The 47,391-nt window shown below is 35.2% G+C and carries 39 protein-coding genes (1 of these 39 cut by a window edge); 20 read left to right on the top strand and 19 right to left on the bottom strand.

All coding sequences use genetic code 11. From position 1 onward, the window contains the following. Positions 1–262: 262 nt before the first annotated feature. From AC1DY0_RS05270 to AC1DY0_RS05260, 3 genes are all read left to right on the top strand, one after another. Positions 263–760, top strand: coding sequence for an SMI1/KNR4 family protein (locus AC1DY0_RS05270; RefSeq protein WP_477187605.1), 498 nt, complete (start codon positions 263–265; stop codon positions 758–760). Positions 761–915: 155 nt separating this feature from the next. Then, positions 916–2,061, top strand: a complete 1,146-nt coding sequence (locus AC1DY0_RS05265; protein WP_477187604.1) for a DUF6438 domain-containing protein — start codon at positions 916–918, stop codon at positions 2,059–2,061. A 189-nt stretch (positions 2,062–2,250) separates the two neighbouring features. Then, positions 2,251–2,721, top strand: coding sequence for a DUF1572 domain-containing protein (locus AC1DY0_RS05260; protein WP_477187603.1), 471 nt, complete (start codon positions 2,251–2,253; stop codon positions 2,719–2,721). 330 nt (positions 2,722–3,051) lie between these two features. Here AC1DY0_RS05260 and AC1DY0_RS05255 read toward each other — a convergent pair whose 3' ends face one another. From AC1DY0_RS05255 to AC1DY0_RS05235, 5 genes are all read right to left on the bottom strand, one after another. Next, positions 3,052–4,113, bottom strand: coding sequence for a glycosyltransferase family protein (locus AC1DY0_RS05255; RefSeq protein WP_477187602.1), 1,062 nt, complete (start codon positions 4,111–4,113; stop codon positions 3,052–3,054). 191 nt (positions 4,114–4,304) lie between these two features. Continuing rightward, positions 4,305–4,919, bottom strand: coding sequence for a hypothetical protein (locus tag AC1DY0_RS05250; protein WP_477187601.1), 615 nt, complete (start codon positions 4,917–4,919; stop codon positions 4,305–4,307). Positions 4,920–4,985: 66 nt separating this feature from the next. Further along, complete coding sequence (locus AC1DY0_RS05245; RefSeq protein WP_477187600.1) at positions 4,986–8,417, bottom strand: hypothetical protein; 3,432 nt, start codon at positions 8,415–8,417, stop codon at positions 4,986–4,988. A 198-nt stretch (positions 8,418–8,615) separates the two neighbouring features. Then, complete coding sequence (locus AC1DY0_RS05240) at positions 8,616–9,872, bottom strand: aspartate kinase (protein ID WP_477187599.1); 1,257 nt, start codon at positions 9,870–9,872, stop codon at positions 8,616–8,618. 65 nt (positions 9,873–9,937) lie between these two features. Continuing rightward, complete coding sequence (locus tag AC1DY0_RS05235) at positions 9,938–10,420, bottom strand: N-acetyltransferase family protein (RefSeq protein ID WP_477187598.1); 483 nt, start codon at positions 10,418–10,420, stop codon at positions 9,938–9,940. Positions 10,421–10,590: 170 nt separating this feature from the next. Here AC1DY0_RS05235 and fbp point away from each other — a divergent pair, with 170 nt between their 5' ends. Next, positions 10,591–11,610, top strand: coding sequence for a class 1 fructose-bisphosphatase (gene fbp / locus AC1DY0_RS05230; RefSeq protein ID WP_477187597.1), 1,020 nt, complete (start codon positions 10,591–10,593; stop codon positions 11,608–11,610). Between the two features lie 57 nt (positions 11,611–11,667). Here the strand turns inward: fbp and AC1DY0_RS05225 are convergent, their stop codons facing one another. Continuing rightward, positions 11,668–12,099 carry a TerB family tellurite resistance protein gene (locus AC1DY0_RS05225; RefSeq protein WP_477187596.1) on the bottom strand — a complete coding sequence of 144 codons (432 nt, stop codon included), beginning with the start codon at positions 12,097–12,099 and terminating at the stop codon, positions 11,668–11,670. A gap of 188 nt (positions 12,100–12,287) precedes the next feature. Between AC1DY0_RS05225 and AC1DY0_RS05220 the strand changes: the two genes are divergently transcribed. From AC1DY0_RS05220 to AC1DY0_RS05210, 3 genes are all read left to right on the top strand, one after another. Continuing rightward, on the top strand, positions 12,288–12,881 hold the full coding sequence (locus AC1DY0_RS05220) for a HupE/UreJ family protein (RefSeq protein WP_477187610.1): 594 nt from the start codon (positions 12,288–12,290) through the stop codon (positions 12,879–12,881). Between the two features lie 103 nt (positions 12,882–12,984). Further along, the gene (locus tag AC1DY0_RS05215) at positions 12,985–13,416 is read left to right on the top strand and encodes a deoxycytidylate deaminase (protein ID WP_477187595.1); all 432 of its coding nucleotides are present in this window, start codon (positions 12,985–12,987) and stop codon (positions 13,414–13,416) included. Positions 13,417–13,620: 204 nt separating this feature from the next. Further along, on the top strand, positions 13,621–15,216 hold the full coding sequence (locus tag AC1DY0_RS05210; RefSeq protein WP_477187594.1) for a S41 family peptidase: 1,596 nt from the start codon (positions 13,621–13,623) through the stop codon (positions 15,214–15,216). Positions 15,217–15,239: 23 nt separating this feature from the next. Here AC1DY0_RS05210 and AC1DY0_RS05205 read toward each other — a convergent pair whose 3' ends face one another. From AC1DY0_RS05205 to AC1DY0_RS05195, 3 genes are all read right to left on the bottom strand, one after another. Next, positions 15,240–15,848 carry an FAD-dependent oxidoreductase gene (locus AC1DY0_RS05205; RefSeq protein WP_477187593.1) on the bottom strand — a complete coding sequence of 203 codons (609 nt, stop codon included), beginning with the start codon at positions 15,846–15,848 and terminating at the stop codon, positions 15,240–15,242. A 2-nt stretch (positions 15,849–15,850) separates the two neighbouring features. Then, positions 15,851–16,054, bottom strand: coding sequence for a hypothetical protein (locus AC1DY0_RS05200; RefSeq protein WP_077378243.1), 204 nt, complete (start codon positions 16,052–16,054; stop codon positions 15,851–15,853). 128 nt (positions 16,055–16,182) lie between these two features. After that, complete coding sequence (locus tag AC1DY0_RS05195; RefSeq protein ID WP_326402673.1) at positions 16,183–16,761, bottom strand: MarC family protein; 579 nt, start codon at positions 16,759–16,761, stop codon at positions 16,183–16,185. A gap of 388 nt (positions 16,762–17,149) precedes the next feature. On the opposite strand from AC1DY0_RS05195, the gene AC1DY0_RS05190 reads away from it, so the two are divergent. The 5 genes from AC1DY0_RS05190 (at position 17,150) to AC1DY0_RS05170 (ending at position 22,759) form a co-directional block, all read left to right on the top strand. Then, complete coding sequence (locus AC1DY0_RS05190; RefSeq protein WP_477187592.1) at positions 17,150–17,722, top strand: DUF3109 family protein; 573 nt, start codon at positions 17,150–17,152, stop codon at positions 17,720–17,722. Positions 17,723–17,983: 261 nt separating this feature from the next. Beyond that, complete coding sequence (locus AC1DY0_RS05185; RefSeq protein WP_326399604.1) at positions 17,984–18,961, top strand: ribonucleotide-diphosphate reductase subunit beta; 978 nt, start codon at positions 17,984–17,986, stop codon at positions 18,959–18,961. Positions 18,962–19,244: 283 nt separating this feature from the next. Continuing rightward, positions 19,245–21,668, top strand: coding sequence for a ribonucleoside-diphosphate reductase subunit alpha (locus AC1DY0_RS05180; RefSeq protein ID WP_477187591.1), 2,424 nt, complete (start codon positions 19,245–19,247; stop codon positions 21,666–21,668). A 212-nt stretch (positions 21,669–21,880) separates the two neighbouring features. After that, positions 21,881–22,006: a hypothetical protein gene (locus tag AC1DY0_RS05175; RefSeq protein ID WP_477187590.1), complete on the top strand. Its 126-nt coding sequence runs from the start codon at positions 21,881–21,883 to the stop codon at positions 22,004–22,006. 39 nt (positions 22,007–22,045) lie between these two features. After that, positions 22,046–22,759, top strand: coding sequence for an AAA family ATPase (locus AC1DY0_RS05170; protein ID WP_477187589.1), 714 nt, complete (start codon positions 22,046–22,048; stop codon positions 22,757–22,759). A 45-nt stretch (positions 22,760–22,804) separates the two neighbouring features. On the opposite strand, the gene metE is transcribed toward AC1DY0_RS05170, so the two are convergent. Next, on the bottom strand, positions 22,805–25,129 hold the full coding sequence (gene metE / locus AC1DY0_RS05165; RefSeq protein ID WP_477187588.1) for a 5-methyltetrahydropteroyltriglutamate--homocysteine S-methyltransferase: 2,325 nt from the start codon (positions 25,127–25,129) through the stop codon (positions 22,805–22,807). 156 nt (positions 25,130–25,285) lie between these two features. Between metE and AC1DY0_RS05160 the strand changes: the two genes are divergently transcribed. Further along, positions 25,286–25,747 carry an Lrp/AsnC family transcriptional regulator gene (locus AC1DY0_RS05160; protein ID WP_477187587.1) on the top strand — a complete coding sequence of 154 codons (462 nt, stop codon included), beginning with the start codon at positions 25,286–25,288 and terminating at the stop codon, positions 25,745–25,747. A gap of 255 nt (positions 25,748–26,002) precedes the next feature. Beyond that, entirely contained in the window at positions 26,003–27,346 is a 1,344-nt protein-coding gene (locus AC1DY0_RS05155) for a deoxyguanosinetriphosphate triphosphohydrolase (RefSeq protein WP_477187586.1), read from the top strand. A gap of 74 nt (positions 27,347–27,420) precedes the next feature. Here AC1DY0_RS05155 and AC1DY0_RS05150 read toward each other — a convergent pair whose 3' ends face one another. The 3 genes from AC1DY0_RS05150 to AC1DY0_RS05140 are packed head-to-tail and all read right to left on the bottom strand — an operon-like array spanning position 27,421 to position 30,875. Next, entirely contained in the window at positions 27,421–28,431 is a 1,011-nt protein-coding gene (locus AC1DY0_RS05150) for a DUF3078 domain-containing protein (protein ID WP_477187585.1), read from the bottom strand. Between the two features lie 39 nt (positions 28,432–28,470). Beyond that, positions 28,471–30,252 carry a 1-deoxy-D-xylulose-5-phosphate synthase gene (locus tag AC1DY0_RS05145; protein WP_477187584.1) on the bottom strand — a complete coding sequence of 594 codons (1,782 nt, stop codon included), beginning with the start codon at positions 30,250–30,252 and terminating at the stop codon, positions 28,471–28,473. Positions 30,253–30,290: 38 nt separating this feature from the next. Continuing rightward, entirely contained in the window at positions 30,291–30,875 is a 585-nt protein-coding gene (locus AC1DY0_RS05140) for a hypothetical protein (RefSeq protein ID WP_477187583.1), read from the bottom strand. A 58-nt stretch (positions 30,876–30,933) separates the two neighbouring features. Between AC1DY0_RS05140 and AC1DY0_RS05135 the strand changes: the two genes are divergently transcribed. The 4 genes from AC1DY0_RS05135 (at position 30,934) to pbpC (ending at position 40,641) form a co-directional block, all read left to right on the top strand. Continuing rightward, positions 30,934–31,377, top strand: a complete 444-nt coding sequence (locus tag AC1DY0_RS05135) for a nucleoside deaminase (protein WP_477187582.1) — start codon at positions 30,934–30,936, stop codon at positions 31,375–31,377. A 313-nt stretch (positions 31,378–31,690) separates the two neighbouring features. After that, a complete protein-coding gene (locus tag AC1DY0_RS05130; RefSeq protein ID WP_477187581.1) occupies positions 31,691–37,366 on the top strand; it encodes an alpha-2-macroglobulin family protein in 5,676 nt (1,891 codons plus the stop codon). 157 nt (positions 37,367–37,523) lie between these two features. Continuing rightward, positions 37,524–38,114, top strand: a complete 591-nt coding sequence (locus AC1DY0_RS05125) for a transposase (RefSeq protein ID WP_477187580.1) — start codon at positions 37,524–37,526, stop codon at positions 38,112–38,114. Positions 38,115–38,265: 151 nt separating this feature from the next. Then, the gene (gene pbpC / locus AC1DY0_RS05120) at positions 38,266–40,641 is read left to right on the top strand and encodes a penicillin-binding protein 1C (RefSeq protein ID WP_477187579.1); all 2,376 of its coding nucleotides are present in this window, start codon (positions 38,266–38,268) and stop codon (positions 40,639–40,641) included. A gap of 178 nt (positions 40,642–40,819) precedes the next feature. On the opposite strand, the gene AC1DY0_RS05115 is transcribed toward pbpC, so the two are convergent. After that, positions 40,820–41,659 (bottom strand): AraC family transcriptional regulator, encoded by an 840-nt coding sequence (locus AC1DY0_RS05115; RefSeq protein ID WP_477187578.1) that lies wholly within the window; start codon positions 41,657–41,659, stop codon positions 40,820–40,822. Positions 41,660–41,854: 195 nt separating this feature from the next. Here AC1DY0_RS05115 and AC1DY0_RS05110 point away from each other — a divergent pair, with 195 nt between their 5' ends. Further along, positions 41,855–43,027, top strand: a complete 1,173-nt coding sequence (locus AC1DY0_RS05110) for an MFS transporter (protein ID WP_477187577.1) — start codon at positions 41,855–41,857, stop codon at positions 43,025–43,027. 207 nt (positions 43,028–43,234) lie between these two features. Here AC1DY0_RS05110 and AC1DY0_RS05105 read toward each other — a convergent pair whose 3' ends face one another. Next, positions 43,235–44,098, bottom strand: coding sequence for a DMT family transporter (locus AC1DY0_RS05105; protein WP_477187576.1), 864 nt, complete (start codon positions 44,096–44,098; stop codon positions 43,235–43,237). Positions 44,099–44,208: 110 nt separating this feature from the next. On the opposite strand from AC1DY0_RS05105, the gene AC1DY0_RS05100 reads away from it, so the two are divergent. Further along, positions 44,209–44,589, top strand: a complete 381-nt coding sequence (locus AC1DY0_RS05100) for a heavy-metal-associated domain-containing protein (protein WP_477187575.1) — start codon at positions 44,209–44,211, stop codon at positions 44,587–44,589. 59 nt (positions 44,590–44,648) lie between these two features. On the opposite strand, the gene gldD is transcribed toward AC1DY0_RS05100, so the two are convergent. The 4 genes from gldD to mutY form a co-directional block, all read right to left on the bottom strand. Continuing rightward, the gene (gene gldD / locus AC1DY0_RS05095; RefSeq protein WP_477187574.1) at positions 44,649–45,212 is read right to left on the bottom strand and encodes a gliding motility lipoprotein GldD; all 564 of its coding nucleotides are present in this window, start codon (positions 45,210–45,212) and stop codon (positions 44,649–44,651) included. A gap of 7 nt (positions 45,213–45,219) precedes the next feature. Next, positions 45,220–46,515, bottom strand: coding sequence for a gliding motility-associated protein GldE (locus AC1DY0_RS05090; protein WP_477187573.1), 1,296 nt, complete (start codon positions 46,513–46,515; stop codon positions 45,220–45,222). A gap of 23 nt (positions 46,516–46,538) precedes the next feature. Then, on the bottom strand, positions 46,539–46,979 hold the full coding sequence (locus AC1DY0_RS05085) for a single-stranded DNA-binding protein (RefSeq protein WP_477187572.1): 441 nt from the start codon (positions 46,977–46,979) through the stop codon (positions 46,539–46,541). A 190-nt stretch (positions 46,980–47,169) separates the two neighbouring features. Beyond that, positions 47,170–47,391, bottom strand: the 3' end of a protein-coding gene (gene mutY, locus AC1DY0_RS05080) for an A/G-specific adenine glycosylase (RefSeq protein ID WP_477187571.1). 816 nt of this gene lie beyond the right edge of the window; only the last 222 of its 1,038 coding nucleotides appear in the window; the start codon falls outside the window, past its right edge — the gene reads right to left on this strand; it ends in the stop codon at positions 47,170–47,172.

Below are 47,391 nucleotides of genomic sequence, written 5' to 3'. Positions count from 1 at the left end.
CCTTTGATACTTTGTATTGCAAAACCCAGCTTGGTGAGGTCAATAAATTCCACAAAAGCATCTATAAAACGAACTTGATTATCGGGACTTATAGCGTCTTCTAAACTAGAAAAACGCATCTGATGACGGGAAATTCCTGTGATATGCTGCATTCTTAAAAATACGAAAATTCCTGTTTTGACACAACTTTTTTGTTATATTTGGTGATATACAAACGGAGGTTTTTTCACAGACTGACGTTGGCGGAAACCCAAACAAAAGAATGGAAGACAAAATTTCGATTACATATAAAAATTTAATAAAATTCTCAGATTCTATTTTGAGTTTAGGAAGCCCAATAATAGACAATCGAATTGAAGAGTTTGAAAATATAATTGGATATAAACTGCCGAAAGATTTTAAGTGGTTTATTGAAAAAAATAATGGCTTTTCTTTATTCGGAAATGAAGTTAATGGACTTGGAGAAGAGTTTTTAAACGCTTCACTTGACAAAGTTTATATTTTTGAACATTCAGAAGTTGAAAATCCAATGCCGAAATATTTTTTGCCATTTTCTCCTGATGGTTATGGAAATCATTATTGTCTTGATTTTTCTCGAATTGAAAATGAAATTTGTCCAATTGTTTTTTGGCAACACGATTTTAAATACGAAAACTTAACTGAAGTTGAAACTTGTAATGATAGTTTTGTTGATTGGGTCAATGAAGTGTTAATTGAGTGGACACTTGAAGAATATAATTATGATGGAACTGAAAAGTAAAATGGGCTACCCGCCAACACACGCTACAAGCAATTTGGGTATTAGGCTTAATTTGAAATTGGTTATTTATTTGGATGATTTGGCAAATCCGAAGAATGGGCTTAATTTAGTCCAAAACCTTCTAATTACCAGACAGTTGGTAGTGATTCTAGAAAATGAGAAAAACAATAATAATATTAGCATTAGTTTTAACTGTAATTTCTTGCAAACAGAAATCCAATAATTATGAAAAATTAATTATCGGCGATTGGAAAAGTTTTTACGAAATCCCAAAAAAAACATCAAATAAAGATATAATTATATTTCCACGGAGATTTAACCCATTTGGAGAATCTGGTTATTCATTTTACAAAAATGGAGAAGTTGAGAATAAAACCGGATATTTTGATTTAACCGAAAAAGATAATGATGGACGAACTAAGAGAAAGTTTTTGGGGAGCTATACAAAATACAGAATTCAAAATGACAGCCTAGAAACGTTTGATTTAAAAGATAAAAAGTGGGTAAATATTAAAATAATTAAACTTACTAAAGATTCTTTAATTTTAGAATACGATGACAAATCAAAAGGAAATTTTTTAAAACAAAACTTTAAAATTGACTCACTTAATTCTTTCGACAAAGTCATTGTGTCAACTTCTGGATGTTATGGGACTTGTCCCGTTGATGATATAATGATTTCCAAAAATGGAGAAATTGAATATTATGGAAAAATGTATGTTAATCAAAAAGGATTCTGCAAGTCTAAAATTAGCAAAAAAGACTTCATTAAAATTGAAAATAATTATAAAAAAGCAAACTTTATAAACTTAAAGGATGATTATATTGCAAGTCGCACCGATGCGATGACTATTACGACTACATTCATTAAAGATGGTATAATTTTAAAAACTATAACCGATTACGGAAACGAATCACCAACGGAAATGAAATGGGCAACTTTACCAGTTGTTTTTCTCAATCAAAATATTAAACTGGAAAGAAAAAACGAATCCAAAAAATTTATCGATTTTGAGTACGTACGTTTTGTAAATGGCAAGAAAGTTTGTGAATTAACTAAATCTGAATCTTTCTATTTAAAAAGTCTTTTGCAAAATTCCGAAGAAATCAAAAAAGACTTCAAAGTAAAATATACAATTAAATATTGGGCAGATGATAATGAAAAGAAGGTAGAAAGCGATGGACAATATTTTAAATTTGAAACGAAAAAGGGTGAATTTACTACACTAAATCTTGGCTACAATTTTTTAGAAAAAAATGGCTTATCAAAAAGAATAAGAGATAAAACCGAATATGATTAAAAGTACTACTGCCAACAGCTACAACGGATTTGGGCAATAGGCTTAATGGAAAGGTGGTTTTGTATTTGGGATGATTTGACAAATCCGAATAATGGGCTTAATTTAGTCCCAAACCGGCTGTAGTCGATAAGGGATATGCTATCTGACGAAATTTTATCACAAGAAATGAACATTTAATTGATAGATACAATGACAAGGAATTTAACTATTGCAAGCCGACTTCGGGAAGTTTTCCTAAATGGACATTGGATTGCTAACACAAATTATAAGGAGCAAATACTAAATGTGAATTGGCAGCAGGCAACTCAAAAAGTTGGCAATTTGAATACTATTGCGGCTCTGACTTATCACATAAACTATTATTTAGCAGGACTATTGAACGCTTTTGAAAAAGGGAAGCTTGAAATTAGTGATAAATATAGTTTTGACCTACCGCCAATTAAGTCTGAAGAGGATTGGAATAAATTAGTTACCGACTTTCTGAATAATTCCGAAAAGTTTGCAGACAAAGTTGAACAAATGAATGATAACATTTTTGATCAGCCATTTGTAGACGAAAAGTATGGAAGCTATTTGCGAAATATTGAAGGTGTTATTGAACACAGCTATTATCATTTGGGACAAATTTCTTTAATCAAGAAAATGATAATGCAAAATTAATCATAAGCACTTTTCACAGGTGTTCTTTTGATTCCGTTTTCTGGTGATACGCTGTAAACGCTTAATTGTGTTCTCTGAAATAAGTAGTACACGACGCAGACAATCACCCGAAGAAGGTTTCAATGTTTGTAACCTAAGCCCAATTATTGCTATTTTTTCTTCTTTTAATAATGGCCAAGAAGCAGAATATTTCCCCTTAGCCCCGATTGCAGTGAAAATCCTTTTGTGTCTCGTCTCAAACGAGACACAAAAGATTGCAACGGAAAGCGGGAGCCATATTGCCTAAAAAGCCAAATGTTTCTGCTTCAAAAAATCAATAATCGAATTCTGTTAAAATACTTTGAATAATTCTTCCCAGTTTACAGTACTGTCCAATTGTGGAAGTCCTTTGAATTGCTCTATTTGTGAAAGATTTTCAATTCTAAAAGCGTCTTGAGTAGCATACGGTACTAAGCCTTCGTTTTGCAGTTTTTCGGCCAGATAAATTTGTTCATATTGCCCTGGAGTTGGGATGAAAAAAGCTTTTTTGTGGAGTTTGACCAAGTCCATAATCGTAGTATAACCTGATCGACAAAGCACTTTTTCACTTTCGTTAAAGGTTTGTTCCAATTGGCGGGTTTTCATGAAATTATAGTAGGTCACATTTCCTATTTGTTCTTTTTTTTGCTCGTTTTCGATAATGCCTTTTACGAAAACTACTTTTCCTTCATAGCGTTTTACTTCTTCGGTAAGATGAGCTTCCAAGAATCCTCGTTGCGGTTCAGGCCCGGACAAAATAATCATTAAATCATATTGAATAGGCAATGCCATTTTGTGCATGCGGCTCAATGGACCAAGATAACGTAAGTTTAGAGAGTTGTTTTCCAGATGGCCTAGTTTTCCTGTTAGGTTCAATTGACTATTTACATCAGGTACCCAGCAGGCATTATATTTTTGGATAATGTATTGGTGTAATTTACTCGTAAACCAAGTGGTGTTTCCAGTCATTACATTCAATTGATGAGTGATAAATACGGATGGAATTTTATTGCTGATAACCCCCAATCGATTATCGGATATGATTCCGTCTATTTCATATTTCTGAATCCATTTTTTTACAATTCTCTTTTCTTCCCGGATTGCTTCTAGCATTCTTGGGAGGCTTTTTATCAGTTTCCATTTGAAATTTTTACCGTTTTTGGCATATTCAATTTGGTAGGAAGGCAGTTCAAGGGTTTTTAAATAAGGGAATTCTTTTTTAAGTAACTCAAGGGCAATTCCATCTGAAGCAATAATTGGGGTAAAATTATTTTCCTGCAAAGCTTTAATAATAGGAATGCAGCGGGTAGCATGACCCAGTCCCCAATTTAATGGGGCTATCAAAATAGTTTTATTTTCGGAATTTAAATTCATGTGTCTGTCTTACAGTTTATTTGTAAGGCGAAAGATAATGGATGCTTTGTTTTTTAATGTTTGCAATGTATTACTAAAAGATTAATTAAATAAGCTGAGATTTTCTATGCTAAAGTACTATTGAAAAACGATAGTAAGCAAAAAAGGCTAACCAATTTTGGATAGCCTTTACAGTATTTGAAAAAACAAGTTTATTGTTTGATATAAGTTTTGTTTCCGTTTGAATTGATGTAGTATTTACCCCCTTGTGGTCCAGTATATACTTTTTTGCCGTTATAGTATTCTCCTGATGCTTTATCAGCTGTTTTTACGGCTGTTTTGGTAACTTCTTTTTTGGTTGTGGTAGTTTTGTTTGTTGTCGTTGTTTTTGCTTTATCAGCAGTTGCTTTGGAATCTTTGGCTACTTTGTCTGTAGTTTTTTTAGCTTCTGTTTTTGTTTTATCAGCAGTTGCTTTGGAATCTTTGGCTACTTTGTCTGTAGTTTTTTTAGCTTCTGTTTTTGTTTTATCGGCTGTCGCTTTCGAATCTTTGGCTGCTTTGTCCGTTGTTTTTTTGGCGTCCGTTTTTGTTTTATCTGCCGTCGCTTTAGAATCTTTGGCTACTTTATCTGTTGTTTTTTTGGTATCTGTTTTTGTTTTATCGGCCGTAGCTTTCGAATCTTTGGCTGTTTTTTCCGTTGTTTTTTTAGCGTCAGTAGTTGTTTTCGTTGCTTTTTCTGTAGTGGTCTTTTCTTGAGTTTTGCTTGTTTGTCCGTAAAAAGTATTTGATACAATAAATAAGAAACTCAATAACATTAATTTTTTCATATCTGCCTAGTTTTTAGATTAAACCTAAATTTACTACTTTATTTTTAAATATTGGATGTAAGATAGTTAAAAATAAGCCCTTAGCTCCACACTCCCCGTGTGAATAGCATCACTTACTTCGCTTTTTCGGCCTTGATAAACAAAATTTAAATCTAAAAATTTTGTCAAATTCATTTGAAAAAGAGTTCTCCATGTTATATTTTGTCCTCTTTGCAATCCTTCCAGCATTTGGTATCCAGCCGAAGAAAACTCATTGCCTACAAAGTCATTTTCATACAAAGAGATTTCTCCGTTTACGTTAAACTTAGAATTGCCAATGTAACTAAAGGAAGTGCCAAAGCGATTTTGGGTTAAAGTATCCAAAGTGCCAATCTGATTCTCCTTGTTGATGTATTCATAAAAAAGGTCTAAGCTAACGTTTTTGGAGAAAAGGTAACTGATTTTTGGAATCCATAAATAGCCTTCAATAGTATAGTTTTTTTCGGCAAATGTTTGGGACTCTGTTGCGGTTTGGATGGTTTTTGCGAGTATATCAAACAGCCAGCTTTTTTGTAATAAGTGTTGGTACTGCAACTGATGGAAGCTGTTTTTGTTTTGGATGGTTCCGACAGACAATAAATTTTGAGTTTCGTTTTTGGTAAAAGTATAAGTAACCGAATTGTCTCTTTTCCCTCTATTGTACGACAAACTATTCGTAAAGGTTTTGATGAGTCCCAAAATGTCTTCCGAAGACGATTCAAATGGATTTAGTGCTAAATGTTCTCCATTATTTTTAATCTTTTGATCCATAATAAAGGAAGTCTGCATATAAAAATAGGATAGTGCTTTCTTGAACGGACTGCTATTTTGCCAAACAATAGGATTGATTATGAAGGACTGGGAAAATCTGTTTTGGTTGGTTTTAATATAAATCTGATTAGGCAAAAAGATTCTGGTATAGGTCGCCAAATCCGAAAAAGGTGCGATTTCAAATTCTTCCAAATCCTTTATTCCATTGCCATTGTAATCATTCCAAGTGTATTTTCCCTGTCCGGCGGGAACTTCAACATAAGTATAATCCTGAAAAGGCATTGTTCCAGAATTAGTTTCGTAAAGTGTATTACTTTGAATCAATTTATTGAAAAACTGGTCATTGTAAAGCATTTTTGCATTTAGTGAAGGTGTTGTTTTTAAAGCAGGATCGGTGTAGTTTAATTGTCTGTAGTTTACGAACAATGATAAATCACGAGTCTCGGTTTGAAATAATTTGGTTTGCAAGTTATAACTATTTGAGGTGTTTACTCTTTTCAACAAACCGTTTTGAACACTGTCGTTTACTCTTTTTACATAACCTAATTGGACATAAACTTTGGTGCTGTCGCCATGGCCGGCATAGATTCCGTATTCTGAAAAGCGCTGACTGAGCAAAGAGAATTGTTGTGTTACTTTATTTTTTTCTTGATTATCTTCAAAACGGAGCGTACTACCAATCCAGTTTTTTTTGGAATTGTAGCGAACATGCGAAAAGTTTCTCAGAAATTTTGAAGTGTTTTCCAGATCATCACTTTTTAAATAACTTCCGTCACTTTTAATACTCCAATCAGTAAATTCAAATCCTGCGTTGAGGTTGTTTTTTACACCCGAATACGTATTGGAAAGATCGAGTTTTTGAAAAGCGTATGTAATTGTTGCTACATTTTTGGAATTTTCATTTGGTATTAAATTAAAGTTCAACCTCGTTCCCAATAAACTTTGGTCTCCAATTGTTGTCGTGTTTACATTCCAGTCTCGGTAGAATTCGATACTATTGATGCGCTCTACAGGTTTGAAATCGGCTTCTATGCCTTGATAATTGAAGAAAGCATCAACATTCCATTTTTTGGAATACAATCGCTGCTTGGCGTTAATTTCGCCCGACAATCCTTGATTGTTATTGTCGTCTTTTGTGGAGAATAAGTTTTTATCACTATTACTGACCGCCAATTCAAAATCGACAGCTGTTTTTTCTGAAGGGTTGTATTTTCCAAAGAAAGTCGCTACTTGCGATTTTATAGGAGCTACTAATTGTATGATAGGTTCGTAGTTTCCTTGTGGAATTCCGTTTACTGGTGCGATATATTCAAATATTTTGTCAACGCTGGTAGGATTTGTCAATATGTAATTTCCTTTGGCTTGACCGATAAGAGTAAACTGAACATTGTATAATTCGTCATTAGGGTTAGTGGAATATTCATAAATCGTAGCCGTGCTAAGGATGGTCTTTTTATACTGTATCTTCTTTTCGTCATAGGTGTCAGGAGCTGCCGATGGAGCAATCATCATATTGGGATTGTCTCCGGCATTCGCCAAAATTTGAGCTTGTTCACTGGAAAGATTTTGCTGAACGGGTTGGTTTTTCAAATCATTTTCAGAATAAACTGCAGCTCCAAAATTCCATTTTTTATCGGTGTAACTTCCACCGTCATAGGTTATGAATCGGGTGTAATTGTTTTCAGAATATTGGTATTCTACCACAATTCGCATTTCGGAAGTAATGGGAAACTGGGGATTGAATACTATTTCTCCCGAATTATAATCGATAATGTAGTCGAAGTTTTCGCCTCTTTTTAATAAAACGCCATTAACATATACCCGCTCCGATCCAATGATGACCAAAACATATAATTCACCATTTTGTCCAACCAATTTATAAGGACCTTGATTCCCTTCCTGTCCTTTGAAATTACTGCTGGCATAATTTCCGGTAACCAGTCCACCCGATGCAAAAACATTGATTTTACTGTCTTCATCTCCAAAATTGACCGTGGCGGATAATCCTTGAATTTTTTTGTTAAAAGTAAGGAATCGGGTTGTATTGTTACCTATGAAGACATCGCCAGCACGAACATTCCAACTGTCCGTAAAAAGTTCCATGAAAATGTTGTCATACTGATTCAGCCGTTGCGAATAACTTCCTTCCTGGACTGGAATGTTTGTGTCTTGAATCGAAGCTCGAATACTGACTTTTTCGGATATTTTACCCGTGATTTGAAAATCTAGATTTGAATTGACCACCGCATTTTGATTGTTACCAATGGTAACGCCTCTGGAAAGACTTCCTGTTGCCAAAAGACCATCAAAAGGAATATTTTTTGGAGCCGAAATGCTCTCCATTTTATACAAATTCTGAGTGGTGGCATCGTTGTCAATGATTTTACTACTGTCGTAAATAGTATATTCTTTGGTTAAAATATCCGGTAGTTTTAAGTAATGAACCGTTAGGGAATCAGTGGGCGAGCCGTTTTGGTTTTTGAATAAAAGATAACCTTTCGGAAAGTCGATTTGATATAAAGTACTGTCAATGATCTGATTTTTGGCATCTAATACTTTGAAATAACTGGAATTGATGCTTACGGATTCCAAGTGAATAGTATCGGTCGTAAAAGCTATTTTTTTGGTAGTGTAAGTCGAATCTATTTCTTGAGCCTGAAGCCCAGAAAAATAAAAAATGACAACCCAAAATAATACCTTTTTTAGCATAAACAGTATAACTCCAAAGTGTCAAAAATAGTGTTTATTATTTTTATAATGTGTTAATTAGTCGATGTCCAAATTCGAGATATTAAAAATGATTTTAAGGATTGAATTTTAGATAATAAGACACGTTAAAAAATAAAAAAAATGGAAGCCGAATTCTCAACTTCCATCTTTAATGGTAATTAGTTTTTTGGTAATGTATTAATTTTCTTTGGTTACAATTTGCATTGTTTCTCTACTCACTTGTTTCAAAAGAACAGTTTTGTTTTCTTCTACAGTTTGAGCAGCGTTTTCATTAAAATGTCTAATGGTGTATAAAGTAACATTTTCGGTAAAATCTACTTTGAATTTTTTGGAAAGAATAGCATTCAATTCATTGAAGTTTCCAAATTTATCTTCCACACAAACAGAAAAACTAATCGCAGAATTTTGGATTAAGTTTACTTTTAATTTGAATTGGTGAAATAAACCAAATATCTCGCTGATATTTTCTTCCATGATGAAAGAGAAATCTATCGAAGACAATGAAATCAATAATTGGCTTCTTTTTACAATGAAACATGGTAAATAAGGTTCCAAATCCACTCCTTTGGAAACGGCAGTTCCTTTTAACAATGGATTGATAAATGATTTTACATATAATGGAATTTCCTTTTTCTGTAAAGGTTGTAATGTTTTTGGGTGAATAACTGATGCACCATAAAATGCTAATTCGATGGCTTCACGATAGGATATTTGATTCAACAAACTTGCATTTTCAAAATATCTTGGATCGGCATTCATAACTCCAGGAACGTCTTTCCAGATTGTTACGCTTTCGGCATTAAGGCAATAAGCAAAAATTGCGGCAGTATAATCCGAACCTTCACGGCCTAAAGTGGTAGTGAAATTATTTTCATCAGAACCCAAGAATCCTTGAGTGATGTTCAGAATTTTGCGTTTAATGTTGTTGGCAATATTTTTCTGCGTCAATTCCCAATCTACTTCCGCATCTCTATAAGTTGAATCTGTTTTTACAAAGTTTCTAACATCAAGCCATTGTGTTTGGATACCTTTGAAAGCCATAAAGTGACTCAAAATAGTAGTCGAAATCAATTCTCCGAAGCTTACGATTTGGTCGTAAACAAAATTGTAATTTGGAGATTTATTATGAGCTAGAAAATATTCTAAATCAGCAAACTGAGCATTCACAGCGGCAAAAACTTCATTTGTTTCATCTTCAAACAAATCCAACAAGATTTGATTGTGGTATTTTTTTACTTCTTGCACCGATGAATTCAATTCTGGAGATTTGTCAAAATAGTTTTTGATAACCTCTTCCAAAGCATTAGTTGTTTTTCCCATTGCCGAAACAATCACTAATACATCTTCATAACCTACTTGTTGCAAAACGTCGTAAACGTTTTTGATACCAGCTGCATCTTTTACGGAAGCACCACCAAATTTAAATACCCTCATTTTAATTTAGATTTTAGATTTCAGATTTTGGAATTTCTCCAAAACGAAATCATATTTTAATTTTTTTAATTTTTTAATTTGTTGTCCAAAAAATAGTTTATTGCATTTTCATCCATTTGTGCAACTCTCCATTCATCTAACACTTTGGCTCCTGATTTTTCATAAAAATCAATAGCTGGTGTATTCCAGTCCAAGACATTCCAATCAATTCTTCGAACTTGATCTTTCTTAGCCTGTTTGATGATTTCAGAATACAAAGCATAACCCAGTCCGGTTCCGCGCATGCTATCTTTAACTACTAAATCTTCCAAATGGATCGTTTTTCCTTTCCAAGTAGAGTATCGGTAATAATATAAAGCAATACCAACAATTTCCTTTTCAATCTCGGCAACAAAAACTTGAAACAATGGATTTGTTCCAAAACCGTCACGAACCAGATCTTCTTCGGTAATTAAAACGGCATCTGGCTCTTTTTCGAATACTGCCAGCTCCTTAATTAAGGCTAAAACGCCATGCATGTCCTCTTTTTCTCCTTTGCGTATTTTCATGATTTCGTATTATTATTCTTGAATTCTATTAAAAAACAGCCAAATAGCAACTAGTTTTTGTGGAATATGTAGCAAATATACAATACTGATAAACTATCTAAGTATTATTCTTTTCAATTTCACAAAAAAAACGATATTTGTGACTTCAAACTAACTACATCGATTTCGTAATGGAAGAAAGAAACAAGACACTAGGGGAATTTATTATTGAAAACCAAAAAGCATTTCAGTATTCATCAGGTGAATTATCCAGGATTATCAACTCAATTCGGTTGGCTGCCAAAGTGGTCAATTACAAAGTAAACAAAGCTGGATTGGTTGATATCGTGGGAGCAGCAGGTGAACAAAACATTCAGGGTGAAGATCAGCAAAAATTGGATGTGTATGCCAATGAGATTTTTATCCAAACTTTAATCAACCGCGAAATTGTTTGTGGTATAGCTTCGGAAGAAAATGACGATTTTATCACAGTTGAAGGAAGCGATAGCAGTCATAACAATAAATACGTGCTTTTGATGGATCCGTTAGATGGTTCGTCTAATATTGATGTGAACGTTTCGGTAGGAACTATTTTTTCGGTTTATAGAAGAGTAACACCTATAGGAACTCCAGTTACATTAGAAGATTTTTTACAGYCGGGAACTCAACAAGTTGCTGCCGGTTATGTAATTTATGGAACATCGACTATGCTTGTGTACACAACTGGTCATGGCGTAAATGGATTTACATTGAATCCTGCTATTGGAACATTTTATCTTTCACACCCTAATATGAAATTCTCTGAAGACGGAAATATATATTCCATTAATGAAGGGAATTATGTTCATTTTCCACAAGGCGTGAAGGACTATATTAAATATTGCCAGTTGGAAGAAGAAGATCGTCCTTACACGTCTCGTTACATAGGAAGTTTAGTTGCCGATATTCATAGAAATATGATCAAAGGCGGGATTTATATTTATCCGACAAGCTCAAAAGCTCCAAAAGGGAAGTTACGTTTATTATACGAATGTAATCCTATGGCATTTATTGTAGAGCAGGCTGGAGGAAAAGCTTCGGATGGTTTTGATAGAATAATGGAAATCCAACCTACAGAATTGCATGAAAGAGTACCTTTCTTTTGCGGTAGTATAAAAATGGTTGAAAAAGCGGAAGAGTTTATGTATAAAGCAAAACTGAGTAAATATTAAACCGAGTAAAAACCAAATAGTAAACCAAAAAAATAGCTCCCATTTTGGGAGCTATTTTTATTTATACATATTTTTCATTTCGTATAAAAAAGTTTCGAGATCTACATTTTTGTCGACTAGTTTCAGTGCTTTGTCTACAATGTAATTAACATTTCCTGGAGTGAACCCTAAAGCTAAACCAAATTTCACCATTAGATGTTCTTGTAAGTCTCCTAGTTGGTGGTCACGGTGAACGATTCTTGCCAAGTTGTATAGACTTTCTAGTCTTTCAATATACAAGTAAGGTGCATTGATCGGATATTTTGAAGGGTCTTTTAAAATTTCTTTATATTCTGAATCCGAAATTTGTAGACTCACAGCTAATTTATCCAAGAATTTCTGCTCTTGTTCGGTAATATTGCCACCAGCATGAGCGACATGTACAATTGCTGCAAAATGACCTCTGGCTTTTTGGATGGTTTCGCTATTAAATAAATCTGAAAACGGCATAATCTTAATGTTTAAGGTTTGATATAAAGATAATTAATTTTTTAATAATGATTTTTGTTTTTAATGACTTTTTTGTACGATTGACCTCTAATTTTTTATTTTTTTTGAGAATGATTTATTTAATCAAATATTCCATTTTCAAAATTAATCGTAAGTTTACAACCCCATATCAACTTAATTAATTTATGATGTCAGAATTTTTGATTTACTTTCAAATAGGATTGAAACACGTACTGGATATACATTCCTATGATCATGTTTTATTTTTAATTGCGTTGTCAATTCCTTTCTCTTTCAATGACTGGAAAAGGATTTTGCTTTTGGTAACTGTGTTTACTTTAGGGCATACAACAGCATTGTTTCTTTCTGTTTTTGGAATTATTTCAGTTAAAGTAAATGTGGTAGAATTACTCATTCCTATTACAATATTAATAACGGCTCTCTATAATTTGTTTACAGCTGGTAAATCAGGTAAAAATGATAGTGTCAATTTAGTTTTTATAATAACGCTTTTCTTTGGAATTATCCATGGATTGGGATTTTCTAATTATTTTAAAACAATATTGGGAGGTAGCGCCAGTTCGAAATTATTACCAATGGCCGAATTTGCACTGGGAATTGAAGCCGCTCAAATTGTAGTGGTAATTGTTGTGCTTATTTTGTCGTATATTGTACAAACGGTATTTCGTTTTTCAAAACGCGATTGGACACTAGTAATGTCGGCGTTTATAATTGGGGTAGTGTTGCCTATGATTCTGGAAAGTGAAATCTGGAAAAGATAATTCAAAATATGAAATCGCCATTAATAACAAGTTTGTTGCAAACAAACACCAATAAACAAAAGGCGATAACATATATGACCTCTAATAAATATGGTTTACATATATGAATAAAATAAAATTAAACAAATACGACAAAGCCTATCTTAGAATAGCTACAGAATGGGGTTTGTTGTCCTATTGCCAAAGAAAAAAAGTAGGAGCCATTATTGTAAAAGACCGTATGATTATTTCAGATGGGTATAATGGAACTCCTTCGGGATTTGAAAACTGTTGTGAAGACGAAGATGGTTTGACTCGTTGGGATGTTCTCCACGCTGAAGCAAATGCGATATTGAAAGTGGCCAGATCAACTCAATCCTGTGAAGGGGCGACTTTGTATATTACGCTTTCGCCTTGTAAGGAATGCAGTAAATTGATTCATCAATCGGGTATAAAAAGAGTGGTGTATCACAATGGATACCGTGATGATTCAGGGATACAATTTTTAATGAAGGCCGGTATAGAAGTAGAACATATTCCCGTTTTGGAAGATTAGGAAATAGGCGTTCGATTGTTGATTTTGGAGCAGAAACATTAGGCATTTTGGGAAATATCGTCCCGTTTTTTGTTTCAATCTTTTGTGCTGAACCCCAGCACAAAAGGATTTTCACTTCAACCGGGGCTAAGGGTTAGAATTTGTTTTTTTTGCCATCATCAAAAAAAGAAAAACAGTAATAATTTCACTCTGATTAGAAAAAAAATGAAATTCGATAATAAATATTTACCCATACTTATTGGGGGCATTTTTGCCCTTGGAATTTTTATTGGTAGTTTGTCAGGTACTCCTTCGTCCAAATCTTTTATAGCCAAAAAGAATACCAAAGAAAAACTCAACAAACTGATTGACTTCATTGATAGCGAATATGTAGATGATGTCAACACCGATTCTATTGTAAGTCTTACGGTAAATAATATTCTCGCAAAATTAGATCCTCATTCAGTGTACATTCCACCAAAAGAGCAAGCCGAGATAGCCGAGACAATGAAAGGTGATTTTGTTGGGATCGGGATTAATTTTTATATGCACAATGATTCTTTAGCGGTTATAAATCCTGTAAAAAATGGGCCTTCTGCAAAAGCGGGAATAAAGGCAGGTGATCGGATTTTATACGCCGATAAAACCAAACTGTTTGGTAGAAAATTACCTAATGATAGTTTGTTTTCTACTCTAAAAGGTAAGGCGGGTTCGCAAATCGAATTGACGGTTTATAGAAAATCCGAACATAAGAAAATGAATATAACCATAAAGCGCGATGTTATTCCTTTAAAAAGTGTTGACATAGCAATGCTTTTGGATAAAACTACAGGTTATATCAAGATTAACCGTTTTGCCGAAACTACTTATGATGAGTTCAAAAAAGGGTTGGCTTCTTTGAAAAAACAAGGCATAAAAACACTCGTTGTTGATGTTCGGGATAATGGAGGTGGTTATATGGAAGAGGCCATCGGAATTGCCGATGAGTTTTTGAAAGACAAGGAATTAATTGTTTTTACCAAAAGCAAAAAAGAACCAACAGAAAAAACATATGCCACAGAACAAGGTAGTTTTGAAACCGGTAATGTATTTGTTTTGATTAATGAAAACAGTGCTTCGGCGAGTGAAATTTTGGCTGGAGCTATACAGGATAATGATCGCGGAACGATTGTAGGTAGACGTTCATTTGGAAAAGGATTGGTACAACGTGAAATGGATTTCAATGACGGTTCTGCTGTTCGATTAACCATTGCAAGATATTATACGCCAACAGGAAGATCTATTCAAAAGCCTTATTCCAAGGGGAATGAGGAATATTTTAAAGAATCGGATTCTCGTTTCTTGCATGGTGAGCTTTATAAAAAAGACAGTATAAAAGTAGTTGATTCTCTAAAGTTTAAAACCAAGAAAGGCAAAATTGTTTATGGCGGTGGCGGAATTGTGCCTGATGTTTTCGTGCCTTTGGAAGCGGAACACGGAGCGGAAAATGTTTCTTATTTATTGCAGTCAGGAATCGTAGGACATTTTGTTTTTGAAGAGCTAGACAATGACAGAAGTGCATTTGCTAAATTGACTTTCGAACAATTTAAGATAAAAATCAACGCTACCGATTTGTATTTTAATGCTTTCCAGAAATACCTTTCCCAAAACGGGTTGGAGGTTGATTTGCACAACTATAAAATATTGGTAAAAAGATATGTCAATGCAGAGTTTGCAAGACAATTATATGGTGACATTTATTACTATGAAATGGTTTTGAAAGAAGATGCCATGATAAAAGCGGTCTTGAAGCAAAATTCAAAACTTCAAACGGTAAAGTAAATTTAATAAGTATAAAAAGTAGTTTATTTTCTAATGCTATCGTGGGAATGAGTCTGAATTCCCTCGTTCCATAAAGTAAGTAAATCTGTAGCGACTGCGGCACCACTTCCAGCAGCAATAGCCAATTGGCTTCGCCAGCCTGCGAGAGTTCCTATTACATAAATTCCATCGGCTACTTTATGGTCAATATTCTTAAGCTGAATCCTTTGTTTTTCAGGAAGGGCTTTTTTATGCGGTTCCACAAACTGCATTAAACCCTCGATAGCAAAAGTATTGGCTGAACCAATGCCAATTACAATAGTAACAGTTTTGTAAGTGTTTTTGTTTGTAATAACTGTAAATTCGGGATACTGACCTTCTATTTTTAATACTTTTTCCTCAGGGATTTGAATAATATGGGGATAAGTACTGGATAAATTATCGATGCTCTCAATTAGTAATTCCGAACCTAATTTTCCTGGAGGAATTCCGTAAGCATTGTTGAAAAGGGCCTCTTGAAGAGATGAAGTCTTTTGATGCGTTAGAATTCCGATTTTCTTAGACGTAACAAATGATTTGTTTTTGGCAGAACCTAGTACCATGGCGCATGATATTCCGGAAACGCCGCCGCCTATAATTAATACGTCAAACACAGTTATGCGTTGTCGTTCATTTTTTCAACTATTTTTTTAGACATTCTAAAAATAAGAAGAATTAATACTGCACAAAATGAAGCGACTACACCAACGAACGCCACTACGCTATCTCCTTTAAATGGATTTTGAAAATCAATTAAAGTAATGTTGAAAATAAGAAGCGCAACTGCTAAAAGCACTAAAATGTTAGTGAAAATTTTCATAGGTTTAATTTTTTTATAAAAAATACCAAAGATTTTTTTGAATCAAAATTTGAAATAAAAATTGCTTAAAATGGGCTGTAATCTTTGACGAATAAAATATTTAGGGGGTAAATTTATAATTTTTTTTTTTAGACAAACAAACCTTTAACATTAGCAGCGAATAATTTAACAGCTATAGCTAAAAGTACTACACCAAAAGTCTTACGAATTACGCCAAGTCCATTTTGTCCTAGCATTTTTTCAATTTTCCCGGATGATTTCAGTACGATATAAACCAATATAATATTTAATATAATTGCGAGGACAATATTTATAGTGTGGAATTGTGAACGTAAAGAAAGTAAAGTGGTCATTGTTCCCGCTCCGGCAATTAACGGGAATGCCAATGGTACAATTGAAGCGGAACTCGCTTCTTCGTCTCGATAAATGCGAATGCCTAAAATCATTTCCAAAGCCAAAAAGAATAATACGAATGAACCGGCCACTGCAAATGAATGAACATCAATTCCTATTAGGCTTAAAAATTCCTCTCCGATAAATAAAAACAATATCATAATCAATCCGGCTACCAAGGCTGCTTTTTCTGATTCGATATGACCGTGTTTGGCTCTCAATCCCACTATGATTGGAATAGATCCCACTATATCAATTACAGCGAAAAGTACCATCCCTACAGTTATTATTTGCTTTAAATCAAAATCCATCATATGTATTTTTTTTATGAAAAGTTAGAGTAAAAACCTTTTTTGTCTTTCAAAAATACGGTTATTTTTTCATTTTGATAATTCTATATGTAAATGATTGAGATGTCTTCTTTTTTTGTTCTTTATTGAATTATTGAAATAGGATTAATCAAAAGTTAAAGTGTTTAATTGATTGATAATCAATTATTAAATTTGTTTATGGTTTTAATTGTAGTATGTGTATGAAGATGTTGTTTGTGATGAGGTTTTTGGTTTTGTTGTTTTTTATCAGAAAAATCAGATTGTATATTTATGTAAGTAAAATAGTTGCAATGTGTTAATTAGTCTATTTTGTGGGCATATGTTGAAGAGAGGGGTTTTTATTTCTTGAATCTTTGGTTACCTTTGCAAAATGTTTCAACTAGGAAAAACCATCGTCTCAGAGGATATACTCGAAAAAGAATTTGTTTGTAATTTGTCAGCTTGCAAAGGGGCTTGTTGCGTCGATGGCGATGCAGGAGCACCATTGAGTTTGGCAGAAACAAAAATATTGGAGGAAATATATCCAAAAGTTAAACCATTTTTAAGAAAACAAGGAATCGAAGCTATAGAAGCTCAAGGAACTTGGGTAAATGGTGCAGATGGGGATCTTGAAACACCTCTAATTGACAATAAAGATTGTGCCTACGTAATTTTTGACGGGAAAACAGCTCTTTGTGGAATTGAGCAAGCCTATAATCAAGGTATAATTGATTGGAAAAAACCTGTTTCCTGTCATTTATATCCAATAAGAGTTAAAGATTTCACGGAGTTTGCAGCTGTCAATTATGACAAATGGGAAATTTGTGATGCAGCCTGTTCTTTAGGGCAAGAACTCGAAGTTCCTGTATACAAATTTGTCAAGGAAGCCCTTATTCGTCGCTTTGGTGAAGATTGGTATTTGGAACTTGAAAAAGTAGCTGAAGACTTAAAAAAAGGTTTGTAAAAATTAATAACAATTTCTATTCAGTCTTTTTAAAAAATCCTATATTTTACTGGTGTTTAAAGCTTTAAAATGTATTTAATTAATTGATAATCAGTTGAGTATATTTTGTATGAAAAATATTCCCATTTTTATTTTTTGTTAAAAACTATGAGCTATTGTGAATAAGTTTGACTTTTAATAACCGCATTATTTCACAATCTTTGTAATTCGTTTTTCGCATCTATTTTCAGTATAAAAATCAAAATAAACAAACAAAATCAAATGTCTCAAATAGAACCAATTTTACAAGAAAACAAAAATCGTTTCGTGATTTTTCCAATTAAACATCATGATATTTGGGAAAGATATAAAATGATGGAAGCCAGTTTTTGGACTGCTGAAGAAATTGATTTGTCACAAGATTTAAACGACTGGAATAATAAGTTAAATGATGATGAGCGTTACTTTATAAAACACATTCTTGCTTTTTTCGCAGCTTCTGATGGAATTGTTAATGAAAATCTAGCTGAGAATTTTGTTAATGAAGTGCAATATGCTGAAGCTAAATTTTTCTATGGTTTCCAAATCATGATGGAAAATATTCATAGTGAAACCTATTCGCTTTTGATTGATACTTATGTAAAAGACGAAAACGAAAAATCTGAATTATTCAATGCTTTGGATGTTTTTCCAGCAATTAGAAAAAAAGCAGATTGGGCTTTGAAATGGATTGAATCTGATTCTTTTGCAGAAAGGCTAATCGCTTTTGCAGCGGTAGAAGGGATTTTCTTTTCAGGTGCATTTTGTTCTATTTATTGGTTAAAAAAACGTGGATTGATGCCCGGTTTGACTTTTTCTAATGAATTGATTTCTCGTGACGAAGGAGTTCATTGTGATTTTGCAGTGCATTTACACAATCACCATTTGGTAAATAAAGTGCCAAAAGAAAGAATAAGAAGTATTATTGTTGATGCTTTGAATATTGAAAGAGAATTTATTACTGAGTCGCTTCCTGTAAGTTTGATAGGAATGAATGCAGGTTTAATGACTCAATATTTAGAATTTGTTGCCGATAGATTATTGGTAGAATTGGGTTGTGACAGAGAATACAATGTTGCGAATCCATTTGATTTCATGGATATGATTTCACTTCAAGGGAAAACTAATTTCTTTGAGAAAAAAGTTGCTGAATATCAAAAATCAGGGGTTAAAGTTACCGAAGGTGATTCCCAAAAAATTAGCTTTGACGCCGATTTTTAGAATGAAGTTTTGAATTTTAAATATTTTCTAAAGTATTTGATAGCACAAAAAAAAATAAAAAAATAATTATAATTAAATAGTTTTTGTAAGATCCCCAGATCTAAAAACTAAGTTAATTCAGCCTGATTAATTTCGGGTCAAATGACGGCGTTTTGTTTCATTTCATTTTATGCGATGAAACAAAGTATCGAAATGGGTTATGGATTGACAGTGAGTAAAAAAATGGATTATGAATTCCTACTATTCGTAAATCACAATTCATTAATTAAAAATTGATAAAAGTATGTTTGTAGTAAAAAGAGACGGTCACAAGGAACCTGTAATGTTTGATAAAATTACAGAGAGAATCAAAAAGTTATGTTACGGCTTGAACGAATTGGTTGATCCAGTTAAAGTTGCTATGCGAGTTATTGAAGGTTTGTATGATGGAGTTTCTACATCTGAGCTTGATAATCTTGCTGCTGAAACAGCTGCGTCAATGACTATTGCTCACCCGGATTATGCACAATTGGCTGCTCGTATTGCCATTTCAAATCTACATTCAAATACAAAAAAATCGTTCTCAGAAACGATGAATGAAATGTTTCATTATATCAATCCAAGGACCAACCAAGAATCACCTTTATTAGCCGAAGAGGTTCATAAAGTGATTATGGAAAATGCAGAGTTTTTGGATTCGCATATCATTTATAACAGAGATTTTAACTACGATTATTTTGGTTTTAAAACACTGGAACGTTCGTATTTATTGAAAATAAACGGAAAAATCGTAGAGCGCCCTCAACATATGTTGATGCGTGTTTCTGTGGGGATTCACCTAGACGATTTGAAATCGGTAATGGAGACTTACGACTTAATGTCTAAAAAATTCTTTACCCATGCAACGCCTACTTTGTTTAACGCAGGTACTCCAAAACCTCAAATGTCTTCTTGTTTCCTTTTGGCAATGCAAGATGATAGTATTGATGGTATTTACGATACTTTAAAACAAACAGCAAAAATCTCGCAATCAGCGGGTGGAGTTGGGCTTTCTATCCATAATGTTCGTGCAACTGGTTCTTATATTCGTGGTACAAACGGTACTTCAAATGGAATTGTGCCAATGTTGAGAGTGTTTAATGATACTGCTCGTTATGTAGATCAAGGTGGTGGAAAAAGAAAAGGAAGTTTTGCTATCTATATCGAAACTTGGCATGCCGATATCTTTGATTTCTTGGATCTGAAAAAGAATACCGGAAAAGAAGAAATGCGCGCAAGAGATTTGTTCTTCGCGATGTGGACTTCGGATTTATTCATGAAGCGTGTACAGGAAGATTCTACTTGGACTTTGATGTGTCCTAACGAATGTCCAGGTTTGTATGATGTGTATGGAGAAGAATTCGAAGCTTTATATACTGATTATGAATTTAGAGGAAAAGGTAGAAAAACCATCAAAGCACGTGAATTGTGGGAGAAAATCCTAGAATCGCAAATTGAAACAGGAACTCCTTATATGTTGTATAAAGATGCTGCTAACAGAAAATCAAATCAAAAAAATCTAGGTACTATTCGTTCTTCGAATTTGTGTACTGAGATTATGGAATTTACATCAAGTGATGAGGTTGCTGTTTGTAATTTAGCTTCTATTTCTTTACCAATGTTTGTAGAGAATGGAGCTTTCAATCACCAGTTATTATACGATGTGACCAAACGTGTGACTCGTAACTTGAACAGAGTAATCGACAGAAATTACTATCCTGTAAAAGAAGCCGAAAATTCCAATATGCGTCACAGACCAATCGGTCTTGGGGTACAAGGACTTGCCGATGCTTTTATTATGTTGCGTTTGCCTTTTACAAGTGATGAGGCCAAAACATTAAATCAAGAAATATTCGAAACCCTTTACTTCGCTGCCTGTACCGCTTCTATGGAAATGGCAATCGAGGAAGGACCATATTCTACTTTCAAAGGATCTCCAATGTCAAACGGAGAATTCCAACACAATTTGTGGGGAATGAAAGACGAAGAATTATCAGGAAGATGGGACTGGGCTTCGCTTAGAAAAGAAGTGGTGAAAAACGGTGTTCGTAACTCATTATTAGTTGCGCCAATGCCAACAGCTTCGACTTCTCAAATTTTGGGTAACAATGAAGCATTCGAACCATATACTTCGAATATTTATACAAGACGTGTGTTGTCTGGTGAATTTATTGTGGTGAACAAACACTTATTGCACGATTTAGTGAAATTAGGATTGTGGAATGAAAATTTGAAGCAAGAAATCATGCGTCACAACGGATCGGTTCAAAACATCGATATAATTCCTCAAGACTTGAAAGAATTATACAAAACCGTTTGGGAAATGTCAATGAAAGACATTATCGATATGTCTCGTCAAAGAGGATATTTTGTGGATCAATCACAATCATTGAACTTGTTTATGCAGGACGCCAATTATTCTAAATTGACTTCAATGCACTTTTATGCTTGGCAATCTGGTTTGAAAACAGGAATGTATTATTTGAGAACCAAAGCAGCGGTTGATGCGATTAAGTTTACTTTGAACAACGATAAAAAAGAGGAAGTTATTCCAGATTCTAAACCACAAGCTAGAGTTCTTGAGGCGGTTGAAGTAGTAGAAACACAAATGACTGCTGAAGAATACAGAGCAATGATTGAATTAGCTAAAAATGCTGGTCCAGACGATTGCGAAATGTGTGGATCTTAATCAGAAAATAGATTAAAGAACAAAGAATAAAGAGAAACAGCTGTCGTAAATGATAGCTGTTTTTTTTTAAGAGCTAATCCCGCTTTCCGTTTCAATCTTTTTATTTTTAAAGAAAAAATAAAAGGATTTCCACTTCAATCGGGGCTAAAACGCATTCGTTTTCATAATTTAATTTGTCTAAATTTGTTGTGTTCAATACTAATAAAGAAGCTATGAAGATTTCTAGAGATGTAAAGAGAGAAATAGATATTCGAATAAGGAATTTAGAAGAAGGAAAAACCAAGTTGTATACTTTAGAAGAGGTAAAAAGTCATTTAAAGTCCATTCGCAAGCAATAAATCATTCCCGAAAGAAATATTATTTAAAATCCAATTTCCTTGAGTTTATTATATTTTACAGACCGAAGCATTGTTCATCTCGAAGATGTAGTGTTCAACGAAGCCGTTTCCGAGCAAATTAATCAGTTCTTGAAGGAATATCAGTTTCGTCAGGTTTTAGAGCAATACGAATTGCCTGTTGTCAATAAAATATTATTGCACGGCAAAACAGGCTGTGGCAAAACAATGACTGCCAAAGCGATTGCAAGAAAACTTGACAAAAAGCTAATCATTGTCAATCTCTCCCGAATTGTTTCTTCAAAATTGGGGGAAACGTCCAAGAATATCGAAGGACTGTTCAAGGAAGTGCAATACGAAAGTTCAGTTTTATTCTTCGATGAATTTGATTCCTTGGGTCAAATTCGTGATTATGACAACAAAGACAGCACCGAAATGAAACGGGTAGTGAATTCGATTATTCAGCTTATAGATAATTTTCCCAATCGTTCCGTATTAATTGCCGCTACCAATCAAATTCAGATGATAGACGAAGCCTTGGTGCGCCGTTTCGAAATGGAATTGGAATTTACAGCTCCTTCCAAAGAAGTTTTGGATAGCTATTATACAAAGTTGCTTGCCAAATATCCTGTGGAATTTCAGGAAGTAACCCGAGTCTATGATGTTACTTTTGCGGAAGCAAAAAATCATTTGCTGAAAGAAGTGAAAAATAATATCATTCAGGCGGAGATTGATAAACAAAAAACAAACCCCTAGTAAATTATTAAATCTACTAGAGGGGGGGAGTTGTAAATATTGATATTAAACCGTTGCAATATCTCCAACGGCAACTCGCATTTCTTTTGCGGCAGCGACCATTTCGATCAAGGCTTTTTTGGTTTCTTCCCAATGTCTTGTTTTTAAACCACAATCAGGATTAACCCAAAGTTGGTCAACAGGAATAACCGCCGAAGCTTTTTCTAATAATTTCACCATTTCGTTGCGTGATGGCACTCGAGGGGAATGAATGTCATAAACGCCTGGACCTATTTCGTTCGGGTATTTGAAGTCAGCAAAAACATCCAGCAATTCCATTTGCGAACGTGAACATTCTATGGTAATCACATCGGCATCCATATCGGCGATGTTTTGAATAATGTCATTGAATTCGCTGTAGCACATATGCGTGTGAATTTGAGTATCGTCTTTTACGCCACTGGCCGAAATTCTAAATGCTTTTATCGCCCAATCCAGATAAGTATCCCATTCTTCTTTACGCAATGGCAATCCTTCACGAATTGCAGGTTCGTCAATCTGAATGATTTTGATTCCTGCTTTTTCTAGATCGACTACTTCATCACGAATGGCTAAAGCAATTTGGGTACAGGTTTTAGAACGCGGTTGATCGTTACGTACAAATGACCATTGCAAAATAGTTACTGGTCCAGTCAACATTCCTTTTACCCATTTTGGCGTAAGTGATTGCGCAAATTCAGCCCATTTTACCGTCATAGGATTTGGACGCGAAACATCACCATAAATCACTGGTGGTTTCACGCAACGGCTACCATAACTTTGTACCCAGCCATTTTTGGTGAAGGTAAATCCATCCAATTGTTCTCCGAAATACTCCACCATATCGTTACGCTCAAATTCTCCGTGAACCAAAACATCGATGCCGGTTTCTTCTTGAAAACGAATGGTTTCTTCAGTTTCTTTTTGAAGCAAATCATTGTATTGTTCTTGGTTTAATTCTCCTTTTTTGAACTTGGCTCTCCAACTTCTTACTTCAGTCGTTTGCGGAAAAGAACCGATTGTTGTGGTTGGGAACAAAGGAAGATTCAATACGTCTATTTGCTTTTTTCTTCGAATGGCGAATGTGTTTTCTCTTTTTGAATCCTTTGTTGTGATTGAAGATACACGGTTTTTTACGGCAGGGTTGTGTATTAGTTTGGATGTTTTGCGGTTTTCATTGGCAACGGTGTTTTCAATGAATCGCAATGAAGTTTCAGCTTCTTGTTCATTCGAAGCAAAAGATTTTAAAAGTGTCACTTCCTCGATTTTTTGTTTGGCGAAAGCCAGCCATTGCTTGATTTCGGGAGTTAATGTTTCGTCATTGGTTTCCAAATCCAAATCGCACGGACTGTGAATAAGGGAACAAGAAGGAGCAATCATCACTCGATTTTGTCCAATGGCGTTTGTAGCTTTTTGAATCAAGGCTAATGACTTTTTGAAATCATTTTTCCAAATGTTTCTTCCGTCAACAACCCCAAGGGAAAGTGTAGTGTCTTTGGAGAAAAGGTTTGAGTTTAAAATATCATCCAATTGAGACGAACAACGCACCAAATCCAAATGTAAAGTGTGTACAGGCAAAGCCAAAACAGTGTCTAGATTTTCGCCAAAACAATCAAAATAATTAGCCAAGATTATTTTTAAGGAAGGAAACTTTTTGTTGATTTCATTGTAAACGTGAGTGATGGCTTTACGCTCCTTGTCGGTCAAGTTCAATGCCAGAAAAGGCTCGTCAAACTGAATCCATTCTGCTCCTTCGGTTTGTAATGCACTAAGGATGTCAAAATATGCAGGAAGCAATTTGTCGATAAGATCAATTCTGTGAAAACCATCTTCTTTTTCTTTCCCGAGCAATAAATAGGAAACAGGACCAATAAGTACAGGCTTTGTTGCAATTCCTAGTTTTTTGGCCTCAATGAATTCGGCGATTATTTTGGTCGAAAACAATTCGAATTTTTGTTTTTTTGTAAACTCAGGAACGATATAATGGTAATTGGTGTCAAACCATTTGGTCATTTCCATAGCTACGACATCTTGCCCTTCTTTTTGAGCCCCTCTCGCCATAGCAAAATACAAGTCCAAAGAATTGTTTGTCTTGGCAAATTCTTGATAACGCTCCGGAATCGCGCCCAACATCAGAGTTAAATCCAATACTTGGTCATAAAGGGAAAAATCATTGGAAGGAATTAAATCAATGCCTTTGTCTGCTTGCAATTGCCAATTTTGCTTTCGGATTGTCGCAGCAGTCGCCAATAAATCTTCAGCCGAAATTTTGTTGGCCCAATACAGTTCATTCGCTTTTTTTAATTCTCTGTTGCTGCCAATTCGTGGGTAACCTAAATTGTTTGTTTTCATTTTATCTCAGTATTTATTACTGAACAAAATTATATACTTTGATAATTAATATTAAATTAGCTACTTGTTTTAGTAAAATGATGTGTAATGTTTTAGTTTCACAGTAATTTGTGCGAAATAAAATTTTGTAATTGAATTCTAACAGTAATAAAAACTATGGAAAATATTGACAATGTCGATTTACAAATCTTAAAACAGCTGCAGGAAAACTCCAATATCAACATAAAAGAGCTGGCCAGTAAACTATTCCTGACGGTGACTCCCGTTTATGAGCGTATAAAACGACTCGAACGCGACGGTTACATAACGAAATATGTGGCTTTGTTGGACAAGAAAAAGATGAATCTTGGGATGACCGTTTTTTGTAATGTTCGGCTCAAAGAACACGCCAAAAACGTGGGTAGCAATTTTGTAAAAGACATCGTGGCACTTCCAGAAATCATCGAATGCTATAACATAGCCGGCGATTATGACTTTATGTTGAAGATTTTGGTCGAAGATATGTCCAGTTATCAGGATTTTGTGATGAATAAACTTTCCACCATAGAAAACATCGGGAATACACAAAGCGTTTTCGTTATGGGCGAAATCAAACACAGCACCGCATTGGCAATTTGATGAAATATAACAATTTGGGCGTGCCCGCGTTGAGCAAAGGGGCTTACTTATAGTCCCGCTTATACAGCCCCTTTGCTCAACGCGGGGGGGTCATCCGCGCTACTTCGGTAGCTAGCTTCTACCCCTCACGCGAGCAACTGTTGCGGTAAATTGATCTGTATCAGTTTAAAATTATTTACACTTATTACAAAACCACTTTTGTTTTTAAAATCTATCTATTTCTCTATCTTTGAAAACAAATCCGAAAAATACATTATGAACTGGGAACAACTATTATCACTAAAAAGACAAGGAGACACAGGTAAAAGACTAAGAATCGAGCAAGACGAAACCCGTTTGGGATTTGAAGTCGATTATGACCGAATCATATTCTCCTCCGCTTTTAGAAGTTTGCAGGACAAAACACAGGTGATTCCGCTTTCCAAAACCGATTTTGTGCATACTCGTTTAACGCACAGTTTGGAAGTATCGGTAGTGGGACGTTCCTTGGGACGATTGGTTGGAAAAAAAATACTAGAGAAATATCCATATTTGCAAGAAGTGCACGGTTACCAGATGAATGATTTTGGGGCTATTGTCGCAGCTGCATCTTTGGCACACGATATCGGGAATCCACCATTTGGACATTCGGGGGAAAAAGCCATTGGTGAATATTTTTCAATAGGAAATGGACTTAAATACAAAGAACAATTGTCTGCCAAAGAATGGCAAGACCTGATTGACTTTGAAGGGAATGCCAATGGGTTTTCGGTTTTGAACAGTTCGCGTCCAGGTGTTGAAGGTGGAATCAGACTTTCCTACGCCACGCTTGGTGCTTTCATGAAATACCCTAAAGAGAGTTTGCCTAAAAAGCCTACCCAAAATATAGCCGATAAAAAATATGGTTTTTTTCAAACCGACAAAGCTTTCTTTCAGGAAGTCGCTTCAGATATGGGGATGATTGCCAATAAAACAGGAAATGATATTGGTTTTGAAAGACATCCATTAGCCTATTTGGTTGAAGCAGCCGATGATATTTGCTATACCATAATTGATTTTGAGGACGGAATCAATTTAGGTTTGGTTTCCGAAGATTTTGCTTTGGAGTATTTAATTAAATTGGTAAAAGACAGCATTGATACTTCTAAATACAAGACATTAGAAACCAAAGAAGACAGAATCAGTTATTTGCGTGCATTGGCCATTGGAAGTTTAATCAACGATGCCGTAAAAGTTTTTATTGAAAATGAAGAGGCAATTATGCAGGGGAAATTTCCTTTTTCCTTAACCGATAAAAGCAAGTACAAAGCCCAAATGGACGATATCATCAAGATTAGTGTGAAGAACATCTATCAAAGTCGTGAAGTGGTGGAAAAGGAGATTGTTGGATACCAAATCATACAGACACTATTGGATAAATTCGTAACGGCTTTCAATAATAAATTCGAAGGAAAAATGTCTAATTATGACAATCTTATCCTGAAAATGTTGCCAGAAAAACATCATTTAGAAAAAGAAAATCTATACGAAAGATTGCTTCATATTTGCCATTTTGTTTCAATGCTGACAGATGGAAATGCTTTGTTGTTTTACAAAACTATTACTGCCGCAAAGAGTTAGATGAAAATAGAATATAATAAAAACGCCCTCAACAGTTAGCTGTTTGAGGGCGTTTTATTTTAAGTGATTTTGGTTTAGAAAACATATTCAATACCAATTCCCAACACTTGTTTTAACTGAACTTTTGCGCCTTCATTGACGATTATTCCATTTTCCTCTTTCATAACATCAATATCTTCGTCATAAACCAAATTGAAACCAACATTTGCTTTTACGTATTCATTTACTTTTAAATCTGCGTAAGATTGCCAATCAACATCAATATTGCCAAAATTGTGAAGATAATCTGTGTACAAAGTTAAGCGGTTTTTTATCGTAATATTGGTGAAGATTTCTTTTTCAATATAGGAACTTGCTAGGATACCAAGTTCTGTTTTTGATTGTTTTCCCTTAGAGATTAGATTTCCTTGTGCGTCATAAACTGCTTTTTTTACACCATATGCACCCGAATCGGCTAAAGCTTGGTCAAGGACAAGAGTGTTCTTTAATGTTAAGGGAGATATGTAGGCGTTAAATTTTTCGGGTTTATAAATGTACTCCGATCCGATACCCAAAAAGGTATATGCAGGTGCAAAAGGTTTCGAAATAGGATTTTCTGTATTTGGATAATTATACCCATTAGTGAATTGAGTATTGAAGTTGAATTTAGCTGAATGATACCAATTTGATAATGTATCTGTTCTATACCCATATGTGGAGTTGATTCTAAAAACATCATCTGTTTTTCTGAGTTCAATCCCTTCTTGTTTGTTCAGACCATATCTAAAAATAAGTTCACTTGACCAAACTTGATTATCATCTTTGTAATCTCGTTTAAGATGTCCTCTTACCAGTCCTGTTATGGCACTGGTACCCCCAGCACTCCAGTTAACAAAGGCAATTTCTGAAATATCGATTCCCAAGATGTTTTTGTTTGTCCAATATGAAGTAGTATCCGGTTTTGAAGTTATGATAGTTGTAAGAGCCTGATCAATCTTGTTTGCGTTTATGGTGTCCGTTTTGCTGGTAATTATTTTAATTTGTGAGAAACTACAGATTGAAAACAGTAAAAATAGAATTAGAATGGGTTTGGATAAAAAGGTCATAATAGGGCTGAGGTATTTAAGTTTGCAAAATAATTAATTTCAACAACTTGAGAAAATTATTTCTAAACTATCAACGGAAATTTTGCAATATTGTTGTAGTTCATCAATAGACCCCTGTTCGATAAATGTGTCAGGAATTCCTAAAAGCTGTATTTTTGAAGTATAATTATGAGTTGCTGCAAATTCCAAAACTGCACTTCCGAACCCTCCTTTTATGACTCCATCCTCAATAGTTATAATGGTCTCGAATTCGCTGAAAATGGTATGTAGTTCTTTTTCATCCAGCGGTTTGATAAATGAAAAATCATAATGTGCAAAAATTTCAGGACGCTGTATTCTTGCGAGTGCCAAAGTAACATTGTTCCCAATTGAGCCAGTGGATAAGATGGCTACTTTGGAACCATTCTTGAGTAGTTTTGCTTTTCCGATTTCGATTGTTTCGTATTTCCCTAAGTGAGATCTTTCCCATTCATTGGTTACGCCTCGGCCTCGCGGATAGCGAATCGCAATGGGATGATTTAGACCCAATTGGGCAGTATATAAAATATTCTGTAAATCAACTTCATTCAAAGGGGCATAAATAATCATATTGGGAATGCAACGCAAGTAAGCCAAATCAAAAATACCGTGATGAGTGGCTCCGTCTTCGCCAACCAAACCCGCTCGGTCCAAACAAAAAATGACTGGTAAATTTTGTAACGCCACATCGTGGATCACTTGGTCGTAAGCTCTTTGTAAAAAAGTGGAATAAATATTGCAATAAACGATCATTCCTTGTGTAGCCATTCCAGCTGATAGTGTAACTGCATGTTGCTCGGCAATTCCCACGTCAAAAGCACGTTTAGGAAAGGCATCCATCATAAATTTCAAGGAACTTCCAGAAGGCATTGCCGGAGTAATTCCAACAATTTTTTCATTCTTTTTGGCCAAGTCCAGAATGGTCAATCCAAAAACGTCTTGGTATTTTGGAGGTAAATTTTCTTCAGATTTTGGAATGATTTCACCTGTTGCAGCGTCAAATTTACCGGGAGCGTGATATTTTACCTGATTTTCTTCTGCCTGTTGAAGGCCTTTGCCTTTGGTGGTAATGAGGTGCAAAAACTTTGGGCCTTTTATTTTTTGCAGGCGCTTCAATTCTTTGATTACCGCAAAAATATCATTGCCGTCAATTGGTCCCGAATAATCGAAATTCAATGACCGAATCATATTATTCTGTTTCGGGTTTTTTCCTTCTTTTACGGAAGTTAGATATTTTTTAAGCGCGCCCACACTCGGATCAATTCCGATGGCATTATCATTGAGGATAACCAATAAATTAGCATCGGTAACGCCGGCATGATTCAGTCCCTCAAATGCCATCCCTGAAGCTATCGAAGCATCACCAATAACTGCTATGTGCTGTTTTTCGAAATCTCCTTTTAAGTTGGAGGCAATTGCCATTCCCAAAGCTGCAGAAATAGAAGTGGAGGAGTGGCCTACGCCAAAAGTATCGTAAATGCTTTCGCTTCTTTTTGGAAAACCAGAAATACCTCCTAATTGTCGGTTAGTATGAAAAATGGTTCTTCGTTCGGTCAGGATTTTATGTCCGTAGGCTTGATGTCCCACATCCCAAACCAATAAATCTTCTGGAGTATTAAAAACATAATGCAAAGCAATCGTGAGTTCCACCACGCCAAGACTGGCGCCAAGATGTCCTTCTTTGGTCGCAACAATATTGATTATAAAATCGCGTAATTCTTGTGCCAATTGAGGAAGTTGTGCTTCGTTGAGCTGGCGTAAATCAATTGGGGAATGAATATGTTCGAGTAAATTGCTTTTCATTATAGTTTAAAAAGCGAATTTACGGTTTTAAATTTAAATTAATTTTGTTTGGTTTTGGTTTTTGAAGAATCAATAATGGCTTCTGGAGCTATTTCTCCCATAGTAGTCATATGAATAAGTGTATCTTGATTTTTTTGTTTCACAAATTTAACTTGATCTATTCTTGGAGGTGGTGGCGGAATATTATGGTGTAAAGTGTCATTTGGATCTTTTTTTGGAGGTAATCGTACACCAACAGTAATGTTATTCATTTCTAAAGTATCTTGAACAACTTCAACTTTGTCTATTTTTTGTTTATTTCCATTTTTATCTGCACAACTAAACAAAGTCGTTCCCATTGCTATAAGTAAAGCCAATAAAAACATTTTGTGATAGTGTGTTTGCGAATATAAAACTCGATTTGGAATTTGAATAGTCAAGGAGTCCAATTGAGAATTTTTAAATCTACCGCAAACGTTACCATGCTGTTGGAAATATATTTGAATTTCATCAGGTAACATATTGGTAAAATCGACTACATTTTTGGAACAGCTTCCACAAAATCGGCCATTATCGTTTGGAGTCATTTTGTCCCAATCTTCGTGGCAGGGTTTCGGAATGGTGATTTTGTGTTTTGTATCCATAAAATATTAATGATTTTTAAAAGTAATAAAAATTAGTTCAAAAGTGTATTTTTGTTTTATGGAAAACATTTTCACGGACGACTATTTTATGAAGAAAGCTTTACAGGAAGCCGAAATAGCTTTTGATAAAGGCGAAATTCCTGTGGGAGCCATCATTGTGGTCAATAATACCGTCATTGCCCGAAGTCATAATTTAACCGAATTACTTAATGACGTTACCGCACATGCGGAAATGCAGGCCATTACTGCAGCCGCTAATTTCCTTGGCGGAAAATACCTGAAAGACTGCACGCTTTACGTAACGCTGGAACCTTGCCAAATGTGTGCTGGCGCTTTGTACTGGAGCCAGATTACCAAAATTGTTTATGGCGCCAGTGATGAACACCGTGGTTTTGTAAAAATGGGAACACAACTTCATCCTAAAACTGTCGTTGTTCGCGGGGTTATGGCTAATGAAGCTTCGGAACTGATGAAACGATTTTTTGCTGAGAGAAGGAAATAGCCTTGTTAACTCGAAAATTCCTAGCCCAGATAGCAACGAAAATCCTTTATTTTTTTCTTTAAAACAATAAAGATTACTTCACTTAATATTTATTTTCATAGGAGTTCAGTGAACTTCGTTTGAAGTGAATAGCTGGAAATTGCTCCTAAAAAACATCCTCAAAAAATATTTTGCTCCCAAAGAATTTTCTTCTTAAAATAATTAAATAAATACTATACTTTTACTACAATATAATGAGTGCTTTTGCAGTTATGGTTTTGACTGTGAACTGTTGCTAAAATTTTAATTTGTAACCCATTAACTCTAGATAAAAGTGAAAACAAAAGGATTAATTTACGTTTTTTTTGTGTGTATTTTGTTTCAGGCTTGCGGCAGAAAATCAGCCGCCGATTTTAATTCCGATTTTTCATTATTTAAAGAGTATATAGTCAGTTTTACGGGGGGAATAGTCTCGGCGCAATCTGACATTCGTGTGGTGTTGGCTTTCGATAACAATAATTGGAAAGTCAATCAGGTTTTGGACGATGATTTATTCGATATTTCTCCAAGCGTCAATGGGAAAGTGGTTGTACTTTCGAACAATACCATCGCTTTTATTCCCGAAAAAAAGCTGGAATCGGGCACGGAATATCAGGTGACTCTGCATTTGGATAAACTGAATCCAAAAGTGGCTGAAAAGAATAAGGAACTTTCCAATTTCAATTTCACGGTAAAAACCATCAAGCAGGATTTTATTGTGAACACGCTCGATGTTCAGTCCTACAGCAAGGAATACCAATATCTGAATTGTGTACTGAAAACCGCCGACAATATGGATTTAGAAACCGCCAAAAAGTTGGTGGAAGCGGAGCATAACGGCAATGATTTGAAAATTATTTTCGAGAAATCGAATACTGTTGGCAAGGAATTTAAATTCAGAATTGACAGTATTCAAAGAGTGGATTCTGCAAGTAATCTTGAGATAAAATACGACGGGAGCGATTATGATATGGACCAAAAAGGGACTATCGATTTCACGATTACGGCACTGAATGAGTTCAAAGTCATAAAAACCGAATTGCAGGAGGGAAATAACCAAATGTTGTCGATTAATTTTTCGGAACCATTGGAGAAAGGACAGGATTTTAAAGGTTTGGTGGCGATTCAGAACACCAATAATTTGAAGTTTTCGACACAGGGAAATGTGTTGAAGGTTTATTTTAATAATGAGAAAGCCGTTGAAAAACCAGTTGAAGTTGTTCCTGAAGTAGTATCAGAAGTTGTTACTTCAGATTCTACTGCTGTCGTGGTTGATAGCGTTTCAGTTGAAGAATCCGAAGAGCCAGAAGAAGCGGTAGATGCAGTCGAGCCTGTTGCTATTGTTTCTCAAAAACTCAGTGGAGAATTATTATTGGAGGTTTTTCAAGGAATCGAAAGCGAATACGGTAAAAAGTTAAACGAGAATTATTTAGAGAAAATTTCATTTGATGAAATAAAACCCAATGTTCGTTTCATTAAAAACGGAACGATTCTGCCAAGTTCTAGTAATCTAAAACTCAATTTTGAAGCCGTAAACTTAAGTGCCGTTGATGTAAAAGTGTTCAAAATTTACAAAAACAACATTCTTCAATTTTTGCAGGATAATGAGCTGAATGGTACTCGAAATCTGAAAAGGGTCGGACAGCCAATCGCTAAATCAACGCTTTATCTCAATGAAAACAACTTAGTCAATCCAAGTAAATGGAACACTTTTGCTTTGGACTTGTCCAAAATTATAACACCGGAACCAGGTGCCATTTACAGAGTGGAGTTCTCATACAAAAAAGCCTATTCCTTATATAAATGTGAATCTTCAACTACTGATGATAGTGAAAATGACGAGGCGGAAGAAGTTGATGAAAAAGACGTGAATTATAGTCAAAATGCCTATGATGATTACTATTATGAAGACTATGATTGGAGAGAAAGCCAAGACCCATGCTCGAATTCGTATTTTTACAATGCGAGAATTGGAACAAATATTTTGTCCTCCGATGTTGGTGTAATTGCCAAAAGAGGAGAAAATAAATCGTATTTATTCGCAGTAAACAATATCATTACGACCGAACCAATTTCTAATGCACGAGTGGATTTGTACAATTTTCAGCAGCAAAAATTAGCTACAGGAACTTCAAGCAGTGAAGGGATTGCTAGTTTTCAATTGGATAGTTTTGCTTATTTTGCTATTGTTACTTACGGAACTCAATCGACTTATGTAAAGCTTGATGATGGGAATTCGTTGTCGGTCAGTAATTTTAATGTAGCTGGCGAAACTTTGCAAAAAGGGCTCAAAGGATTCATTTATGGAGAACGTGGCGTTTGGCGACCTGGCGATAATTTGTATTTGTCCTTTATTTTGAATGATGCTTCCAATAAAATTCCATCAGGACATCCAATAAAATTTAGATTGAGTGATCCAAATGGAAAAGTGACTTATCAAACCGTCCAAAAATCGAATGACTGGAATCATTATGCTTTTACCGTTCCGACAGAAATGGATGCACCTACCGGAAATTGGGAAGCAATGGTCAGCGTTGGTGGGGCGAAGTTTTATAAAAGCATCAAAATTGAAACCATTAAACCGAATCGTTTAAAAATCAAAAATACTTTCAAAAGAGCGGTGCTTTCGTCTTCGTATCCAAATACAAGCAATCTGGAAGTGACTTGGCTTCACGGGGCTGTGGCGAAAAATTTGAATGTCGAAATGCAGGCTAAATTTTCGCCACAAACAACGACTTTCAAGAATTATGAAAAGTATGTTTTTGATGATTTGGTGCGACAATTCAGTACTGAAGAAATTACGGTTTTCTCAGGTAAATTGGATGCCAATGGAAAAGCAAATACTTCTATAAATCCCAAAATTCAAGGAGTAGCACCAGGTATGCTGAAAGCTTCGTTTATTACTAAAGTCTATGAAGAAGGAGGAGACTTTAGTACTGACGTTATTGCAACTACTTATTCTCCGTATAACACTTATGTTGGAATCAAATCGCCAGAGCCGAACAAATACGGTATGCTCGAAACTCGTAGAGTGAACCAGTTTGATGTGGTTACCGTTGATGAAAGCGGAAAGCCAAAGGCGGTAAAAAATCTGGAAGTAAAAGTCTATAAAGTAGAATGGAGATGGTGGTGGGATGCTTCTAGCGATAATTTGTCTAACTATAATTCTGATGATGCGACGACTTCGTATAAAACTTTTAGAATAAATACCGATGCAAGAGGGAAAGGAAGTGTGAGTTTTGCATTGACAGATGAGGAATGGGGACGTTATTTGATTCGGGTTTCAGATGAGGTTGGCGGGCACGCAACAGCATTAACGGTAAATATCGATTGGCCAATGTGGTCCGGAAAAACTAGAAATACAGATGCTTCAACTGCGAATATGCTAGTTTTTTCTACCGATAAGGAAAAGTATGCAGTGGGTGAAAATGCACAAATCTCTTTCCCATCAAGTGAAGGTGGTCGTGCTTTTATTTCTATCGAAAATGGTTCGAAAGTAGTACAAACTCTTTGGGCGAAGACCCAAAAAGGAGAAACGAAAGTGACTATTCCAATTACCGCTTCGATGGCCCCGAACGTGTATTTTAATATTACGTTGTTACAACCACACGCTTCGACTAAGAATGATTTACCAATCAGAATGTACGGAATTGTGCCAATTGAAGTTATTGATAAAAACACGATTCTTGCCCCCAAATTAGTGATGCCTGATGTGTTGCGTCCCGAGCAGTCCTTTGCTTTAAAAGTGAGTGAGCAATCTGGAAAAGCAATGACCTACACAATTGCAATTGTAGATGAAGGGTTATTGGATTTAACACGCTTTAAAGCGCCAAATGCTTGGGACAGTTTTTATGTTCGCGAAGCTTTGGGAGTAAAAACCTGGGATATTTATGATGATGTGATTGGTGCGTATGGCGGAAAAGTGAATCAGATTTTCAGTATTGGTGGTGACCAGGATTTGGGTGGCGGGAAAGCCAAAAAAGCGAACCGATTTAAACCGGTAGTGATTTATATGGGGCCTTTTAAATTGGAAAAAGAAGAAACCAAAACACATCAAATAAAATTACCGAAATACATTGGTTCAGTAAAAACAATGATTGTAGCTGGCGATGCCACAACAAGCGCTTATGGAAGTGTCGAAAAAGCAACTCCTGTGCGCAGTCCTTTGATGGTCTTGGCTTCGTTGCCGAGAAAAATATCTCCATCGGAGAAAGTGACGATTCCTGTTACTGTTTTTGCAATGGAAAAAAACATCAAAAACGTTACGGTCCAAATTAAAACCAATAATGGATTAAAAGTTATCGGAAGTGCTTCCCAAAAAGTATCATTTGCACAGCCTGATGAAAAAATGGCTTATTTCAATTTGGCCGTTGGTTCTGTTACAGGAATTGGAAAAGTACAGATTGTGGCAACTTCGGGCAAGGAGAAATCGGTGTATGATGTTGAGATCGATATGACCAATCCTAATCCGGTGACAAATACATTTACCGACGTGATTTTGGAACCAAACAGTTCTAAAACTATTTCGTGGAAAACATTTGGTGTTTCGGGAAGCAATAAGGCAAAATTGGAAATTTCTTCGATGCCAACTATCAATTTAAATGGACGATTACAGTATTTGATTCAATATCCGCACGGTTGTGTTGAGCAAACCACATCGTCAGTTTTCCCACAATTGTATCTGAATGACATTGCCGATGTGGATGCTTACCGTAAAGATTTGATTCAGAAAAATGTTACCGCAGGAATTACCCGACTCGGAGGTTTTCAATTGTCTAGTGGGGGAATAACCTATTGGCAGGGAGGAACAGAGGCAGATGATTGGGGTACTTCGTATGCTGGGCATTTTATGATTGAAGCAGAGAAGAAAGGATACTTTTTACCAATTAATTTTAAATCAAAATGGATTTCGTATCAACAAAAAGAAGCCAAACAATGGCGATTTGAAAAACGATATGGTAATGATTTTGCACAATCTTATCGCTTGTACACTTTGGCTTTGGCTGGAGTACCAGATTTGTCTTCGATGAACAGATTGCGTGAGACAAAAGGTATTTCGAACGAAAGTAAATTGCGTTTGGCAGCGGCTTATGTATTGGCAGGGCAAAAATCGGCTGCTTCGACTCTATTGTTAAACAGTACTATAGAAGAAGATTCTAAATACAGTTATTACTATTATGGCTCCAGCGACAGAAACCGCGCAATGGCTTTGGAAACGATGTTGTTGCTTGGGCAAAAGCAAAAAGCATTTGCAATGGCGATAAAATTGGCAAAAGATATGTCAAGTGATCAATGGATGAGCACACAAACAACAGCTTATTGTTTGTATGCAATGACTAAGTTTTCTGTGAGCAATGGTCCTAAAGGAATCGATGTTCAATTTAGTAAAGACGGAAAATCACAAGCTGTTAAAACGATGAAAACAATTGCCGACAGAAGTTTGGCTGTAAAAATGGGTTCGAATACTGTGACTTTAAAAAATAATAGAAAGAACAGATTATTTATTCGAGTGTTGAATACTGGAATTCTTCCTATTGGACAGGAAAATGCCATTCAGAGCAATGTTTCGGCATCCATTGTTTTCAGAAACAGAAAGGGCGGCGTTATTAATGTGTCAAAAATCAATCAAGGAACTGAATTTATCGCTGAGGTAACCGTTCGAAACCAGAAAAATGAGCATGTAGAAAATGTGGCGTTGTCACAGATTTTGCCGTCTGGATTTGAAATCGTAAATACCCGTTTCACGGATTATGGAGATGCGACTAACAATGTTGCCGATTATATTGATATCCGCGATGACAGAACCAATTTCTATTTTGGGTTGAAAGCTGGAGAAGCAAAGACATTTAGGATATTGATGAATGCCTCTTATTTGGGAACTTATTATTTGCCTGGACTACAATGTGAAGCGATGTATGATAATACGTTTTTAGCAAGAACCAAAGGGTTTTGGGTTCAGGTGGTGAAGTAGAATTTTGTAGTATTACGTTTCCTAACAGGTTTTCAAAACCTGTTAGTTATTTAATTAAGACGAATTAATTTTTCTTTTAGGGATGAAATGGATACCTAACAGGTTAAAAGAAACCTGTTAGGAAAGTAAAAACCTGTTAGGATAATAAAAAGTAATTATGGAAAAAGATATTTTCGAATCAGGTCAATATTATCACATATACAATAGAGGTAATAATAAAGAAAATATTTTTATTGAAGAGAAAAACTATAGTTATTTTTTAGAAAAAATAAAGAAATATCTACTGCCAGTTACGGATGTTTATGCCTACTGTCTACTCAAAAATCATTTTCATATTGTTTTAAGAATTAAAGACGAAGAAGAGTTGCCAGAAAAATTAAAAGAAAAAATTCATTTGCCTTTTTCTAATTTGTTTAATTCTTATTCAAAAAGTATAAATACGGCTTATAACAGAACAGGGAGTTTATTTCAAGAACATTTGCAAAGAAATAGGATTGAAAATGAAGAGTATTTGAAGCAATTGATAGTGTATGTTCATTTGAATCCTGTCAAACATAAATTTACAAAATCATTCGAAACATATTTACATTCTTCCTATCGTTCTTTTGTTTCAAATAAAGAAACGAGTATTGATAGAGATTACATTTTAGAATTATTTGGAGGTATAGATAATTTTAAGTTTTATCACGATGAAAGAAGATTGATTTATGTGGGTATAATTGATGCTATTGATAAAATGGATGAATAGATTATTGAGGTTTACTTATCCTAACAGGTTTCCAAAACCTGTTAGGTATGTATTTAGAAAATGTTAATCTAATCTTTCTTTTTATGAATATAAATGGAATTCCTAACAGGTTAAAAGAAACCTGTTAGGAAGAGAAACAAGCAAAATCACTTTGAAAAACAAATTAACAGCGTTCCTGCAACGCATAATCAATTGGATAAAACAGCATAAAATTAAATCATCAATAGCCTTTTTGCTGTTGGTGGTTTATTATTTTTCGTTGCCAAGAACTTTATTTCAAGAACCCTATTCTACGGTAATTGAAAGCAAGGAAGGAGAATTGCTTGGGGCTAAAATTGCGCTTGACGGACAATGGCGATTTCCGGCGCAAGACAGCGTGCCTGACAAATTCAAGAAATGTATTGTTTATTTTGAAGACGAATATTTTTTTAAACACCCCGGATTTAACCCTGTGGCGATGGTAAATGCTTTTCAGCAAAACAGAAAAGCGGGCAAGGTAGTTCGCGGTGGAAGCACATTGACCCAGCAAGTTATTCGCTTGTCCAGAAATGTCAAAGGCCGAACCTATTTTGAAAAAATAATAGAACTCATTCTCGCCTCGAGATTAGAGTTGGGATATTCGAAAAACGAAATTTTGGAATTATATGCTTCTCACGCTCCCTTTGGTGGAAACGTGGTGGGCTTAGAGATGGCTTCGTGGCGGTATTTTGGTGTACAGTCCCATCAATTGTCTTGGGCTGAAAGTGCTACTTTGGCCGTCTTGCCCAATGCTCCCAGCTTGATTTATCCCGGAAAAAATCAAATCAAATTATTGAGTAAACGCAACCGCCTTTTGTTAAAACTGAATCAAGAAGGAGTGATTGATAAACAAACTTATGAACTCTCGATAGACGAACCGTTACCACAAAAGCCGTATGATTTGCCACAAATAGCGCCTCATTTATTGCAACGCGTTGCTAAAAACCAATCAGGAACTCGGGTTAAAACGACGGTAGAAATTGGATTACAAAACAGAGTCAATCAAATTGCTAAATATTATTACAGCCAATACAAGCAAAATGAAGTGCATAATTTGGCTATTTTGGTTGTAGATGTATCGAATCGAAAAGTGTTGAGCTATGTGGGCAATTCGCCTACGGATATTAACCACCAAAAAGATGTGGATATTATTGACGCGCCAAGAAGCACTGGAAGTATTCTTAAACCGCTCTTGTATGGAGCGATGCTCGATGATGGCGAGTTACTGCCTAATACGCTAGTGGCAGATATTCCAACGCAGATTTCAGGCTACACGCCTCAAAATTTCAATTTAACATTTGATGGAGCAGTTCCAGCGCATCGGGCATTGTCGCGTTCTTTGAATATCCCTGCTGTATTGATGTTGCAGGATTTTGGCGTGAATAAATTTTATGAAGAATTGCAACGATTCAAGTTGCGTGATATTTCAAAACCGCCAGACCATTACGGTTTGTCGCTTATTTTGGGTGGAGCCGAAAGTAATCTTTGGGATTTGTGCCGAACCTATGCCGGTTTGTCTTCCACTTTGAATTACTTCAACAAAAATCGAGGACAATACAGAACCAATGAGTTTGTCGAATTAAACTATCAAGATGATTTTCAAGTTGATTTTGGCGACGAAACCAAACAAAAGAACATCTTGGGAGCAGGTTCGATTTGGCAGACCTATAACGCAATGGAACAAGTTAATCGTCCCGAAGGAGACGAAGCGTGGAAGTTCTATGACAGTTCGCTTAAGATTGCCTGGAAAACGGGAACGAGTTTTGGGAATCGCGATGCATGGGCGATAGGAACCAGCGCCAGATACGTTGTAGGTGTTTGGGTTGGGAATGCAACAGGCGAGGGCAGGCCAACTTTGACGGGAGTCACCAGCGCGGCGCCTATTTTATTTGATGTTTTTAATCTGTTGCCAAGACAGCGGTGGTTTGATACGCCTTATAAAGATTTGGAGGAAGTTGAGGTGTGCAGTTTGAGTGGTCATTTAGCCAAGGATGGTTGTCCAACCATAAGACAATGGGTTTCGAAGAAAGGTAAAAACACATCTATTTGTCCCTATCATAAAACGGTGCATTTAGACAAAACACTACAATTTCAAGTGAACAGCAGTTGTGAAAACATAGAGAATATTGTGACCAAAAATTGGTTTGTGTTGCCTCCAGTAATGGCTTGGTACTATAAAAGCCAGCATATCGAGTATCAACCATTGCCTCCATTTCGAGATGATTGTATGGGGACGCAAACGGCAACAATGGATTTTATTTATCCTAAAACCAACAGCAAAATCTATCTCACCAAAAATTTCAACAGTGAAATACAGCCTGTGATTCTAAAAGTTGCTCATTCGCAACGAGAAAGTAAACTGTTTTGGTATGTGGACAATGTGTACAAAGGTGCAACCAAAACCTTTCACGAAATGCCTATTTCGGCTACCACTGGATTTCATTACATCACCGTGGTCGATGAATTTGGAAACGAAATCCGAAGAAAAATTGAGATTGTAAAAGAGTAACTATGTTTACAGCCTGAGCTTTTTTAGAAAACAACAAAAAGGCAGAAAAGATGTCTGGTAGCCCCGATAGAAGTAAAAATCCTTGTGGCCCGGGGTTCGGGCCACAAGATTGTAACGAATAGCGGGACGACTGTTGATGAAATATCAAATTTTCTGCTCCTAAAATTAATTATCGAACTCAGGTTTGTATTTTGTTTACCGCACTTGGTTTCATATTCCTTTGTTTTTTGAAATAATTTGAAAGATGACTTTCATCGGTGAAACCAAATTCATAGGCAATCTGCTTTATGGATAATTGCTTGTTCAAAATTCTTTTTTCTATTAATTGAACTCGTAGTTTATTGCAGTAATCTCTGTAACTTATAGAGAAATTTCGCTTGAAATAAGTTCCAAAATAGCTTTGTGAAATATTAAAATGATCCGCAATGGTTTTAATTTGAACCAGTTTTGGTTTGTAAATGTTCTGATGAATATAGGAGATTATTTGGTCGTTGTCTATTCCTGAACCTGTGATTTTTATATTCTGTTGCTGCAGGCTTTCTTTTATCAGTCCAAAAATGGATAAAATTTGGTAAAATGCAATAGGTGAAGTAGAAATATTGGCTTTACAATTGTAGCTTCTTATGTTATCAATGGTATTTTTTAATATGCTTGCACAAGTTTCATCAAGTTTCAATACATTTTCTTTGAGTGATTTATCACGCATAATATTCTCGGGTGTATTGAGTAGAAACTCATCACAAGACAATTTTTTATTCGAATTAAAATAAGTGTCAGTGAATTTTATAAAGAAAAATCGGGTTCTTTTTTTTATGTCAAAATAGTGTTCATCGTCGGTTGAGATTACAAATAAATCTCCTGACTGATAGGGAAGCAAGTTGTTGTTTAACTGATGAATTCCACTGCCTTTGATGATGTAAATAATCTCGTAATAGGTGTGACTATGCGTAGGAAGATGATATTTATCTTCTTCAAATTCATCAATCACTAAAGTGTCAAATTGATTCAATTTTTTCATAGCCTATAGTTGCAAGTTTATATTGTAAAATTACAATTTTTATGCTGATTTTATAAATAAATTTGCATCGGATCTTTTGATCTTTAAATAATCAATATAAAACGATATGAAATGAGCATGACCGTAAATTGGTCGCAAATACCAATAATGATATGCGAATTACATATGACCGATAAAAAACAATAAATATAACATATGAAAAAAAGCTTGATTTCACTCTCTTTGGGTGGTTTGACAATAGGAATTACGGAGTTTGTGATGATGGGGATTTTACCTGATGTTGCCTCAGATTTAAAAGTTAGTATTCCAATTGCAGGATACTTAATTTCGGCTTATGCGCTGGGCGTAGTCATTGGTGCACCTTTGTTGGTTATCATAGCTCGAAATTATCCGCCGAAGAAAACGCTTATGATTTTGGCAGCTATGCTCGCTTTCTTCAATTCGTTATCTATAATTGTACCCAATTTTGAATTCTTCTTTTTAACTCGATTGTTATCTGGATTGCCACACGGTGCTTTTTTTGGCGTTGGAGCTGTAGTAGCTAGCCGCCTTGCCGATAAAGGGAAAGAAGCTCAAGCAATATCTATTATGTTTGCTGGATTAACAATTGCTAATCTTATTGGGGTGCCTATTGGAACTTACATTGGACATCATCTTTCTTGGCGTTATACTTTTATTCTAATTGGTTTTTTTGGAGTGCTTACGTTTATTTCTCTTTATTTTTGGATGCCAAATCTGCATTCCAATGACAGAGTGTCAATGAAAAAGCAAATGCAATTGTTTAAGAAAGTTGAGGCTTGGTTAGTGATTCTGATTACAGCTATCGGGGTAGGAGGGTTGTTTTGTTGGATTAGTTATATTGCTCCTTTGTTGACAGATATTTCTGGTTTTGATGCTGCCTATGTGCCTTATATTTTGATATTGGCTGGTGCTGGAATGGTTGTTGGGAATATTGTTGGAGGTAAATTGGCTGATACATTTCCACCTGACAAAACACTTATCACTTTGTTTTTTATTATGGCTTTAGATTTAGCAATGGTATTTTTGTTTTCTTATAATCCTTATGTTAGTTTATTTTTGGTGTTTTCAACGGGATGTATTTCGTTTACTTTTATTGCATCAATCCAAATGCTGATGATTCAGATTGCGGTTGGTGCCGAGATGATCGCTTCGGCAGCTATACAAGCATCATTTAATATTGGGAATGCCTTAGGAGCTTTCCTAGGCGGATTGCCTTTGATTGCTGGATTTAGTTATGCATCGCCTAATTTAATTGGAATAGGAATGTCGTTAATGGGGGTTTTGTTTACTGTGCTGTTGATACAACGCAAGAAAACAACTTTAAGACTTCAAACTGTCGAGATTTAATTAATTGCTTTATTCCCATTTTTTTTAGGAGCAGAAACATTTGATATTTCATCAACAGTTGTCCCGCTATCCGTTACAATCTTGGGAGCCGAACCCCGGCTCACAAGGATTTTTACTTCTATCGGGGCTAATCGACAGCTTTCTGCTTTTTTTTGAAGTTATCCAAAAAAAGAAAAACCAATAATAATTGAATTCAGTATTTAAATTTTACTTTTTAGCGGATAAATAAACCCCCACCAAAATAATAAAAGCGCCAATACATTGTACAAATGTCAATACCTCATTGTCCAGCAAGCCCCAGAAAAAAGCAACTATAGGAATTAAATAAGTAACCGAGGTGGCAAAAACGGGAGACGAAACCTGAATCAATTTAAAGAAGATGACGTTTGCAATACCAGTTCCGACAACTCCCAAAATCAATATGAACCATAGGGAATGCTGTACTTTTTCGACCTGAACCACATCAAAGAAATCAGTGAAAATTAGAATGGCCAAAGCAGGAAAAAGCAAGATTAAAAAATTCCCAGTCGTAATGCTCAAAGGCGTCAAATCCGATAAATATCTTTTGATTAAATTGACGTTAACAGCATAACAAATCGATGCAATCAAAACCAGAATGGCATAATAGTAATTTTGTTCGGGGTGATTTACTGCTCCGTTAAAAACCAAAAGCATACTTCCCATAAGCCCGATGATGACTCCCCAGATTTGGCTTCGTCGAAAAGTAAGTCCAAAAAAAGCAGCTCCCAAAATCAATGTATTCAGAGGTGTCAATGAATTTAAAATGGCCGTAATTGAACTGTCTATTTGAGTCTCGGCTATGGCAAAAAGATAGGCTGGCATAAATGTTCCAAACAGCGAAGTCAATGCAATATATTTCCATTGATAATGCGGAATTTTTAGCAAACTCTTAAAGCCAATCAAAAGTAGAAAAAGTGCTGCGAAAATAATGCGCAATGACCCCAATTGAAAAGCGGTCAATCCGATCAACCCTTTTTTTATCAATATGAAAGAACTTCCCCAAATTAAGGATAGAATCAATAAATAAACCCACTTCAATTGCTTTGTCATCGTAAACGTTGTTTTGATGCAAAATTGTGAAAATTTTAAAAACTTTCGTCTCTTTTTTGATTAATTTTGCAACCAATCAGAAGAAACTAAATCAATTAAAATAATATCATATGAATTTTACAAAATCAATCGCAATTATAGCACTTTCGGGATTGCTTTTTGCAAGCTGTAAAGACAATAAAGCCGAAGTAAAAACTGAAACTGCTTCAACTGAAGTGGAGACTCCAAAAGTTAAAAAAGAAATTGCTGCAGCCAATTTGCAAACGGCTAGTTTTACTGTCGAAGGAATGACTTGTGCAATAGGTTGTGCCAAAACAATTCAAGAGGAATTAACAGTATTAGACGGTGTTCAGGAAGCCAAAGTAGATTTTGACAAAAAACTGGCTACCGTAACTTTTGATAAAACCGTTCAAACTCCAGAAAGCTTAACTAAAGTAGTTCAGGCAACAGGTGACGGAAAAACATACAAAGTTTCCAATATGAAGTCTTAAAAAGACAAATTATCTATAAAAAAAGCATTCGTTTTTGGCGAATGCTTTTTTTATGTTTTTTATTTCCACTTTATGGTTTCCATCAGTCGCTGCATATCGTTTTTGATATAACTGGCCGCTGGCATAATGGAATCAAAATTGGGTTTGGCATAAAAATAAACCGAACCTGTGACAAAATGTTTGATGCTGTCGGTAGCGTAAAACTGGGAATTTGTAGCCGCATTTCCATCTACTTGATAAAACATTCCATACACTTTTTTATCAGGGTTCAGATAAGGTTGCTCCAAGATGTCATCTGCTTTTATGACGTGCTCATAAGTTAATTTTTGAGCATCCCTAAGCAGCGTTTTTATATTGCCATTTACAGGTTTATAGGTCAGGTAAATAGTGGCTTTCATCTTTGGGTACGTAATTGAATATCCGCAATCTTTGTCTTCTTTGACAATTGCTTTGGAATTCATATCAAATTCAAATGGGCAATGACCTTTAAGGGTAACATATTCCGCTTCGGGGTAATCCAATCTTAAATAACTGGCTGGTTTAGGTAAAACATCATTTTTACACCCAACTACAGTATAAAAGAATGTAAAAAGTAGCGCTATAGCTGTAATTTTTTTTAGCATTTTAATTTTATTCAATCGTTACTTTAATTTGTTTGACACGTTTTTGGTCCACAGATTCGATGACAAACGTACAGCTTTCAAAAATTATTTTCTGTCCCTTTTTAGGAAAATTGCCTAAAATCTCAAGAATAAATCCTGCCAACGTTTCTGCTTCCCCTTTTCGCTCTTCAAATAAATCTTCATCCACATCAATAATCCTATAGAAATCCTTTAGGTTTATTTTGCCTTCAAAAATATAATTTTTATCATCAATTTTAGAATAATTAACAGGCGCATCATCATATTCATCACTGATTTCACCAACTATCTCTTCAATTACGTCTTCTAATGAGACCAATCCTGATGTTCCTCCATATTCATCGACCACAATGGCCAAATGGCTTTTCAAGCTTTGAAAATCTTTAAGTAAATTGTCCAGTTTTTTATTTTCAGGAACAAAAAATGGCTCTCTTAATAAAGTGGTCCAATCAAACGCCATATAGTTTATATATGGGAGTAAGTCTTTGACAAATAAAACACCCTCTATTTGATCAATATTGTCCCGATATACAGGAATTCTAGAGAATCCTTTTTCTATTATTTTTGGATAAATTACAGCAAAGGACTCGGTGATTTCCAAAGCAAAAACATCTATTCTCGGACTCATTACCTGCTTGGTGTCAGTATTTCCAAAAGACACAATTCCTTCGAGTATTTTTTGTTCTTCAGTTGAAGTTTCACCAGTGTCTGTTAGTTCCAAAGCTTGAGATAGTTGGTCTACCGAAAAATTTGTCTTCTGTTTTCCTAATTTATTTTGTAAATATATGGTTATCGAGCGCATTGGGGTACTTACCGGAGACAATATTTTGTCTAATCCAGATATGGGATAAGCAATTAATTGGGCAAACTTTATGTTGTTTCTGCTGGCGTATACTTTTGGTAAAACTTCACCAAAAAGCAATAACAGGAAAGTCACCAAAATTACTTCGGTTATGAATTTTAAAACTGGAGATTGTATCGCTGCAAAAAGGTCTTTTCCAACAAAGGAGAACAAAATAACTACCGCGATGTTAATGAAATTGTTGGCTACCAGCAGTGTAGCTAAGAGTTTTTTTGGTTTCTCCAAAAGGTTGACTATTATTCTCCCTTTGGAGCTGTTTTCCTGAATGGTATCGTCTAAGTCTTTTTGTGATAAGGAGAATAATGCTACTTCGGCGCCCGAAACTATTGCAGAACAAAACAGCAAAATAATAATTCCGATAAAACCGAATATTAAGGTAAGGTCAACTTGAGATGCAATCTCTAAACTGGGCTCTGGGTCCAAATTCTTATAAATTAGTTAAACAATTAAAACGGCAAGTCATTGATAGGCAAGTCGTTATTTTGAGCTTCAAAGTTAGTGTTTTTTGTGGATTCCGAAGAATTTAATGTCTTATTGCTTTCGGTATCTTTTTTAGTTGTCAAAAAAGTGAATTCAGTTACCTGAATTTCCATTGTATGTTTGGTAGAACCGTCTTCGGCTTGCCATTGTCTTGATTTTATTCGGCCTTCCACGTAAATCTTATCTCCTTTCGAAAGGTATTTTTCGCAAATTTCGGCCGCTTTGTTGCGAACAACTAGATTGTGCCATTCTGTAGAAGTGATTTTTTCGTTGGTCGTTTTGTTTACATAGACTTCATTTGTAGCCAATTGAAATCTTCCGATACAGTTTCCTCCGTCAAAATAATGCATTTTAACATCGTCGCCAAGATGGCCTATAAGCATCACTTTATTTAATGTTCCGTTCATGATTTGGTGGTATTTCTATCAAAGGTACATTATTTTTTGAAAACTACTTTTACTGGATTTCGATAAAATAGATTTAGAATTGGCACTTTTTCCTATCTTAAATAAGTAATCATCCGAATCGATTAAAGAACCATGTCGAATTTATCTTACCTGAAACCACCTAATATTACTTTATATAGTCTCTCAGATTTCACAGTTTTTCCTCAATGAAATTATGAATCACTATTGGGAATGGAAAAGTTTTGGCTGTTTCAAGATCGATACCATTTTCGATTGTGCCTTTTAAACTTGCCTTCCAAAACTTGATGTGCAAATGTTGGTGTGATAGTTTATGGACAATACTTTCTTCATTGTATTCCAATAGGCTCTCCATTTTGTTTTCTAGGAAAAAGTTTTGATTGATCTGCTGAGC

The organism is Flavobacterium sp. P1_E4, assembly GCF_056405915.1.
The sequence above is the reverse complement of the archived record's forward strand: the minus strand, read 5'-3'. Positions and strand labels throughout refer to the sequence as shown.

Bases quoted from the DNA above. Each gene is read 5' to 3' on its own strand.
- AC1DY0_RS05240 (WP_477187599.1), bottom strand. From the start codon at position 9,872: ATGAGGGTATTTAAATTTGGTGGTGCTTCCGTAAAAGATGCAGCTGGT.
- AC1DY0_RS05145 (WP_477187584.1), bottom strand. From the start codon at position 30,252: ATGAAAAGCAATTTACTCGAACATATTCATTCCCCAATTGATTTACGC.
- AC1DY0_RS05215 (WP_477187595.1), top strand. From the start codon at position 12,985: ATGAATAAAATAAAATTAAACAAATACGACAAAGCCTATCTTAGAATA.
- AC1DY0_RS05100 (WP_477187575.1), top strand. From the start codon at position 44,209: ATGAATTTTACAAAATCAATCGCAATTATAGCACTTTCGGGATTGCTT.
- AC1DY0_RS05210 (WP_477187594.1), top strand. From the start codon at position 13,621: ATGAAATTCGATAATAAATATTTACCCATACTTATTGGGGGCATTTTT.
- AC1DY0_RS05115 (WP_477187578.1), bottom strand. From the start codon at position 41,659: ATGAAAAAATTGAATCAATTTGACACTTTAGTGATTGATGAATTTGAA.
- AC1DY0_RS05105 (WP_477187576.1), bottom strand. From the start codon at position 44,098: ATGACAAAGCAATTGAAGTGGGTTTATTTATTGATTCTATCCTTAATT.
- AC1DY0_RS05265 (WP_477187604.1), top strand. From the start codon at position 916: ATGAGAAAAACAATAATAATATTAGCATTAGTTTTAACTGTAATTTCT.
- AC1DY0_RS05270 (WP_477187605.1), top strand. From the start codon at position 263: ATGGAAGACAAAATTTCGATTACATATAAAAATTTAATAAAATTCTCA.
- AC1DY0_RS05125 (WP_477187580.1), top strand. From the start codon at position 37,524: ATGGAAAAAGATATTTTCGAATCAGGTCAATATTATCACATATACAAT.
- AC1DY0_RS05110 (WP_477187577.1), top strand. From the start codon at position 41,855: ATGAAAAAAAGCTTGATTTCACTCTCTTTGGGTGGTTTGACAATAGGA.
- AC1DY0_RS05160 (WP_477187587.1), top strand. From the start codon at position 25,286: ATGGAAAATATTGACAATGTCGATTTACAAATCTTAAAACAGCTGCAG.
- AC1DY0_RS05085 (WP_477187572.1), bottom strand. From the start codon at position 46,979: ATGAACGGAACATTAAATAAAGTGATGCTTATAGGCCATCTTGGCGAC.
- AC1DY0_RS05220 (WP_477187610.1), top strand. From the start codon at position 12,288: ATGTCAGAATTTTTGATTTACTTTCAAATAGGATTGAAACACGTACTG.
- AC1DY0_RS05255 (WP_477187602.1), bottom strand. From the start codon at position 4,113: ATGAATTTAAATTCCGAAAATAAAACTATTTTGATAGCCCCATTAAAT.
- AC1DY0_RS05245 (WP_477187600.1), bottom strand. From the start codon at position 8,417: ATGCTAAAAAAGGTATTATTTTGGGTTGTCATTTTTTATTTTTCTGGG.
- metE (WP_477187588.1), bottom strand. From the start codon at position 25,129: ATGAAAACAAACAATTTAGGTTACCCACGAATTGGCAGCAACAGAGAA.
- AC1DY0_RS05185 (WP_326399604.1), top strand. From the start codon at position 17,984: ATGTCTCAAATAGAACCAATTTTACAAGAAAACAAAAATCGTTTCGTG.
- AC1DY0_RS05225 (WP_477187596.1), bottom strand. From the start codon at position 12,099: ATGCCGTTTTCAGATTTATTTAATAGCGAAACCATCCAAAAAGCCAGA.
- AC1DY0_RS05190 (WP_477187592.1), top strand. From the start codon at position 17,150: ATGTTTCAACTAGGAAAAACCATCGTCTCAGAGGATATACTCGAAAAA.
- AC1DY0_RS05175 (WP_477187590.1), top strand. From the start codon at position 21,881: ATGAAGATTTCTAGAGATGTAAAGAGAGAAATAGATATTCGAATAAGG.
- AC1DY0_RS05180 (WP_477187591.1), top strand. From the start codon at position 19,245: ATGTTTGTAGTAAAAAGAGACGGTCACAAGGAACCTGTAATGTTTGAT.
- gldD (WP_477187574.1), bottom strand. From the start codon at position 45,212: ATGCTAAAAAAAATTACAGCTATAGCGCTACTTTTTACATTCTTTTAT.
- AC1DY0_RS05155 (WP_477187586.1), top strand. From the start codon at position 26,003: ATGAACTGGGAACAACTATTATCACTAAAAAGACAAGGAGACACAGGT.
- AC1DY0_RS05235 (WP_477187598.1), bottom strand. From the start codon at position 10,420: ATGAAAATACGCAAAGGAGAAAAAGAGGACATGCATGGCGTTTTAGCC.
- AC1DY0_RS05150 (WP_477187585.1), bottom strand. From the start codon at position 28,431: ATGACCTTTTTATCCAAACCCATTCTAATTCTATTTTTACTGTTTTCA.
- AC1DY0_RS05260 (WP_477187603.1), top strand. From the start codon at position 2,251: ATGACAAGGAATTTAACTATTGCAAGCCGACTTCGGGAAGTTTTCCTA.
- AC1DY0_RS05195 (WP_326402673.1), bottom strand. From the start codon at position 16,761: ATGATGGATTTTGATTTAAAGCAAATAATAACTGTAGGGATGGTACTT.
- AC1DY0_RS05140 (WP_477187583.1), bottom strand. From the start codon at position 30,875: ATGGATACAAAACACAAAATCACCATTCCGAAACCCTGCCACGAAGAT.
- AC1DY0_RS05250 (WP_477187601.1), bottom strand. From the start codon at position 4,919: ATGAAAAAATTAATGTTATTGAGTTTCTTATTTATTGTATCAAATACT.
- AC1DY0_RS05135 (WP_477187582.1), top strand. From the start codon at position 30,934: ATGGAAAACATTTTCACGGACGACTATTTTATGAAGAAAGCTTTACAG.
- AC1DY0_RS05200 (WP_077378243.1), bottom strand. From the start codon at position 16,054: ATGAAAATTTTCACTAACATTTTAGTGCTTTTAGCAGTTGCGCTTCTT.